The organism is Achromobacter sp. 1012554356, from assembly GCF_059760815.1.
This window is the reverse complement of the sequence record NZ_JCBANC010000049.1, coordinates 1-47397: the sequence shown is the minus strand read 5'-3', so window position 1 is coordinate 47397 and position 47397 is coordinate 1. Positions and strand designations below refer to the sequence as shown.

General features: G+C 66.2%; 44 protein-coding genes and 1 pseudogene. 32 read left to right on the top strand and 13 right to left on the bottom strand.

All coding sequences use genetic code 11. The features are described 5' to 3' along the window. Nucleotides 1–104 precede the first annotated feature (104 nt). Together AC6LJW_RS22140 and AC6LJW_RS22135 are read right to left on the bottom strand one after the other, a co-directional pair. Nucleotides 105–785: pseudogene (locus AC6LJW_RS22140) on the bottom strand (DUF502 domain-containing protein); the annotation flags it as partial. A gap of 149 nt (nucleotides 786–934) precedes the next feature. Then, a complete protein-coding gene (locus AC6LJW_RS22135) occupies nucleotides 935–1402 on the bottom strand; it encodes an Lrp/AsnC ligand binding domain-containing protein (RefSeq protein WP_056560760.1) in 468 nt (155 codons plus the stop codon). A 135-nt stretch (nucleotides 1403–1537) separates the two neighbouring features. Here AC6LJW_RS22135 and AC6LJW_RS22130 point away from each other — a divergent pair, with 135 nt between their 5' ends. From AC6LJW_RS22130 to AC6LJW_RS22120, 3 genes are all read left to right on the top strand, one after another. After that, on the top strand, nucleotides 1538–2839 hold the full coding sequence (locus AC6LJW_RS22130; RefSeq protein ID WP_498088256.1) for a D-amino acid dehydrogenase: 1302 nt from the start codon (nucleotides 1538–1540) through the stop codon (nucleotides 2837–2839). A 152-nt stretch (nucleotides 2840–2991) separates the two neighbouring features. Next, nucleotides 2992–4119: a metallophosphoesterase family protein gene (locus AC6LJW_RS22125; protein ID WP_056560764.1), complete on the top strand. Its 1128-nt coding sequence runs from the start codon at nucleotides 2992–2994 to the stop codon at nucleotides 4117–4119. Beyond that, nucleotides 4116–6809 (top strand): AAA family ATPase, encoded by a 2694-nt coding sequence (locus AC6LJW_RS22120; RefSeq protein ID WP_498088255.1) that lies wholly within the window; start codon nucleotides 4116–4118, stop codon nucleotides 6807–6809. Before AC6LJW_RS22125 ends, AC6LJW_RS22120 begins: the two co-directional genes overlap by 4 nt. Before the next feature lie 71 nt (nucleotides 6810–6880). Here AC6LJW_RS22120 and AC6LJW_RS22115 read toward each other — a convergent pair whose 3' ends face one another. Both AC6LJW_RS22115 and AC6LJW_RS22110 read right to left on the bottom strand, forming a co-directional pair. Beyond that, the gene (locus tag AC6LJW_RS22115; RefSeq protein WP_498088254.1) at nucleotides 6881–7849 is read right to left on the bottom strand and encodes a hypothetical protein; all 969 of its coding nucleotides are present in this window, start codon (nucleotides 7847–7849) and stop codon (nucleotides 6881–6883) included. A gap of 411 nt (nucleotides 7850–8260) precedes the next feature. Continuing rightward, on the bottom strand, nucleotides 8261–9247 hold the full coding sequence (locus AC6LJW_RS22110; RefSeq protein ID WP_498088253.1) for a Bug family tripartite tricarboxylate transporter substrate binding protein: 987 nt from the start codon (nucleotides 9245–9247) through the stop codon (nucleotides 8261–8263). 555 nt (nucleotides 9248–9802) lie between these two features. Between AC6LJW_RS22110 and AC6LJW_RS22105 the strand changes: the two genes are divergently transcribed. The 17 genes from AC6LJW_RS22105 (at nucleotide 9803) to AC6LJW_RS22025 (ending at nucleotide 26345) form a co-directional block, all read left to right on the top strand. After that, a complete protein-coding gene (locus AC6LJW_RS22105; protein ID WP_056560771.1) occupies nucleotides 9803–12718 on the top strand; it encodes a monovalent cation/H+ antiporter subunit A in 2916 nt (971 codons plus the stop codon). After that, a complete protein-coding gene (locus AC6LJW_RS22100) occupies nucleotides 12718–13062 on the top strand; it encodes a Na+/H+ antiporter subunit C (RefSeq protein WP_056317316.1) in 345 nt (114 codons plus the stop codon). Before AC6LJW_RS22105 ends, AC6LJW_RS22100 begins: the two co-directional genes overlap by 1 nt. After that, a complete protein-coding gene (locus AC6LJW_RS22095; protein ID WP_498088252.1) occupies nucleotides 13059–14690 on the top strand; it encodes a monovalent cation/H+ antiporter subunit D in 1632 nt (543 codons plus the stop codon). Before AC6LJW_RS22100 ends, AC6LJW_RS22095 begins: the two co-directional genes overlap by 4 nt. Continuing rightward, entirely contained in the window at nucleotides 14690–15172 is a 483-nt protein-coding gene (locus AC6LJW_RS22090; RefSeq protein ID WP_056560777.1) for a Na+/H+ antiporter subunit E, read from the top strand. Before AC6LJW_RS22095 ends, AC6LJW_RS22090 begins: the two co-directional genes overlap by 1 nt. Further along, on the top strand, nucleotides 15169–15450 hold the full coding sequence (locus AC6LJW_RS22085) for a K+/H+ antiporter subunit F (protein ID WP_105238742.1): 282 nt from the start codon (nucleotides 15169–15171) through the stop codon (nucleotides 15448–15450). The genes AC6LJW_RS22090 and AC6LJW_RS22085 overlap by 4 nt, the downstream gene beginning before the upstream one ends. Then, nucleotides 15447–15788 carry a monovalent cation/H(+) antiporter subunit G gene (gene mnhG / locus AC6LJW_RS22080; protein WP_056560783.1) on the top strand — a complete coding sequence of 114 codons (342 nt, stop codon included), beginning with the start codon at nucleotides 15447–15449 and terminating at the stop codon, nucleotides 15786–15788. Before AC6LJW_RS22085 ends, mnhG begins: the two co-directional genes overlap by 4 nt. A gap of 158 nt (nucleotides 15789–15946) precedes the next feature. Continuing rightward, a complete protein-coding gene (locus tag AC6LJW_RS22075; protein ID WP_498088251.1) occupies nucleotides 15947–16459 on the top strand; it encodes a hypothetical protein in 513 nt (170 codons plus the stop codon). Nucleotides 16460–16635: 176 nt separating this feature from the next. Then, complete coding sequence (locus tag AC6LJW_RS22070; RefSeq protein ID WP_498088250.1) at nucleotides 16636–17484, top strand: HAD family hydrolase; 849 nt, start codon at nucleotides 16636–16638, stop codon at nucleotides 17482–17484. Between the two features lie 10 nt (nucleotides 17485–17494). Further along, the gene (tadA, locus tag AC6LJW_RS22065) at nucleotides 17495–17986 is read left to right on the top strand and encodes a tRNA adenosine(34) deaminase TadA (protein WP_105241493.1); all 492 of its coding nucleotides are present in this window, start codon (nucleotides 17495–17497) and stop codon (nucleotides 17984–17986) included. Continuing rightward, entirely contained in the window at nucleotides 17983–19044 is a 1062-nt protein-coding gene (locus AC6LJW_RS22060) for an LD-carboxypeptidase (RefSeq protein WP_498088249.1), read from the top strand. The genes tadA and AC6LJW_RS22060 overlap by 4 nt, the downstream gene beginning before the upstream one ends. Before the next feature lie 129 nt (nucleotides 19045–19173). Beyond that, nucleotides 19174–20778, top strand: coding sequence for an ABC-F family ATPase (locus tag AC6LJW_RS22055; RefSeq protein WP_056560795.1), 1605 nt, complete (start codon nucleotides 19174–19176; stop codon nucleotides 20776–20778). Between the two features lie 185 nt (nucleotides 20779–20963). After that, entirely contained in the window at nucleotides 20964–22181 is a 1218-nt protein-coding gene (locus AC6LJW_RS22050; RefSeq protein ID WP_056560798.1) for an MFS transporter, read from the top strand. Between the two features lie 106 nt (nucleotides 22182–22287). Next, nucleotides 22288–23058 carry an ABC transporter ATP-binding protein gene (locus AC6LJW_RS22045; protein ID WP_056560801.1) on the top strand — a complete coding sequence of 257 codons (771 nt, stop codon included), beginning with the start codon at nucleotides 22288–22290 and terminating at the stop codon, nucleotides 23056–23058. Nucleotides 23059–23127: 69 nt separating this feature from the next. Beyond that, the gene (locus tag AC6LJW_RS22040) at nucleotides 23128–24126 is read left to right on the top strand and encodes an ABC transporter substrate-binding protein (RefSeq protein WP_056560804.1); all 999 of its coding nucleotides are present in this window, start codon (nucleotides 23128–23130) and stop codon (nucleotides 24124–24126) included. Beyond that, nucleotides 24123–24896 carry an ABC transporter permease gene (locus AC6LJW_RS22035; RefSeq protein WP_105238749.1) on the top strand — a complete coding sequence of 258 codons (774 nt, stop codon included), beginning with the start codon at nucleotides 24123–24125 and terminating at the stop codon, nucleotides 24894–24896. Before AC6LJW_RS22040 ends, AC6LJW_RS22035 begins: the two co-directional genes overlap by 4 nt. A 10-nt stretch (nucleotides 24897–24906) precedes the next feature. Further along, nucleotides 24907–25713 carry a transporter substrate-binding domain-containing protein gene (locus tag AC6LJW_RS22030; protein WP_056560810.1) on the top strand — a complete coding sequence of 269 codons (807 nt, stop codon included), beginning with the start codon at nucleotides 24907–24909 and terminating at the stop codon, nucleotides 25711–25713. Nucleotides 25714–25757: 44 nt separating this feature from the next. Continuing rightward, nucleotides 25758–26345, top strand: a complete 588-nt coding sequence (locus AC6LJW_RS22025) for an IMPACT family protein (protein WP_056566444.1) — start codon at nucleotides 25758–25760, stop codon at nucleotides 26343–26345. Nucleotides 26346–26440: 95 nt separating this feature from the next. Here AC6LJW_RS22025 and AC6LJW_RS22020 read toward each other — a convergent pair whose 3' ends face one another. Both AC6LJW_RS22020 and AC6LJW_RS22015 read right to left on the bottom strand, forming a co-directional pair. Then, nucleotides 26441–26815, bottom strand: a complete 375-nt coding sequence (locus tag AC6LJW_RS22020; RefSeq protein ID WP_006388150.1) for a thioredoxin family protein — start codon at nucleotides 26813–26815, stop codon at nucleotides 26441–26443. Nucleotides 26816–26981: 166 nt separating this feature from the next. Next, nucleotides 26982–28004, bottom strand: coding sequence for an LLM class flavin-dependent oxidoreductase (locus AC6LJW_RS22015; protein ID WP_427984667.1), 1023 nt, complete (start codon nucleotides 28002–28004; stop codon nucleotides 26982–26984). A gap of 233 nt (nucleotides 28005–28237) precedes the next feature. On the opposite strand from AC6LJW_RS22015, the gene AC6LJW_RS22010 reads away from it, so the two are divergent. Further along, entirely contained in the window at nucleotides 28238–28591 is a 354-nt protein-coding gene (locus AC6LJW_RS22010; RefSeq protein ID WP_498088248.1) for a VOC family protein, read from the top strand. A 53-nt stretch (nucleotides 28592–28644) separates the two neighbouring features. Here AC6LJW_RS22010 and AC6LJW_RS22005 read toward each other — a convergent pair whose 3' ends face one another. Further along, the gene (locus AC6LJW_RS22005) at nucleotides 28645–29937 is read right to left on the bottom strand and encodes an NCS2 family permease (RefSeq protein WP_498088247.1); all 1293 of its coding nucleotides are present in this window, start codon (nucleotides 29935–29937) and stop codon (nucleotides 28645–28647) included. A 110-nt stretch (nucleotides 29938–30047) separates the two neighbouring features. Between AC6LJW_RS22005 and tsaD the strand changes: the two genes are divergently transcribed. Beyond that, on the top strand, nucleotides 30048–31079 hold the full coding sequence (gene tsaD / locus AC6LJW_RS22000) for a tRNA (adenosine(37)-N6)-threonylcarbamoyltransferase complex transferase subunit TsaD (RefSeq protein WP_498088246.1): 1032 nt from the start codon (nucleotides 30048–30050) through the stop codon (nucleotides 31077–31079). 50 nt (nucleotides 31080–31129) lie between these two features. Here tsaD and plsY read toward each other — a convergent pair whose 3' ends face one another. Further along, a complete protein-coding gene (gene plsY, locus AC6LJW_RS21995) occupies nucleotides 31130–31768 on the bottom strand; it encodes a glycerol-3-phosphate 1-O-acyltransferase PlsY (protein ID WP_313700688.1) in 639 nt (212 codons plus the stop codon). A gap of 94 nt (nucleotides 31769–31862) precedes the next feature. Here plsY and surE point away from each other — a divergent pair, with 94 nt between their 5' ends. The 7 genes from surE to rlmD all read left to right on the top strand — a co-directional run bounded on the left by surE (nucleotide 31863) and on the right by rlmD (nucleotide 38611). After that, nucleotides 31863–32621: a 5'/3'-nucleotidase SurE gene (surE, locus tag AC6LJW_RS21990; RefSeq protein ID WP_056560829.1), complete on the top strand. Its 759-nt coding sequence runs from the start codon at nucleotides 31863–31865 to the stop codon at nucleotides 32619–32621. Further along, nucleotides 32606–33427, top strand: a complete 822-nt coding sequence (locus AC6LJW_RS21985) for a protein-L-isoaspartate(D-aspartate) O-methyltransferase (protein ID WP_056560832.1) — start codon at nucleotides 32606–32608, stop codon at nucleotides 33425–33427. The genes surE and AC6LJW_RS21985 overlap by 16 nt, the downstream gene beginning before the upstream one ends. A 16-nt stretch (nucleotides 33428–33443) precedes the next feature. After that, nucleotides 33444–34304, top strand: coding sequence for a peptidoglycan DD-metalloendopeptidase family protein (locus AC6LJW_RS21980; protein WP_056560836.1), 861 nt, complete (start codon nucleotides 33444–33446; stop codon nucleotides 34302–34304). After that, a complete protein-coding gene (locus AC6LJW_RS21975) occupies nucleotides 34301–35080 on the top strand; it encodes a 3'-5' exonuclease (RefSeq protein WP_056560839.1) in 780 nt (259 codons plus the stop codon). Before AC6LJW_RS21980 ends, AC6LJW_RS21975 begins: the two co-directional genes overlap by 4 nt. A 191-nt stretch (nucleotides 35081–35271) precedes the next feature. Then, nucleotides 35272–35901 (top strand): hypothetical protein, encoded by a 630-nt coding sequence (locus AC6LJW_RS21970; RefSeq protein ID WP_056560842.1) that lies wholly within the window; start codon nucleotides 35272–35274, stop codon nucleotides 35899–35901. Nucleotides 35902–36251: 350 nt separating this feature from the next. After that, nucleotides 36252–37004 (top strand): TorF family putative porin, encoded by a 753-nt coding sequence (locus tag AC6LJW_RS21965; protein WP_056560845.1) that lies wholly within the window; start codon nucleotides 36252–36254, stop codon nucleotides 37002–37004. Between the two features lie 113 nt (nucleotides 37005–37117). After that, nucleotides 37118–38611, top strand: coding sequence for a 23S rRNA (uracil(1939)-C(5))-methyltransferase RlmD (rlmD, locus tag AC6LJW_RS21960; protein WP_056560848.1), 1494 nt, complete (start codon nucleotides 37118–37120; stop codon nucleotides 38609–38611). Between the two features lie 47 nt (nucleotides 38612–38658). Here the strand turns inward: rlmD and cueR are convergent, their stop codons facing one another. Together cueR and AC6LJW_RS21950 are read right to left on the bottom strand one after the other, a co-directional pair. Next, nucleotides 38659–39051, bottom strand: a complete 393-nt coding sequence (gene cueR / locus AC6LJW_RS21955) for a Cu(I)-responsive transcriptional regulator (protein WP_056560851.1) — start codon at nucleotides 39049–39051, stop codon at nucleotides 38659–38661. Then, nucleotides 39048–41330 carry a heavy metal translocating P-type ATPase gene (locus AC6LJW_RS21950; RefSeq protein ID WP_498088245.1) on the bottom strand — a complete coding sequence of 761 codons (2283 nt, stop codon included), beginning with the start codon at nucleotides 41328–41330 and terminating at the stop codon, nucleotides 39048–39050. The genes cueR and AC6LJW_RS21950 overlap by 4 nt, the downstream gene beginning before the upstream one ends. Nucleotides 41331–41483: 153 nt before the next feature. Between AC6LJW_RS21950 and AC6LJW_RS21945 the strand changes: the two genes are divergently transcribed. The 3 genes from AC6LJW_RS21945 to AC6LJW_RS21935 all read left to right on the top strand — a co-directional run bounded on the left by AC6LJW_RS21945 (nucleotide 41484) and on the right by AC6LJW_RS21935 (nucleotide 44296). After that, nucleotides 41484–41684, top strand: a complete 201-nt coding sequence (locus AC6LJW_RS21945; protein ID WP_498088258.1) for a heavy-metal-associated domain-containing protein — start codon at nucleotides 41484–41486, stop codon at nucleotides 41682–41684. A gap of 177 nt (nucleotides 41685–41861) precedes the next feature. Further along, nucleotides 41862–42590, top strand: coding sequence for a glutathione peroxidase (locus tag AC6LJW_RS21940; protein ID WP_056560857.1), 729 nt, complete (start codon nucleotides 41862–41864; stop codon nucleotides 42588–42590). 275 nt (nucleotides 42591–42865) lie between these two features. Beyond that, nucleotides 42866–44296, top strand: coding sequence for a dihydrolipoyl dehydrogenase (locus tag AC6LJW_RS21935; protein ID WP_056560860.1), 1431 nt, complete (start codon nucleotides 42866–42868; stop codon nucleotides 44294–44296). A 105-nt stretch (nucleotides 44297–44401) separates the two neighbouring features. Here the strand turns inward: AC6LJW_RS21935 and AC6LJW_RS21930 are convergent, their stop codons facing one another. The 3 genes from AC6LJW_RS21930 to AC6LJW_RS21920 are packed head-to-tail and all read right to left on the bottom strand — an operon-like array spanning nucleotide 44402 to nucleotide 47377. Continuing rightward, nucleotides 44402–45292, bottom strand: coding sequence for a 23S rRNA (adenine(2030)-N(6))-methyltransferase RlmJ (locus AC6LJW_RS21930; protein WP_056560863.1), 891 nt, complete (start codon nucleotides 45290–45292; stop codon nucleotides 44402–44404). A gap of 13 nt (nucleotides 45293–45305) precedes the next feature. Continuing rightward, on the bottom strand, nucleotides 45306–46055 hold the full coding sequence (gene ugpQ / locus AC6LJW_RS21925; protein ID WP_056560866.1) for a glycerophosphodiester phosphodiesterase: 750 nt from the start codon (nucleotides 46053–46055) through the stop codon (nucleotides 45306–45308). Further along, nucleotides 46052–47377 (bottom strand): M20/M25/M40 family metallo-hydrolase, encoded by a 1326-nt coding sequence (locus AC6LJW_RS21920; protein ID WP_498088257.1) that lies wholly within the window; start codon nucleotides 47375–47377, stop codon nucleotides 46052–46054. Before AC6LJW_RS21920 ends, ugpQ begins: the two co-directional genes overlap by 4 nt. Nucleotides 47378–47397 lie beyond the last annotated feature (20 nt).

Genomic DNA, 47397 nt, shown 5'->3' with positions numbered 1-47397 from the left:
TTGCCGGGGGTGCGCGGAGGGGCCGGATTGGCAGGGTTGCCGGCAGCGGCGGGCTGGTCTGCGGACGGGGCGGCGGACTGGCCTGCGGACTGGCCTGCGGACTGGGCCGCGGGTTGGGCGACGGGCTGGGTCACCGGCTGGGCCACGGGCGTATCCGCGGACGCGTCGGGGCTGGCGGCGGGCATGGGGCGGATGCCGCCGGTTTCAGTGCGCGCCATCCAGGCGATCAGCGACGAGCGCATGGCTTCCTCGACCGACATCTGGATGGGCTGCACCCATTCCTGCGGCACAAATACCGTATAGCCGCCAATCATGTAGCCCATCGGCAGGTAGACCGCGACGCGATCGCCCTGCGTAAACCCTTCGGGCAGACCATCGGTGCCGCGGCGCGTCACCAGGCCCACCAGCTCCAGTTGCTGGCCGGGGATGCGCAGAACAACGACCTGCTGCGCCGTGTTCTTCGAACTGGGCGAAAAGTAATCCGCAAAGCTCTTGAGCGACGAATAGATGCTCTTGACCACCGGCAGGTTGGTGAAGGGCATCTCGACCAGCGTAAGAAAACGCTGCACGCGCTGCTTGGACACGAGGTAGCCGATGGCCAGAATGCCCAGGATGCCCAGCGCCAGACCCATGCCCGGCACGTAAAAGCCACCGATGAAGGGGCGCAGGAAAGTGAGCGCCACGCCTTCCGTCCAGGCCAGAAAGAGGTACAGCAGGTAGATCGTCAGCGCCAGCGGCAGGACGGTGATCAGGCCGCGGAAGAAGTATTTATAGAGACGGGTCATAGGCAAACGCAAAAATTAGGATCGGACGAGCACATCGGCTCGCCGGGGAGGGCCGCAGCATAGCAGCCGTCGACGGGTTTTCCGGTAACAAGGCGGGCGCCGGCCAGGGGCCGGGCTGGGCGCATCCCTTCTTTTAGTGTGAACAGGCGCTAGCGGTCCACCGGCAGAAAGAGCGTCTCCTTGATCTCCTCCATCACGATATAGCTGTGAGATTCGGCGGACGCGGGCAGCCGCTTGAGGATCTCGCCCAGAAGACGGCGGTATTCATTCATTTCGGTCAGGCGTGCCTTGACCAGATAGTCGAATTCGCCCGACACCAGGTGGCATTCCATGACCTCGGGCACGTACAGCAGTTCCTGCTTGACCTTGTCGAAGACGTCGCCCGACTTGGCCGATAGCTTGATCTCCAGAAAGACCAGCAGATTCTTGCCGAGCGCCGCCGGGTTGACGCGCGCATGGTAACCCGTGATGACGCCCTCGCGCTCCATGCGCTTGATGCGGTCGGAGCAGGGGGTGGCCGACAGGCTCACGCGCTCGGCCAGTTCCGTGACCGAAATCCGGCCTTCGCGCTGCAGGATATCGAGGATTTTGAGGTCAATTCGGTCGAGGTCGCGCATTTCACTTTCGCCGGTCGAAAAACAAGGGTGGTCCGAGAAAAACCACTGCCGAAGCAAAATCTTCAGTGCTTTTCACTGCCAGAGGGGTCATAGACTACCGAAATTCCTAGTCAAAACCAAATACCGGAAAGAATCATGCATGTGATCGTCCTTGGCAGCGGCGTCATCGGCACCACCACCGCCTATTACCTGGCCCGGCAGGGCGCCAAAGTGACCGTGCTGGACCGCCAGCCCGCCGCGGCGCAGGAGACCAGCTACGCCAATGCCGGGCAGGTGTCGCCGGGCTATTCCACGCCCTGGGCCGCGCCCGGCATTCCGCTCAAGGCGATCAAATGGCTGTTCCAAAAGCATGCGCCCCTGGCAATCCGCCTGGACGGCAGCCTGTTCCAGCTCAAATGGATGGCCGCCATGCTGGCCAACTGTTCGGCCGACCGCTACGCCGTCAACAAGGAACGCATGCTCCGCCTGTCCGAGTACAGCCGTGACTGCCTGCGTGAACTGCGCGCCTCCACGGGCATTCACTACGAAGAACGCACCCGCGGCACGCTGCAGTTGTTCCGCACGGAAGCCCAGATGGAAGCCGCGCGCCGCGACATCGCCGTGCTCGAAGAGGTGGGCGTTCCCTACGAACTTCTCGATCGCCATCGCCTTGTGACGGCCGAGCCCGCGCTGGCCAATTCGGCGCACAAACTCGCCGGCGGCCTGCGCCTGCCCAACGATGAAACCGGCGACTGCCAGCTATTCACCCGCCGGCTGGCCGACATGGCGGCCGAGCTGGGCGTCGAATTCCGCTTCGGCGAAAGCGTCACGGGTCTGAACACCGCCGGCGGCCAGATCACGGGCGTGCGCGTCGGCAACGCAGTCCTCACGGCCGACCGCTATGTGGCCGCCTTCGGCAGCTACACCCGCGCTTTCCTAGAACCGCTTGGACTGGACCTCCCGGTGTACCCGGTCAAGGGCTATTCCCTGACCATCCCCATGAAGGACGAGGCCGCCGCGCCGGTGTCGACGGTGCTGGACGAAACCTACAAGGTCGCCGTCACGCGCTTTGACCAGCGGATCCGCGTGGGCGGCATGGCCGAACTCTCCGGCTTCGACCTGCGCCTGAAGGACGCGCGCCGCAAGACGCTGGAACTGGTGGTTAACGATCTGTTCCCCGGCAGCGGTCACGTGGCCCAGGCCGAGTTCTGGACGGGCCTGCGTCCCATGACCCCGGATAGCACGCCGGTCGTCGGCGCCACGCGCTACAACAACCTCTACCTGAACACCGGCCACGGCACGCTGGGCTGGACCATGGCTTGCGGGTCCGGCAAGCTGGTCGCGGATCTCGTCATGGGTCAGCGCCCCGCCATCAGCACCGACGGGCTCGGACTCTCGCGCTACGACCGCAGCGCCGCGTCCCGCCAGCGACTCGTGCTGGATGGCAAGGGCGCCTGAGTTGATCATGAACTGCGCCTGATCCCGCGTACGCGCCGCCAGCGGCGCACCCTCGACGGGCCGCCTCGATGCGGCCCGTGTCTTTTTTTGCGTGCGCTGAATTGAGCACGGTGCCGGCAAAACGGCACGTTGCTTTATGCCAAAATCGCCGCATGACCCATTTCCTGCACACTGCCGACTGGCAGATCGGCCGACAGTACGGCCAGTTTGAAACCGACGATGCCGCGATGCTGGCCGAGGCCCGTTTCGAGGTCGTCGCCCGCATTGCCACCCTGGCCGCAGAACGGCGCGTGGACGCCGTGCTGGTCGCCGGAGACGTCTTCGACACGCAGGCCGTATCGGATCGCAGTATCCGCCGCCTCTTCGCCGCCATGGCCGGCTACACCGGTCCCTGGGTAATGATCGCGGGCAATCACGACGCGGCGCTTGCCGACAGCGTCTGGAGCCGCGCCATGCAGTTGGGCTGCATTCCGGCCAATGTGCGCGTGCCGCTCACCACGGGCGTGGTAGACCTGCCGGATGCCAACCTCGCCGTGCTCGCCGCGCCGCTCACGCAGCGCCATACCTACGACGACGTCACCCAGGCTTTCGACACGCTGGAATCGCCAGCCGGGCGCATTCGCGTGGGCCTCGCCCACGGCAGCGTTGCCGGCCGCCTGCCCGACACGATCGACGCCACCAATCCCATCGCGCCCGACCGCGCCGACCGTGCCAGCCTGGATTATCTGGCGCTGGGCGATTGGCACGGCTGCCTGTCCATCGACGCGCGCACCTGGTATGCCGGCACGCCGGAGCAGGACCGCTTTCGCGGCAACGAACCCGGCTTCGTGCTCGACGTTCGCATCGACGCCCCGGGCGCCGCACCCGCGGTCGAACGCATTGCCACCGGCAAGTACCGCTGGTCCGCCTGGACCGAAACGCTAAGCCTGCCCACCGATGCCCAGGCGCTGGGCGAACGCATGGCGGCGTTGCGGGCCGACGACGTCCTGCGCCTGGACGTGCAGGGCCACGTCAACCTCGAAACCTGGGATGCGCTGCAAAAGGCGGTGGCCGAGGCCGCTGCGCAGGTGCGCGCCTTGCTGCCCGACTTGTCCGGCGTGCGCCTGGAACCCGACGAAGCCGACTTGGCCGAACTGCGGGCCAGCGGCTACGTGGGCGAGGTCGCCGCGCAATTGCAGGCGCTGCAGGCGGACGAAGACCAGTCCGCCGTGGCCAGCGAGGCCCTACGCCTGCTGCTGCGGTTCCAGCGCGAAACCGCCACGCCGGGAGCCGCCAAATGAAGATCTCCCGCATTGCCCTCGAAGAATTCCGCAAGTTCCGCCAGCCGCTGTCGCTGGACGGGCTGCAAGACGGCCTGAACCTCTTTGTCGGCCCCAACGAGGCCGGCAAGAGCACGGTCGCGGCCGCCATCCGGGCCGCCTTCCTTGAACGCTACAGCACCAGCAAGGTCGCCGATCTGGCGCCGCGCGGCGAATCGGGAGCGCGGCCCACCGTTGAAGTGGCGTTCACGCACGCCGATCACGCCTACGTGCTGAAAAAGCAGTTCCTGTCCAAAGCCCGCTGCGAACTCGTGGTGGATGACGGCGCGCAGCGGCTGGACGGCGAAGAAGCCGAAAATGCGCTGGCCGTCTTGCTGGGCTTCGAGCTTCCCGGGCGCGGCCAGAGCAAACCTGACCTGGCCGGTGTGCCGGGCCTGCTATGGATCCGCCAGGGCGACGGCCAGAACCTGCACGAAGCCGCCAGCTATGCCGGCTCGCATCTGCGCGATGCGCTGACGCAGCTCTCCGGCGAGCTGGCGTCCGGAGACGGCGACCGTCTGTTTGACCGCGTATCGGCCGAGCGTGCCGCGCTGCTGGACGCCCGCAACGGCCGCCCCAAGGGCAGCTACAAGGACGCCGAGGACGCGCTCGCGCGCGCCATCACCGAGCGCGACGACTGCGGGCAGGCCATGGCGCAACTCAACGCCGACGTCGACCGCCTGACCGAATTGCGGCGCGATCACGAACGCGCGCAGGCCGCGCAGCCCTGGAAAGATTTCGAGGCCAAGGCCGTCCAGGCCCGCGCGCGCCTTGCCGCCCTGGCCAAGGAACGTGAAGCCTTCGACGGCCTGCAACGCGAGCAGGCGCAGGCAGCGCAAACCCTCGCACTGCTGCAAGACCAGGTCCGGCGCGATCAACAAGACGAAGCCGATTACCAATCGCTGCTGCGCGATGCGCGCGCGGCGCACGCCCACGTGCAGGCCATGCAGGAACCGCTGGCGCGCGCGCTGCAGCAGCGGCAATCGCATGCCTGCGCGGTCGAGGCCGCGCGCCGGCGCGTGGCACGCCTTCAAGTGCTGGCCGACCGGCGCGACCTGGACCGGCAATTGGCCCAGCTCTCGCCCGAAATCGAACGCCTGGACGGCGCCCTGGTCGCGGCCACCCACCTGATCCAGCAAGGATCGGCGTTGCGGACCGAGGCCGTCCAACTCGAGATCTCCGATGCCGAGATCGAAGCACTGCGCAAGGCCGGCCGCGAACTCGGGAACCTGCAGTTGCAGCAACAGGCGGTCGCCACGCGCTTGCGCTATCGGCTTGATGCCGGCGCGCAGGCGCTGCTGGACGGCAAGGCCGTCAGCGGCGCGGGCGAAGTCCTGCTGACGGCTGCCGCCGACCTTGATCTGCCCGGTGTGGGCCGCCTGCAGATCGAGCCGGGCGGCCAAGACCTGCCGGCCCTGCAGCGCGAACTGGCGCGCGCGGCGTCTGCGAGCGCCGCGTTGCTTAAGCGAGCGGGCGTCGACACGCTGGCCGACGCCGAGCAGCGTCACGCGCGCTACACCGCGTTGCAGCGCGAACTCGAGGGCATGCGCAAGACGCTTACCATTCACGCGCCTCGCGGCGTGGATGCGCTGCGCACCCAGCGCGACGAGGCGCTGGCGCGGCTGGCGCAGTTGCAGGAACGGCTTGCCAACCTGCCGCATGCGCACGCAGCCGAAGACGGCCTCCAGGTTGCTGACGCCAACGCCGACGGCGGCTCCGGCATCGACGTCGACGTCGACACAAACGACGACGGCCTGCCCGACGCCATCCAGGCGCTGCGCGAGGCCGAAGCCGTCGCGGCGCAGGCGGAAAAGGCCGTTGCCGACGCGCAGCGCGCGCTGGATGCAGACACGGCGCGTGCCCAGTTGCTGGAAGGGCAGGCGGCCGCCCGGGGCGCCGAGTTGCAATCCGACGAACGCACGGCTCAACGCCACGCCCGCGCCGGCCGCCTTGCCGAAGTGCGCAGCGCCCACGACCAACTCGAACTGCGCGTGCGCGAGGCGCGCGCCTCGCTGGCCGAACACCGGCCCGAACTCGCCGAACAGGACGTGCAGCGGTTTGAAAAATCCGCCGCCATCGAACGCGACGCCCAACACAAGCGGCACGGCGACATCCTGCAATTGCAGGGCAAGCTGGACCAGGCCGGTGCGCAAGGCCTGGGCGAACGCCTGTCGGAAGCGCAGGCAGCCTGCGAGCGCCTTGAACGGCGCCGCGACGAATTCGCGCGGCGCGCCGCGGCACTGGACCTCCTGCAAAAGCTGCTGGCCGACAAACGCGCCGCCGCCACGCAACGCCTGCAAGCGCCGCTCGCCCGCCGGCTCAACCACTATCTGGCGCTGCTCTTTCCCGACGCCGTGCTGCGCCTGGACGATGCGCTGCTGCCCACGGCGCTGCGGCGGGGCGACGGCGAAGACGCGCTGGACGCCCTCAGCTTCGGCACGCGCGAGCAGTTGGGCATCCTGGCGCGCTTTGCTTACGCCGATCTGCTGCGCGAGGCCGGCCGGCCCACCTTGCTGCTGTTGGACGATGCGCTCGTCCACACCGACGACGCTCGGCGCGACTTCATGAAGCGTGCACTGTTCGACGCCGCGACACGGCATCAGATCCTGATGTTCACGTGCCACGGCGAGGCATGGCGGGACATGGGGGTGGAACAGCGCAGGATTGGTTAACTGCCGGGCTTCACTGCCGCGATTGCCCGTCACATGCAGCCTGACTACCCGCATGCGGTAGCAGGCCGCCCTCAGCCGCGCTGGCCGCCGGCGCGACCGTCGCGGTCGGCCGCGCCAATATCCATCCACCCGCTCCACGGCTGGCCCGAAACCCCATCGTCGGCGCCCGCTGCACCCTCCGACCCCGCCCAATACCCGCTTACCAGTTGCGCGGGCCGCGTCTGAGCGATCACCCGCGCGCACAGATCCCACGCGTCCAGGCGCACGCTCAGTCCGGCGTAGACGCCGTGTCCCGCGCCCGCCTCGATGACGCCGGCCGCCTGCGCGCCTTCGCCCGCCCGGATAGCGCCCTCGGCGCGAATGTCCTCACCGGCAATCAAGCCCCACCCGCAGGCGAGATGCTCGCCCGACTGAATGGACCCGCCCGCCTGGATGCCGCAGCCGGCATTGATTTCCTGGTCCGCGCGCACGCCGCCGCCTGCCTTGATGCCTTGCCCGCATTTGATGGCGCCCTGCGTGCTGATGTCCTGGCCGGCATGCAGGTGGCCCGTCACGGCCAGGTCCTGTCCGGCGCAGATGTCCCACCTGGCGCGCACATTGCCGGCGCAATCCAGGCGCGTCGCAATCTCGATGCCCCAGTCGGCCGCCACGTCGCCGCCGGCGCGCAGGTTGCCGCCGCTGGCGATGTTGCCGCCGGCGGTGATGTTTTCACCCGCCACGATCGACTCGCCGGCGCGGATGCCGCCGCCCGTAATGAGGCTGCGGCCCGCGCGCACCACCGTGTCCACGTTGATGCCCATGCGGACTTCCAGCGTTCCGGCAAACACGATGGCAGTGGCATCCAGCGTGTCCAATCGCAGCACCGCGTCGGTCGGGCCGAACTGATCCAGCAGCCAGCAGGCGTCGCCGACGCGGCCGTCGGCGACCAGGGCATCGAGCACGGCCTGGTAGTCCCCCTGTCCGTTGTGATCGCGGAGGAACCATTTGTAGCCGCCCGCGCAGGGGTTCTTGGCTTTAACGAATTTCTTGGTGAGTTGCATGGCGCTGAATCGAAAGTGCGGTGCGTGGCCGCCGCGCAAGCCGGAAATGGCGTGCGAGCGGCGAAATGGAGACGAGCGCCCGCCACGCGGCAGTGCGCCCGCCGACCGGTTTCAGGCTGCGGGACGCGCGGATGTGCGCAGGCAGCCGGCAACGGGCCGGAGCAAAAAATCAGAAAGGGGAAGGGCGGGCGATTAGCCGGGCTTGGACCGCGCGTAAGCGGAACGCGCGGCGACCTCCTGCGAACTCAACAGCGTTGAGCGCAGGGCGCAGAGAGCGCAGGTGACGCAGGGAAGGGAGGATATGTCGGATTGCACGGGCCAGATGCTACCACCCGGACAATTGCCGTCAAGCGGGGACGGATGCAACCAAGGACGCCAACCGCCGGCTGGCGTCCTTGAGGCAGGCTGCGGTCAGTTCGTCAGAACGATGTTGCGGTCCTTGGCGATGCGCTGGCGCAGTTCAAGTTCGCGCTTGATCTGCGCGGCGTACTCGGCCGGCGTGTTGCCGTCCACGATCGATCCGCCGTCGGCCAGGCGCTGGGCGATCTTCGGATCATTCAAAGCCTTGACCGCGGCGGCGTGCACGCGGTCAACGACGGCTTGCGGCGTGCCGGCCGGCGCCACCAGGCCGTACCACGCCATGTTGTCCATGTCGGGCAGACCACCCTCGGCGAACGTCGGCACGTCCGGCAGGGCGGGCAGGCGCTTGGGCGCCGCCACGGCCAGGGCGCGCAGCTTGCCGGCCTGGATGTGCGGCATGGATGAGGGCAGGTTGTCGAACTGCACGTTCACCTGGCCCGCGATCACGTCGTTCAGTGCCGGGCCCGATCCGCGGTAGGGCACGTGAACCATGTCGGTCTTGGTCAGCGACTTGAAGAGCTCACCGTCCAGATGGCTGATACCGCCCGCGCCCGACGACGCATAGCTGTACTTGCCGGGGTTGTTCTTCAGCAGGGTAATGAACTCGGCCAGCGTCTTGGCGGGCACGCTGGGGTTGACCGTCATGACATTGGGCACGTTCACCATGTTGGTGATGGGCGTAAAGTCCTTGAGCGGGTTGTACGGGTTCTTGGGATTCGTGGCCGGATTGGTGGCCATGGTGCTGACCGTGGCCACGCCCAGCGTGTAACCGTCGTTGGCAGAGCGCACCAGGGCATCGGCGCCGATCGAGCCGCCGCCGCCGGCGCGGTTTTCCACGACCACAGGCTGGCCGAGTTCACGGCCCAGGCCCTCGGCCACGACGCGCGCAACGATATCGGTGGTGCCGCCGGCCGCAAACGGGACGATCAGGCGGATGGGTTTATTGGGGTAGGGGTCTGCGGCCTGGGCAGCGGAGGTCAGGCAGGCGCCGGCGATGGCGGCGGCCAGGACGGCCTTGGCATGTGACAACACGTTCAAGAGTCTTCTCCATATTGTTGTTCCGAGCTGGCCATCTTGCCGGGCCAGCTTCGGTGAGGCGCGCATTGCCGGGGTGTCGCAAGCCAACGCCTCGTGGCCGCATTCCACACAGGTATGTCCCCATGGTCAACTCGGGATTGTCCCTGCCATGAGAAATCGCAAAATTTCTAGTGCGCCCAAAAAAAGCCCGAAGATGACAGAAGTTACAGGAAAAAGTCAGTCTGACAGGCAGTTGAACACAAATTGAGAAGCTTTCGGTGCGCAATCGCTGCGCAGTCATCTTGCTGTCATTAGCTGGGTACGTACATAAATTCCTGCATAACTTACAAGAATCTGATATTTTTCGGATGAGATTCTTGCCCGGTCTTGCAAGAAAGCTATTGCGTTTGTTTCTGTCTGCGCCGTTCAATTGGCGTTGGTTGATGTCCCCACGGGGCAACGTGTAGTGCAGCGACGCACCGGGCCAAGGGTTCCGTCCGTTTTTCAATCCCCGGTCTGTTTCGTCTCTCGCTGCATCGCGCTGGCGGGAGGGGGCCCGGACATTTTCGGAACGCCATGTCGCTGATCCTGATCCTCGCTCTGCCGTTCGCCGGCAGCCTGTGCGCCGCGCTGCTGCCTTCCAACGCCCGCAACGCCGAGGCGTGGTTGGCTGGCCTCATCGCCCTCGCGTGCGTGGTTCTGATCGCGACGCTGTATCCGGACGTCGCCAACGGCGGCGTCATACGGGCCGACATGCCTTGGGCGCCTGCCCTGGGTCTGCAATTCACCCTGCGCATGGACGGGTATGCGTGGCTCTTTGCGCTGATCGTCTCCGGCATGGGCGCGCTGGTGGTGCTGTACGCGCGCTATTACATGTCTCCGGAAGATCCGGTCCCGCGCTTCTTTTCCTTTTTCCAGGCCTTCATGGGCGCCATGCTTGGCGTGGTGCTTTCGGGCAACCTGATCCAGCTCGTGCTGTTCTGGGAAATGACCAGCCTGGCGTCGTTCATGCTGATCGCCTACTGGCACCACCGCCTGGACGCCCGCCGGGGCGCGCGCATGGCGCTGACGGTCACCGGGGCGGGCGGTCTCTGTCTGTTGGCCGGGGTGCTGATCCTGGGTCATATTGTCGGCAGCTACGACATGGACCGCGTCCTGGCGTCTGGCGACCTGGTCCGCGCCGACCCCTGGTATCCGGCCGTGCTAGTGCTGGTGGCGCTGGGCGCGCTGACCAAGAGCGCACAATTCCCGTTCCATTTCTGGCTGCCCAACGCCATGGCCGCGCCCACGCCGGTCTCCGCCTATCTGCACTCGGCCACGATGGTCAAGGCGGGCGTCTTCCTGCTGGCGCGCTTCTGGCCCGTGCTGTCGGGCACCGACGAGTGGTTCTGGATCATCGGCGGGCTGGGCCTCATCACCCTGGTGCTGGGCGCCTACGCGGCGATCTTCCAGCAGGACATGAAGGGCGTGCTGGCGTATTCAACAATTAGCCATCTGGGTCTCATCACGCTGCTGCTGGGATTGAACAGCACGTTGGCCCTGGTGGCCGCCATCTTCCACATGATCAACCACGCCACGTTCAAGGCGTCGCTCTTCATGGCCGCAGGGGTGGTCGATCACGAAACAGGCACGCGCGATCTGGGCCGGCTGTCGGGTCTGTACAAGGCGATGCCCATCACGGCCACGCTGGCGATGGTGGCTGCCGCCTCCATGGCGGGCGTGCCGCTCCTGAACGGCTTCCTGTCCAAGGAAATGTTCTTCGCCGAAACCACCTTCGTCAGTGCCGACCGCTACGTCCAGATCGGCCTGCCGCTGCTCGCCACCATAGCCGGCGCGTTCAGTGTCGCGTATTCGCTGCGCTTCATTCTGCAGGTGTTCTTTGGCCCGCCGGCCACCGACCTGCCGCGCGAACCCCACGAGCCGCCGCGCTGGATGCTGCTGCCCAGCGCGCTGCTGGTCCTGATGTGCCTCCTGGTGGGCATCGTCCCCGGCCTGACCGTGGGCCCGTTCCTGGCTACGGCTGCGCAAAGCATCCTGGGCGAAAACATGCCCGACTACAGCCTGGCCGTCTGGCATGGCTTCAACCTGCCGCTGGCCATGAGTCTCGTGGCCACGACTGCGGGCGTCCTGCTGTACCTGGCGCTGCGCGCCCATCAGCGCGCCAATCCGGGCCGGGTGCCGTTCATTTACCGCCTTGACGGCCGCCGCACCTTCGAGGCGCTCCTGGATGGCTCCAGCGTCGCCGCCGCCTGGCTGCTGCGCTGGGTCTCGTCCACGCGCCTGCAGGTGCAGATGGTGCTGATCCTGGTCGGCACGCTGTTCGTCGCGTGGCTGCCGCTGCGCGCGGGCGGCTGGCTGGACGGCGCGGTGCGCCTGACGCCGGTCGATCCCGTCTTCGCCTTGCTGTGGATCGTGGGCGGCACCTGCGCGCTGGGCGCCGCGTTCCAGGCCAAGTACCACCGCCTGGCCTCGCTGGCGCTGGCGGGCGGGGCAGGGCTGATCACCTGCCTGACGTTCGTCTGGTTCTCCGCGCCTGATCTGGCCCTGACGCAACTGTCCGTAGAGGTCGTGACGCTGGTGCTGCTGCTGCTGGGCCTGCGCTGGCTGCCGCGCCGCATCGTGCGGGACGACGAGGAAAGCCTGAAGGCCACGCTGCAGGCGCGGGGCCGCCGACTGCGCGATCTGCTGCTGGCCGTTGCTGCCGGCACGGGCATGTCGGCGCTGGCCTATTCGGTGCTGGCGCGGCCGCAGACCAATCCCATTTCGTCCTATTTCGTGGATCGCGCGCTACCCGACGGCGGCGGCACCAACGTCGTCAACGTGATCCTCGTGGACTTCCGCGGCTTCGATACGTTCGGCGAAATCACCGTGCTAGGCATCGTGGCGCTGACCGTCTACGCGCTGCTGCGCCGCTTCCGTCCGGCCGCCGAGAGCGCGGACATTCCGCGCCAGCAGATGGATCAGGACGGCGGCATCCCGGACGCGCCCGACATCAAGTCTGTGGTGCCCGGAGGCTCGATGATGGTGCCCGCGGTGCTGGTTCGCCTGCTGCTGCCGATCGCCGCGCTGATCTCCGTCTACTTCCTCTTGCGCGGTCATAACCAGCCGGGTGGCGGTTTCGTGGGCGGCCTCATCTTCGCCACGTCCGTCATCCTGCAATACATGGTCGGCGGGGTGTACTGGGTCGAGTCCCGCAGCCGGCTGAATCCGCAGAACTGGATCGGCATCGGGCTGCTGTGCGCCGGCATCGCCGCCGTGAGCGCATGGCTGGCGTACAAGCCGTTCCTGGCCGCGCTGGCGTGGGATGTCGCGCTGCCGCTGATTGGCCATGTCCACGTGTCCAGCGTGCTGCTCTTTGACCTGGGCGTCTACATGCTGGTCGTGGGATCCACCGTGCTGGTGCTGGTGGCGCTTGCCCACCAATCGCTGCGCGCGCAACGCAAGGCCGCCGCCGAGCTCCAGGCGGCCGCCGTTCAAACAGGAGAAGCCTGATGGAATTGATATACGCTGCCGCGATTGGCGTGCTGGCGGGCTCGGGCGTGTGGCTGCTGCTGCGGCCCCGGACGTTCCAGTTCATCATGGGCCTGTCGCTGGTCTCCTATGCGGTGAACCTCTTCATCTTCGGCATGGGCCGGCTCACGTCCGGCAAGCCGCCGGTGGTGGATCCGGCCATGGCGCATGATCCTTCCTGGTATGCGGATCCGCTGCCGCAGGCGCTGGTGCTGACCGCCATCGTCATCGGCTTTGCCACCACCGCGCTGTTCCTGGTTGTGCTGCTCGCCTCGCGGGGCCTCACGGGTACCGACCACGTTGATGGACGGGAGTCCCAATCTTGAGTTTCTGGCTTCAACATCTTCCTGTCCTGCCCATCATCATTCCGCTGGTCGCGGGCGCGGCGATGCTGCTGCTCGCCGATACCAGCCGCTATACGCGTGGGGGGATCGCACTTGTATCGACGCTTGCGCAGCTTGCGGCCGCGATTGCCCTGCTGGTCGTGGCCGGCGGGGGCGTGCCCGGCGTCTGGGAAAACGGGGTAGGGGCCTACCTGGTTGGCGACTGGCCGGCGCCGTTCGGCATCGTGCTGGTGGTCGACCGCTTGGCCGCCGTCATGCTGACGCTGACGGCGGTACTGGGGCTGGCCACGCTGGTTTACGCGCTGGCCCGGTGGGACCGCGCCGGCGTGCATTTCCATACGCTGTTCCAGTTCCTGCTGATGGGCCTGAACGGCGCCTTCCTGACTGGCGACCTGTTCAACCTTTTCGTCTTCTTCGAAGTGCTGCTGGCGGCGTCCTACGGCCTGCTGCTGCACGGCTCCGGCGTGGCGCGCGTCAGCGCGGGCCTGCAGTACATCGCCGTGAACCTGGTGGCCTCGTTCCTGTTGCTGATCAGCATTGCGCTGATCTACGGCGTGACGGGCACGCTCAACATGGCGGACCTGGCCCTGCGCGCAGGCAATCTGGCGGGCGCCGAGCGCATGCTGTTCGAGGCCGGCGCCGCCATCCTGGGCGTGGCCTTCCTGGTCAAGGCAGGCGCCTGGCCGCTCAACTTCTGGCTGGTCAAGGGATATGGTTCGGCCGGCGCGCCGGTCGCGGCCATGTTCTCCATCATGACCAAGGTCGGCATCTACGCGCTGCTTCGAATCGGTTCGCTGCTGCTGCCCACCGGCGCACCCGCCGCCTTCAGCCTGGACTGGATGTTTGCCGCCGGGCTGGCCACGCTGCTGTTCGGCGCGCTGGGCCTCTTGGCCACCCAGCAGCTGGAAAAAATGGTCGGCTACTGCGTCATCGTGTCCGCCGGCACGCTGCTGACCGCGCTGGGCATGCCGGGCGTCACGCTCACGGGTCCCGCGCTCTTCTACCTGATCAGCTCCGTGCTGACCACGGGCGCGTTCTTCCTGCTGGCCGAGCTCATCGAAAGGACGCGCAGCTTCGGCGCGAACGTGCTGGCCGTTACGCTCGACGCCTTTGACCTGGATGATCCGACTTCGGTCAACCGCTCCGACGACGTGGTCGGCGTGGCGATTCCCGCGGCGATGGCGTTCCTGGGCCTGGCGTTCATTTCCTGCGCCTTGCTGGTGACCGGCCTGCCGCCGCTGTCCGGCTTTGTCGCCAAGTTCTCGCTGTTGTCGGCGGCGGTATCGGCCGCCACCGAATCGGCCCCGCCGATGGACGCCTGGCTGCTTGTGGCCGCCGTGCTGGTGTCGGGCCTGGCCGGCCTGATCGGCCTGGGCCGCACCGGCATCCGTATTTTCTGGGCCAGCGACGACCGCAGCACGCCGCGCTTGCGCGTGATCGAGGCAGGCCCGGTTGCCGTGCTGGTGCTGCTGTGCGTGTGCCTGGCCGCTGGCGCCGGTCCCGTGTCGGCCTACCTGGACGACGCCGCCCGCTCGCTCGACCAGCCCGCGTCCTACATCGACGCCGTCATGTCCGCGCAGACCGTGCGCGGCGTCAAGGGAGGAAGCTGATGCGCCGCCTTTACTTCCTGATCCTGCCCACGCTGCTGTTTGCACTGTGGCTGCTGCTCAATGAAAGCGTGTCGCCCGGGCAGATCGCCCTGGGCATCGCGCTGGCGCTGTGGTTCACATGGGCCGCCTCGCGCCTGCGACCGCTGCATGCGCGGCCGCGCCACCTGTGGAAGGTGATCCCGCTTTTCCTGCACGTAACGTGGGACATCATCAAGTCCAACATCGCGGTGGCGCGGCTGATCCTCAATCCGCGCCGCAATGAATTTGCGCCGGGATTCATCCTGATCCCGCTCACCATGCGCGATCCGCATGGCCTGGCGATGCTGGCCTGCATCGTCACCTATACGCCCGGCACGGTCTGGGTGGACCTGACCGAAGACCACGCACTGAAGCTGCACGTGCTTGATCTGCAAAACGAAGACGAGTGGATCGAACTGGTGCAGCAGCGCTACGAGCGCCCGTTGATGGAGATGTTCGAATGAATTCCGTACTGTATTGGGCGGCGTCCTTTGCCTTGCTCTGCTTTGCGCTGGGCATGGTGTTCGCCACCGTCCGCCTCGTGCGCGGCCCTACCGCCCAGGACCGCGTCCTGGCCCTGGACACGCTGTACATCAACGGCATGCTGACGATGCTGGTGTTCGGCATCCGGTCCGGCACGTCGGTGTACTTCGACATTGCGTTGCTGATCGCGCTGTTCGGATTCGTGGGCTCCACCGCGATGGCGCGCTTCCTGTTGCGCGGCGAGGTCATCGAGCCATGATGGACGTCGATATCCCGCTCTGGGCCGGCATTCCCGCCACCATCCTGCTGGTGCTGGGCGGACTGCTGGCCGTGACCGGCTCCGCCGGCCTGCTGCGTTTCCGCACCTTCCAGTCGCGCATTCACGCGCCGACGCTGGGCAACACGATGGGCTGCGCTTGCGTGCTGGCGTCTTCCATCCTGGTGTTCTCGGCGCTGTCCGCACGTCCGGTGTTTCACGAAGTCATCATCACGCTGCTGCTGATTGTGTCGTCGCCCGTCACGGCCATGCTGCTGATGCGCGCGGCGACGTACCGAAACCGGCTTACCAAGGCTGAAGCGGACAGGGACGCGCGTTGATTTCAAACGGTCCCTGTTTTTTCGGCGTTGAAACGTAACCTTACGAATTCACGTCGCTGGTTATGTCCCCCATCGCGTCGGCGTGGGATAGTGAGGTCAGTGGACGGCGCGGTGGATACCGCGCCGTCCGGGTTCAATCTCTTCAAAAGGAGCTGACCATGAATACTGTTCCCATGCCTTCGAAGCGCCTCGCGGCCATTCTGTGCACCGCCGGCCTGATGCTTGCCGCCGGGGGGGCGCAAGCGCAATCGGCCGGCACCTCGGCGCAGTCCAGCTATCAGCAGGACGTCGCCGCCTGCAAAAGCGGCACGACCGGGCAGCCGCTAGAGACCTGCCTGCGTGAAGCCGGCGCGGCGCGCCAGGAGCGCAGCCGCCAGAATCTGCGAGAAGACAGCCCTGAACAACTGCAGCAGAACACGGTGGCGCGTTGCAACCGCCTGCCGGAAACCCAGCGTCAGAATTGCATCACGCAGATGACCGCGCCCGGCAACGTGCGCGGCAGTGTGCAGGGCGGCGGCGTGCTGCGCGAAACCGTAATTCAGGTGCCCGCCGGCACCGCGCCGGGAATGGCTCCCGCCCCGGGCATGGCCCCCGCTCCGGGCATGGCCCCCGCGCCAGGCATGGCTCCTGCCCCGGGCACCGGAACGATGTCCGCGCCGATCCGCCAGTAAGCCGCGGCGTGAAGCAGGGCGCTTGAAGCCTGGCGCTCGATGCCGGGCGCGCGCAGTCGAGCCCATGAAGCAGGTGTTGAAGCAGCTCGCGGCCTGACGCGCCGCGCTGCTTCCGAGGCGCAGCCGCTGCCGCATTCAGGCAAAATGGCGGCTGTCGCCTTTTCTCACGCATATTCATGTCCGACGTCATCGCCCTGATTTTCGATTTCGACGACACGCTGGCCTCGGACAGCACGTCCGGTTTCCTGGACAGCATCGGCGTGGACACGGCCGCCTTCTGGAAAGAAGAGGTCGACCCCCTGCTGTTCCAGCAGGACTGGGATCCCGTCCCCGCCTACCTCTACAAGATGATCGAACTGTCCCGGCAGGGACGTCTCGGGCTCATTACGCAGCAGCGCCTGAAAGACTGGGGCGCGCGCCTGGACCTGCACGACGGCGTCTCCACGCTGTTCCAGCGTCTGCGCGCCGCGGTGCGGGCCGAGCACCCGCAAGTGCAGCTCGAGTTCTATCTCATCTCCAGCGGCATTGGCGACGTGGTGCGCTCGACGCCCATCGCGCATGAGTTCACCGAAATCTGGGCATCTGAATTTGTCTATGGCGACGATGGCGGCATCGCATTCCCGCGACGCGTCGTCAGCTTTACCGACAAGACCCGCTATCTGTTCCACATCCAGAAGGGCATCATCGGCCGCGAATTCCGCAACAAGCCGTTCGAGGTCAACCGCAAGGTTCCCGAAGACCGGTTGCGCATCCCGTTCGATCAGATGGTCTTCGTGGGCGACGGCTACACCGACATTCCGTGCTTTTCGCTGATCCGCCGCGCCGGGGGCTTTGCCTTCGGGGTCTGGGATCCCAAGCACCGCGACAAGCGCAGCCGCGCCTGGGGCTTCATCGAGGAAGGGCGCGTGTCCAACCTTAATCAGGCCCGCTATGACGAAGAGGCCGAGCTGTATCAATGGCTCGAAGAAGCCGTCACCAGCCTGGCCGGCCGCATCGCGCTGAAATCGCGGGTGTACCGTGGCTGAATTGGCCCCGCTGGCGGCGGTCCCGCCCTGGACCGAGCAGGACGCGCGTTTCATGACCCTGGCCCTGGAACAGGCCCAGGCCGCCTACGACATCGGAGAGGTGCCGGTGGGCGCGCTGGTCGTATCCGCCCAGGGCGACATCCTGGGGCGAGGCTACAACCGCACCATCATCGACCACGATCCCACGGCGCACGCCGAGATCGTCGCCTTGCGCGGCGCCGCGCGCCAGCTTGAAAACTACCGGCTGCCCGGCATCACCGTCTACGTTACGCTGGAACCCTGCGTCATGTGCATCGGCGCCATGCTGCACGCGCGCCTTGCCCGTGTCGTGTTCGGCGCCTATGACCCCAAGACCGGGGCCTGCGGCAGTGTGCTGGACGTCGGGTCGGTGCCCAAGCTCAATCATCACACTTCAGTCACCGGCGGCGTGATGGCGGAACCCTGCGGCAATCTGCTGCGCCGGTTCTTCCGCGAACGCCGCGCCAAGGAAACTATCGCATGAGTACCCCCAAAGCCGCCAAGCCTGCCGCCAAGGCGCGCCGCGCCAAGGCCGACGCCATCCCGGCGCACGATCATCCGCACGATCACGGCCCGGACTGCGGCGACGCATGCGGCCACGACCATGCCCACGATCACGATCACGCGCATCATCACGGTCCCCAGCCGGACGCTCGCGGCATCTACCTGATTTCCCCGTCGTCCGCCGTGCGCGACCCCGCCACCGTGACGCTGGCGCGCGAACGGCTGGAGCAGCAGGGGTTCAAGACCGCGCTGGACCGCACGGCGCTGGCTGAACATCAACGGTTTGCCGGCACGGACGCGCAACGTCTGGCCAGCCTGACGCGCGCCACGAAGCAGAAGCTGCCGATCGTCATGGTGACGCGCGGCGGCTACGGACTGGGCCGGTTGCTGCATGCCATCGACTGGAAGGCCATGGCCGCCAGCGGCAAGCGCTTTGTCGGCATGAGCGATTTCACGGCGTTCAATCTGGGCCTGCTGGCGCAGACCGGCGCGGTCAGCTACACCGGCGCCACGGCGGTCCAGGATTTCGGCGGCAAGAAGGTCGATGACTTGACCGACGCGCTGTTCGGCGAAGTGATGCGCGGCGAACTGGAGATTCTCAGCTTTGAAACGCAGGACGCCGACCCGGTCGACGCGCGCGGCATCCTGTGGGGCGGCAACCTTGCGATGCTGACCTCGCTGCTGGGCACGCCGTACATGCCGAAGATCCGCGGCGGCATCCTGTTCCTGGAAGACGTGGCCGAGCATCCGTACCGCGTCGAGCGCATGCTGATCCAGCTCTGGCAGGCAGGCATCCTGGCGCGCCAGAAGGCCATCGTGCTGGGCCGTTTCACCGACTACAAGCTGGCGCCGCACGACAAGGGCTACGATCTGCACGAAGTCGTGGCCTGGCTGCGCAAGACGGTCAAGGTGCCGGTCATCACCGGCCTGCCGTACGGCCATGTCGCCACTAAAGCCACCTTGCCGATCGGTCAGAAGGTCGGCATCGCCACCGAAAAGGGCCTCGCGCACCTGGTGCTGGACGAGCATCACCACTGAGGCGGGGCGGGCGGTCCGGCGCTCCCGCAGCGCCGCGACCCGCCAATATAAATAAGGGCCGTAGCCCGTTTGCTACACTAGCAGGTTTTCCCGCATGCGCTTTCGGGCGCCTTCAAACGTACATACACCGTGATATCCACCGCCAATCTCACCATCCAGTTCGGTCCCAAGCCCCTTTTCGAGAACGTCAGCGTCAAGTTCGGGGAAGGCAACCGGTACGGGCTGATCGGGGCCAATGGGTCCGGCAAGTCTACGTTCATGAAGATCATCGGCGGCGACCTGGAACCCTCCGGCGGCAACGTCGCGCTCGAACCCGGCGTGCGCCTGGGCAAGCTGCGCCAGGACCAGTTTGCATTTGAAGACGTGCGCGTACTGGACGTCGTGATGATGGGCCACACCGAAATGTGGGGCGCCATGTCCGAACGCGACGCGATCTACGCGAACCCGGAGGCGACCGAAGACGACTACATGCGCGCGGCCGATCTGGAAGCCAAGTTCGCGGAATACGACGGCTATACCGCCGAAGCCCGCGCGGGCGAGCTGCTGCTGGGCCTGGAAATCGCGGTGGACCAGCACAACCTGCCCATGCGTGAAGTCGCGCCGGGCTGGAAGCTGCGCGTGCTGCTGGCCCAGGCCCTGTTCTCGAACCCCGACGTGCTGCTGCTGGACGAACCCACCAACAACCTGGATATCAATACGATCCGTTGGCTGGAAAACGTGCTCAACGGCTACCAGAGCACGATGATCATCATCAGCCACGATCGTCACTTCCTGAATCAGGTGTGCACGCACATGGCCGACGTCGACTACGGTGAAATCCGCGTCTACGCCGGCAATTACGACGACTACATGCTGGCTTCCACGCAGGCCCGCGAGCGCCTGGTGGCCAACAACGCCAAGGCCAAGGAACGCGTCGCCGAACTGCAGGACTTCGTGCGCCGCTTCGCGGCCAACAAGTCCAAGTCGCGCCAGGCCACCTCGCGCCTGAAGCAGATCGACCGCATCAAGGCCGACCAGGTCGTGGTCAAGCCCTCGTCGCGCCAGAACCCGTACATCCGGTTCGAGCAGAACAAGGTCATGCATCGCCTGGCCGTCACCGTCGAAAACCTGACCAAGGCCTACGACGCGCCCGTCATCACCAAGTTCTCGGCCATGGTCGACGCCGGCGAAAAGATCGCCATCATCGGCGCCAACGGGGTGGGTAAGACCACGCTGCTGCGCCTCTTGGCCCAGGACCTGCAACCGGATTCGGGCACGGTGAAGTGGTCGGACAATGCCGACCTCGGCTACATGGCGCAGGATGTGTCCGACCAGTTTCAGCAAACCGACATCAACCTGCTGGATTGGATGGGCGACCACCGCCAGCCGGGCGACGACGACCAGTCGATCCGTTCGGTGCTGGGCCGCCTGCTGTTCTCGGCCGATGACCTGCCCAAGGCCCCGAAGGTGCTGTCCGGCGGCGAAAAGAACCGCATGACGTTCGGCCGCCTGATGCTGGGCCGGCACAACGTGATGCTGCTCGACGAGCCGACCAACCACTTGGATATGGAATCGATCGAATCGCTGCAGTTCGCGCTGGAAAAGTACGAAGGCACGCTCGTGTTCGTGTCGCATGACCGCGAATTCGTGTCCGGTCTGGCCACGCGCGTGATCGAAATCCTGCCCTCGGGCGAGATCGTCGACTACCGCGGCGGTTACGAAGACTACCTGTCCTCGCGCGGCATCGAGGCCTGATTCCGCACGGCGGGTCATGAAGCGGCGCACGGGTTCGTGCGCCGCTTTCTCATCTGCGCCACGGCCGCGCTCCATGCCGTTCGCCGGGCCGCCATGGACAAGCATTCAGCCGGACGCAATCTGCGCTGCGCTATCATCGGGCCCGACCCTGGCGGCTGTCCGGCCAGGCTTCTTTTTGTCCCCACATGTCCCCCTCCAAGCATGACGCGCCCGATGGCGCGCAGATCGGCACGTTTACCCTGACGGCCCGCATCGTAGCCATCGCCTTCTTCACCTTCATCTGCTACCTGGCGATCGGCCTGCCGCTGGCCGTGCTGCCGGGTTACGTGCACAACAACCTGGGTTACGGATCCGTGCTGGCGGGCCTGGCGATCAGCGTGCAGTACGTGGCGACCTTGCTCAGCCGCTCGCACGCCGGGCGCATGGCCGATACGGTCGGCCCGAAGCAGACCGTCGTCATCGGCATGGCGGCTTGCGCGATAAGCGGCATCTTCCTGCTGCTCGCCTATGCCTTTGAACGCACCGCTTGGCTCAGCCTGGCGGCAATCATTCTCAGCCGCCTGGCGTTGGGATTCGGCGAGAGCTGGGTCGGCACCGGCTCGGCCACCTGGGCCATCGCGCGGGTTGGGCCGCTGCACACGGCTCGCGTCATTTCGTGGAACGGCATCGCCACCTATGGCGCGCTGGCGTTGGGCGCGCCGCTGGGCGTGCAGCTCGAAAAACACTGGAGCATGGGCGCGCTGGGCGGCGCGGTGCTGCTGCTGGGGTTGGGCGGATTGGGCCTGGCCATGATCCGTCCGGCCGTCGCCATCGTGGGCGGGCACCGGATGGCCTTCAAGAGTGTGGTGCTGCGCGTGTTTCCGCACGGGGTGGCGCTGGGTCTGGGTTCGGTGGGCTTCGGCACGTTGGCCGCCTTTGTCGCGCTGTATTACGCCAGCGTCTCGTGGGACGGCGCGGCAAGCGCGCTCAGCGCTTTCGGCGGCGCCTTCATCGGCGTTCGCCTGCTGTTCGCCGGCACCATCACCCGGTTTGGCGGATTCCGGGTCGCGCAAGTGTCGTTCGTGGTCGAGGCGGCCGGCCTGTTGCTGTTGTGGCTGGCGCCCAACCCTGGCATGGCGCTGCTGGGCGCCGCGCTTACCGGCTGCGGCTTCGCGCTGGTGTTTCCGGCCATCGGCGTCGAAGCCGTCGCGCGCGTGCCGGCCGGCAGCCGCGGCGCCGCGCTGGGCGCCTATTCGGCCTTTCTGGACCTGGCGCTAGGCGTGACCGGTCCGATCGCGGGCTACATATCCAGCGGCTTCGGCTACCCCGCGATCTTCCTGGCGGCGTCGCTGTCCGTCACGCTGGGCTTCGTCATTGCCTTTGGATTGCAGCGGGCGGCCAGTCGGCAGCCGACGGCGGTCTGAGCGTTATTACGAAAAGAAGTAAAGACATTCAATATTGATTGTTTGGATTCATATAACGAATTGTTAGATTTGAGGCTCGTTTTCACGCGCGCTGACGATTCGTTCCATGAACCTGACTTTCGACCACGTCCACAAGCACTTCGGCGACCTGCCCGTCGTCGATGGCTTCACCAGTGAATTCAAGACCGGCGAGCTGGTCGCGCTGGTCGGCCCCTCCGGCTGCGGCAAGTCGACCTTGCTGCATCTGGCAGCAGGGCTCGAAATGCCCACGCAGGGCAATGTGCTTGCCGACGGCAACAAGGTCACGGGCCCCCATCCCAGCCGCACGCTGGTGTTCCAGGAACACGCCCTGTACCCCTGGCTGACGCTGGAAGACAACGTGGCGCTCGCCCTGGAATTCCAGAACACGCCCAAGAAGCCCGCCCGCGAAGCCGCACGCGGCTGGCTGGCGCGCGTCAGCCTGGAAGGCTTCGAACACTACTATCCCCATCAGGTCTCCGGCGGCATGCGCCAGCGCGCCGCGCTGGCCCGCGCATTCATTGCGCAGCCCCAGACCATGCTGATGGACGAACCCTTCGGCGCACTGGACGCACTGACCCGGCTCAGCCTGCAGGACGTGCTGCGCCAGCTCATCGCGCAAGAAAAGCCCACCGTGCTGCTGGTGACCCACGACGTCGACGAGGCGCTGTTCCTGGCCGATCGCATCGTCGTGTTCAGCCCGCGTCCGGCGCGGGTGCTGCGCGAATTCAACCTGGCCCACCGCACCAAGACGCACGACCTGTCCGACCTGGCCACCGAGAAGCGCGAAATCCTGCGTCTCCTGGGCATTGGTGTCGGCGGTTCGGACGCGCACGCGGACATCGCGCTGGCTGCCTGACCTTCTTTCCCAATACCCCACGGCCGCGCTCGGGCGCGGCCGCTTATCGAATTTCCTGGAGCTCCTCTGATGAAACTGAAGCAATGGTTGTCCCTGCCGCTGGCCGCGGCGCTGCTGGCGGCTGCCCCCGCGATGGCTGCCGAGAAGTTCCGCGTAGGCTATCTGCGCGTGATGGACGACGCGCAGGCAATCGTCGCGCAAGAGGGCGGGTACTACAAGAAGGCCGGCCTGGATTCCGAACTGATCGAATTCAAGTCGGGCACCGACCTCATCAAGGCAATCGTCGGCGGCCAGCTCGACATCGGCGTGCTCGGTTTCACCAACGCGGTCGCCTGGGCCTCCAAGGGCGCGGACCTGAAGGTGGTGGGCGGCGCGCAGCAGGGCTATCACTCGCTGATCGTGCGTGACGATTCCGGCATCAAGGACATCGCCGGTCTGAAGGGCAAGACGCTGGCCTCGCAAGCTGAAGGCAGCACCGCCGACGTGGTCCTGAAGGGCGTCGTGCTCAAGCAGGGCAATCTTTCCGCCGACGACGTCAACGTCATGGGCGTGAGCCCGGCCGTGGCCGTGCAGTCGCTGGTGGGCAAGCGCGTGGACGCGGCCTTCCTGTTCGAACCCTACGACCGCATCGCGCAACTGGTCGCGCCGGTCAAGCAGATCTACGAAGTGGGCCAGGCCTGGCCGTTCCCGTGCATGGTCGTCATCACCTCGGGCGAAACGCTGGCCAAGCGCAAGGACGATGTCTGGAAGGCGCTGGACGCGCAAAACCAGGCCATCACGCTGCTGCAGAAGGAACCTGAACAGGCCTCCAAGCTGATCGCGTCCTACTTCATCGCCGAACCGACGCTCAAGACGCTGGCCCGTGGCGAACTGCCCCGCGAAACCGTCATCACCGAGGCCATCAGCACGCAGGTGTTCACGCCCAAGCTGACGGAAAAGGACACGGCCCGCATGCAGGAAATCGCTGACATCCTGCAAGCCCAGGGTTCGCTCAAGACGCGCGACGGCAAACCGTACGACGTCTCCAGCATCGTCGACCTGTCCTGGCAAGAGGCTCGCAAGCTTTGAGCGCATCTACGCGAGTGACCGGCGCCCGCAAGCACCTCGCGGGCGTTTTGGGCGTCCTGTTCATCCTGGCGCTGTGGCAAATGGCGGCGTTCGCGCTGCCCGACTTCCTGATGCCGGGCGTGCCCGCCGTCGTCGAGCGGCTGTTCGAAGACCTGGGCAAGCAATCGTTCCACCAGAGCCTCATGGGCACGCTGGGACGGCTGGGCGCGGGCTATGGGCTGGCGCTGGCCGCCGGCGTGGGCTTCGGCCTTGTGGCCGCCGTGCTGTTCTTCTTTCGCGAAGTCCTGCGCAGCGCCATCGTCATCCTGCAGTCGATTCCGTCCATCGCGTGGGTACCGCTGTTTCTCATCGTGATGGGCTTTGGCAACACGCCCATCATCGTGGTCGTGGCGCTGTCGGCGTTCTTTCCGGCCGCGCTCAGCGTGATGAACGCCACCGAATCCGTGCAACGCGTCCACGTGTCGGCGGCGCGCGTCATGGGTGCGACGCGCTGGGGGCTGATCAAGCGGGTGTACCTGCCGGCGGTGATGCCCGAGCTCATCACCGGCGCGCAGTTGGCGTTCGGCAACGCCTGGCGGGCGCTGATCTCGGCCGAAATGCTGATCGGCTTCGGCAAGGGTCTGGGCCGGTCGCTGGCATATTCGGGCGAAATCGCGGATATGACCGGGGTCATGACCAACATCCTCGTGATTGCCGTGCTGGCCGCGCTGATCGACCAGTTCGTGCTTGAAAACCTCAAGCATCGTTTGCTGCGCTACCAATACGTCTGACCTCCTCATCATGATGTCCCGCATGCGTCCATTCGTCCTTGCCGCGGGCCTGCTGCTCGCGGGCTTTGCGCTGGCGCAGCCGGAGACCTTTTCGGCCGCGCGGGCGCGCGGTGAACTTGTCGTGGGCGTGCCGTATCTGGCGCCGCCGCCGGTCGCCGGCGCCAAGATCCGGACGCCCGAAGGCCTGGATGCCGCCATCACGGAAAAGCTGGGCGCCAGCCTGAAGCTGCCCGTGCGGCTGGTTCAGTTGCCAGCCGCTGACGCCGCTCGAGCGCTCAAGTCGGGCGAGGTGGATCTGGTGCTTGCGGACCGCGCCGACGGACAGCCGCACACCGTTGCAGTGCAAGCCACCGGCTACGCCGCACGGCCCAAGGCCGTGATCCGCACCGACACGCGGATGCGCAAACCCGCCGACGTGCAGGGCCGCAGCGTGTGCATGGCCGAGGCGGCCACGCAGGCGCAAGCCCTGGCGCAAAGTTGGGGCGCTGCCGTCAAGACCTACCGCGTACCGTCGGATGCGCTGGTTGCCGTGCGCGAAGGGGAGTGCGACATCGGTCTGGTCGACGACGCCGTCTGGGAGCCGCTGATGCGCTTTCCGGAATGGAAGAAGTTTTCGTCGACGCTGACCGCCGATGGCGCTCGCCAGGAACGGGTATGGCTGCTGCCCGCGCAGGACGATGCCTCGCGCGCCTGGCTCGGCCAGGAAATGCGCGCCTGGGACCGCGCCGGCGCCTGGAAGGCCATGACCACGAAATGGGCACGCGACGTTGCCTTCGACGTCTATCTGGATCAGGAAGTCCCTGACTGCCACGGCTAGCGCGGCAACGGCGCCTGCCGATCCGCGCACTTACAATGCCGGGCATGACGCACACGCTGACCGCTCCCTGCACCTTCCAGGAAGACATCAAGAAAAGCCGCTTCGCCGCGTATGCCGCGCCGGTCGCCACGATCGACGACGCCATGCGCTTCTTTGCCGAGCACAGCGATCCCGAAGCCACGCACAACTGCTGGGCCTACCGCATCGGACAGGAATACCGATTCAATGACGATGGCGAGCCCGGGGGCACCGCGGGCCGGCCAATCCTGCAGGCCATCGAAGGCCAGGACATGGATCGCGTGGCGGTGCTGGTGGTGCGCTGGTACGGCGGGATCAAGCTCGGTGCGGGCGGACTGGTGCGGGCCTACGGCGGCTGCGCGGCCAACTGCCTGCGGTTGGGAGACCGCACGGAAATCGTCGACCTGGCGACGGTGCGCTGCGCCTGCGGCTTCGGCGAGATGGCGCTGCTGAAATCACGGCTGGCGCAGGCAGGCGCCGCCATTCAGCAGGAAGACTACAACGCGGACGGCGTCACGCTAACGTTCACGGTGCCGCGCGCGGGCCTGCCTGAATTGGAAGTCACCGCGGCTAACATCACGCGCGGCCGATCCGCATGGGAAGTCGTTTCGTAGCCGGACCGCGCCCGCGCCGACAGACATGACCCGCTGCGGCGGGAAGCCGTTGTCCCGGTGCAAAAGGAAGGGGCCCGATCCGGGCCCCTTGCTGTTTACGCGTCCTGGCTGTCTTGCGCCGCGGCGATTTCCTGGTGGACCTTTTCCATGTCCACTTCCTTGATCTTGGCGAGCAGTTCATTGAGCTGACCGCCGGACAAGGCGCCCGGTTGCGAGAACAGCAGGACCTTTTCGCGGAAGACCATCAGCGTCGGAATCGAGCGGATGCCCAGCGCGCCAGCCAGTTCCTGCTCAACGTCGGTATTTACCTTGGCGAACGTGACGTCAGGATGCTCGGTGGCGGCCTGTTCGAATACGGGCGCGAAACCGCGGCAAGGGCCGCACCACGGCGCCCAGAAGTCGACGATGAGGGTGCCGTCCGGCGTGATGGCTTCCTGGAAGCTGTCTTTGGTGAGTTCAACAATACTCATGAGAAATCCTTGCCGCGTGGGCGGCGAAAAGCGGTGGCGGAGACGCCGGGGGCCTGCCCCGGTGCTGATTCGGCGACGCGTAGTGCCAAGCCCTGAAAGCCAATAGTAGAGCCGGTCCAGGCCGCGTCGCAATGGTTGGCGCCGTCAACGGCGCAGATTGCGGCCCTCAGGCCGCCGATTTCGTGGAGACGCCAGACCCGTTTTTCAGCGAAGCGACGATCTCGAACGAGCGCAGGCGGTCTGCGATGTCATAGAAGTCAGACACGATCATGACCTCGTCGGCTTGCGTTTCCGCGACCAGGGCCTCGAGCTCGCGTTTGACGGTGTCCGGGCCGCCCACGATCGACGCGCCCAATCGTTGATTGACCGCCTCGCGCTCCCATTCGTTCCACACGCCGTCCATGCTGTCGACCGGCGGCTGCAATTGCAGGCGATGGCCACGCACGAGCGAGAGGAACTTCAGTTGCTGCGTGGTCGACAAAAAGCGCGCGGCCTCGTCGGTTTCCGCGGCAATGACCGGCACGCCGATCATCGAGTAGGGGCGGTCCAGCGTCTTGGACGGTTTGAACAAGTGACGGTACAGGCGCATCGCGGCCATGCCTTCCGGCGAGAAGTGCCCGGCAAACGAGAAGGGCAGGCCAAGTTCAGCCGCCATGCGCGCGCTGAAGTCGCTGGAACCCAGCAGCCAGATCGGCACGTCCAGCCCTTCGCCGGGGATGGCGCGCACGGGCTGGCCGGGGCGCGAGGGTGCAAGAAAGGCGCGCAGTTCCTCGACCAGGGCCGGAAACTCAAGTCCGCTGCGCGGACTGCGGCGCAGCGCCTGTTGCGTGGCGCCGTCGCTGCCGGGCGCGCGGCCCAGGCCCAGGTCGATGCGGCCGGGGTACAGGGTTTCGAGCGTCCCGAACTGTTCAGCGATGATCAGCGGCGCGTGGTTGGGCAGCATGACGCCGCCTGAGCCGACGCGCAGCGTGCGGGTGTGGCCGGCCACGTGGCCAATCAGCACGGCCGTGGCGCTGCTGGCGATGCCATTGATGTTGTGGTGCTCGGCCAGCCAGAAGCGGTTGTAGCCCAGCTGCTCCACGTGCTGCGCCAGTGCGACCGTATTGCGGAACGCGTCCGCGGCATCGCGCCCCTGCACAATCGGGGCCAGGTCCAGCACGGAAAAGGGGATGTTCGCCAGGACGCTCATGCGTGCGCCTCCGCTGCGAAGGGACAGGCCGGCAGCGCGGAAATGAAAGGGGAAGGGCGCAAAATGTACTCCATATGCTGATCTACATGGGGAGTGTATCGGCGAATTCAACCGAGCCCGCCAGCAACCATGCCCTCGGCCGGGTTGATTGATTTTTCCGATCCCTACAATAGCGGCAGGACGCGAGGCATCGCATCGCCGCGCTTTTGCCATCCGCCACACAGGAGACGCGCATGGGCGCCAGCGGCAACAACAACCGCATCGACAACATCGAATTCAACGTCGCGGACATCGCGCGCAGCAAGCGCTTCTACGGCGAGGTCTTCGGGTGGACGTTCACGGATTACGGGCCTACCTACACCGAATTCACCGACGGCCGCCTGAAGGGCGGCTTCACGGCGGGGGAAGCCGTGCGTCCGGGCGGCCCCCTGGTGATCCTGTACGGCGACGACCTGGCCGCCACCCAGCAACGCATCACGGCCGCGGGAGGTCGCATCAGCCGCGACACGTTCACCTTTCCCGGCGGCAGCCGCTTCCATTTCACGGACCCGGACGGCTACGAACTGGCGGTGTGGACGGCGGGTTGAGGTGTCAGACATCCGGACTTCAAGGTGTCTGACACCTTGCCAACCAACCCCGCTTATTCCGGAAAGAACGCGTAGCGGATCACGAACAGCACGGCCACGAGCCACGTTGCCGGGTGCATGTCGCGCATCTTGCCCGTGGCGGTCTTGAGCACCACATAGCTGATGAAGCCGAACGCAATGCCGTTGGCGATCGAGTACGTGAACGGCATGACCAGCGCGGTCAGCGCGGCCGGCGTGGCTTCGCAGACGTCATTCCAGTCGATGTCGATGAGCTCGCGCATCATCAGTCCGGCGACGTAGAGCAGGGCGGGTGCGGTGGCGTAGGCCGGCACGGCGCCCGCCAGCGGCGAGATGAACAGTGCGGCCAGGAACAGCAGGCCCACGATCAGCGCCGTCATGCCGGTGCGCCCGCCGGCCTGCACGCCGGATGCGCTCTCGACGTAGGCGGTGGTGCTGCTGGTGCCCAGCATCGAGCCGGCCACGATGGCGGTGCTGTCCGCAAAGAGCGCGCGGCCCAGGCGATTGGGGCGGTCTTCGGGCACCAGGCCGGCGCGCTTGGCCACGCCCACCAGCGTGCCGGTGGCATCGAACACCTCGACCAGCACGAACACCAGAATCACGTGCACAAAGCCGGAATGCAGCGCGCCCATGATGTCCAGCTTGAAGAGCGTGGGCGACAGGCTGGGCGGCGCCGAAAAGATGCCCTTGAACTCGTTGTAGCCCATCACCATCGACAGCACCGTGACGACGATAATGCCGATCAGGATGGCACCGCGCACGCGCAGCGCATCCAGCGACGCGATCACGAAAAAGCCCAGGATGGCAAAGAGCGGACCGTGGGTGGTGAGATTGCCCAGCGTGACCTTGGTGGCCGGATGGGCGACCACGATGCCGGCGCTGGATAGCGCGATAATGGCCAGAAACAGCCCGATGCCGGCCGCAATGGCGCTGCGCAGCGAATGCGGGATGCCCTTGACCAGCCAGACCCGGATGCCGGATATCGTCAGGAACAGAAAGATGATGCCCGAGATGAACACCGCGCCCAGCGCCTGCTCCCAGGTGTAGCCCATGGTCTTGACCACGGTGAAGGCAAAGAAGGCGTTCAGGCCCATGCCGGGCGCCATGCCGATCGGCCAGTTGGCGATAAACGCCATCACCAGCGAGCCCAGCGCGGCGGCCAGGCAGGTCGCAACGAAGACCGCGTCTCGGTCCATGCCCGTCGAGGACAGGATGTCAGGATTGACGAAGATGATGTACGACATCGTCAGGAATGTCGTCAGGCCGGCCACGACTTCCGTTCTTGCGGTCGTGCCGTGCTCACGCAGCTTGAATAGCTTCTCCAGCATTCGAGTCCCCAGGGTTTTTGCAGGATTTTCAGGTTGTGGCGGGCAGGGCGGAAAGCCCCGTCCCATTCAAGAACCTGCGTATTTTCGCATCAGTTGTAAACTCTGCCGCCATGATCATTCTCGGCTTTGAAAGCTCCTGCGACGAAACCGGCGTCGCAGCAGTCTGTACGGAACGCGGCCTGCTCGCGCACGCGCTGCACACCCAGATCGCCATGCACCAGGAATATGGGGGCGTGGTGCCGGAACTTGCCTCGCGCGACCACATCCGCCGCGTGGTGCCGCTGACCCGCCAGGTGCTGCAAGATGCGGGCCTGCAGATGTCCGACATCGGCGCCGTCGCCTACACGGCGGGGCCCGGTCTCGCTGGCGCCTTGCTGGTCGGCGCCAGTGTTGCGCAGTCGTTCGCCTGGTCGCGCGGCTTGCCGGCCATCGGCATTCATCACCTCGAAGGCCATCTGCTGTCGCCGATGCTGGCCGATCCCCGGCCCGAGTTTCCCTTCATTGCCTTGCTGGTGTCCGGCGGACACACGCAACTCATGCGCGTGGACGGCGTAGGTCGCTACGAGCTGCTGGGTGAAACGCTGGATGACGCCGCGGGCGAGGCCTTCGACAAGTCCGCCAAGCTCATGGGGCTGGGTTATCCGGGCGGACCCGCGCTGTCCCGCCTGGCCGGCAGCGGTGACGCCTCGCGCTTCGACCTGCCGCGCCCCATGCTGCACAGCGGCGACCTGGACTTCAGTTTCAGTGGCCTGAAAACGGCCGTGCTGACCCGCGTCAAGGCGGCCGAGCAGAATGGCGCCCTGGACGAACAGACCCGCGCAGACCTGGCCGCATCGACGCAGGCGGCCATTGTCGAGGTGCTTGCGGCCAAGTCGATCCGCGCCTTGAAGCAGACCGGGCTGCGCCGGCTGGTCGTCGCAGGCGGGGTGGGGGCCAACCAGCTCCTGCGCGCCAAGCTCGAAGCCGCGCTCAAGCCGCTCAAGGCGCGCGCGTACTTCCCGCCGCTGGAGCTGTGTACCGACAACGGCGCCATGATCGCGTTCGCGGCGGCCGAGCGGGTGAAGGCCGGGTTGGCAACGCTGGACGCCAGCGCCCACAGCTTCACGGTCAAGCCGCGCTGGGATCTGGCCGATATCGCCTGAAATGAAAACGGGCGGCCAGGCCGCCCGTTCAATCCCCCATCGCGTGGGGATTACTTCTTCTTGCTGCCGATACGGCTTTCGGTGCCCTGGATCAACCGGGCGATGTTGGCGCGGTGGCGGTAGAAAAGCAGGATGCCGATGATCGCCAGCGCCACGCCCAGGGCCGGCTGCGCCTGCCACGCCAGCCCGGATCCGAACACGTAGTACACCGGGGCGAAGAACGCGGCCACCAGCGACGCCAGCGACGAATAGCGGAAGAAAATGGCGATGATCAGCCAGGTTGCCGCGGTGGCGACGGCCAGCCAGGGCTGGATGGCCACCAGCACGCCCAGCGCGGTCGCCACGCCCTTGCCGCCCTTGAATCCCAGAAACACGGGGTACAGGTGGCCGATGAAGGCGGCCAGCGCCACGCAGGCCAGGGCGACGGGGCCAATGCCGGGCGCCAGCTTCTCGGCCAGCCAGATCGCAAACCATCCTTTGGCGGCGTCCCCCAAAAGCGTCAGCGCGGCGGCGGTCTTGTTGCCGGTGCGCAGCACATTGGTGGCGCCCGGGTTCTTGGACCCGTAGCTGCGGGGGTCCTGCAGACCCATCAGCTTGCTGACCACCACGGCGAACGGCACGGAGCCGATCAGGTAGGCCAGCACGACAAGCGCGACGGAAAACGCCAGGGAGGGTTCGGTTATCGCCATGGGAAGGGAATCCGTTGTTGTAGTAATGGCTGCGGATTCTACCCCGGGTACAATCCGCAACGTCACCCGCGTTTTATTTTCTTTCGGATGCACAATGCGAATTCTGGTTTCGAACGATGATGGCTACTCGGCCCCTGGCCTTGAAGCGCTGGTAGCGGCGCTGGAGGGGCTGGGCGATTTGACCGTCGTTGCGCCCGAGACCAACCATAGCGGCGCCTCCAACTCGCTCACGCTGAACCGGCCGCTGTCGGTGCGCACCGCCTCCAACGGCTTCATCGCCGTCAACGGCACGCCGTCCGATTGCGTGCACGTCGCGCTGACCGGCCTCATGGATACGCGACCCGACCTGGTCGTGTCCGGCATCAACAACGGCGCCAACATGGGCGACGACACCCTCTATTCGGGCACCGTCGCGGCCGCCAGCGAAGGGTATCTGTTCGGCATCCCCGCCATTGCGTTCTCGCTGGCGGAAAAGGGCTGGGAGCACATCGACTCGGCCGCGCGCGCCGCCCGCCAGGTGGTCGAGCGCCATCTGGCCCAGCCGCTCGCGGCGCCGGTGCTGCTCAACGTCAACATCCCGAGCCGCCGTTTCGAAGACATGCACGGATTTGCGGTCACGCGGCTGGGCAAGCGGCATCCGTCGCAACCCGTCGTGCGCACCACCACGCCCTATGGCGACACGGTCTACTGGATCGGACCGGTCGGCCTGGCCGCCGACGCCACGCCCGGCACGGACTTCCACGCCGTCGAGCAGGGCATCGTGTCCGTCACGCCGTTGCGCCTGGACCTGACCCAGCACAGCCAGCTTGACGAGATCCGCACCTGGGCAGAGCCGCTATGCGCAAACGGATAAGCCAGCCGGACATCACGCCCGGCGCCGGCCGCAGCAGCCCGGCCCGCCACGACGCCGGCCGCCTGAGCCCAGGCTATACACCGGCCAACAGCAACACGCGCATCTCGGCCGCCACGTTGCAGCGGCAGGCGCAGGCGCCGGTGCCGCAAGCGGGCAGCAACCTTGGCCTGAACTCCGAACGGCTGCGCCAGGCCATGGTCCAGCGCCTGCGCACGCAAGGCATCACCGACGAACGCGTGCTGAATGCCATGGCCGCCGTGCCGCGCCACCTGTTCGTGGACGAGGCCCTTGCCAGCCGCGCGTATGAAGACGCCGCGTTGCCCATCGGCCATTCGCAAACCATTTCCCAGCCATGGGTTGTCGCGCGTATGATCGCGGCTGCTTGCGAAGACCGCGCACCCACCCGTGTGCTTGAGGTCGGCGCCGGTTGCGGTTACCAGGCCGCGGTGCTCGCGCAGTTCGTGCGCGACGTCCACACCATCGAACGCATACGCGGGCTGTATGAGCTGGCGCGCGAGCATTTACGCGCCTTGCGGCTCACCACAAGGATCCGGCTCATCTATGGAGACGGCACCTTGGGGCTGCCCGGCGTGGCGCCGTTCGATGCTATCGTTGTGGCTGCCGCAGGTCTGGCCATCCCGCAAGCGCTGCTGACGCAGCTTGCTCCGGGAGGCCGTCTCATCGCTCCCGAAGGGGGCTCGAACCAGCGCCTGGTTCTGATCGAACGCACGGGCGCGGCAAGCTGGAAAAGAACCGAACTAGAGGCCGTGCGCTTTGTGCCGCTACGGTCCGGAATACAATCTTGAGCGACAGGAGAAACGTATGCTCAACGGGCAGTTGCAACTGACCGATATGAATTTGGGCGCGTCCATGACGCGCCTTCGCCGCCCGCTCTTCGCAGTGGGGGTTCTCAGCCTCGCCATCCTGGCCGGCTGCGCATCCAAAGGTACTCGTGCCCCGGTGGTCGACATGACCGGCGGGCAACCCGCGCCGACGGCCACGTCCGGCAGCTATGTGGTCAAGCCGGGCGACACGCTCTACAAGATCGCGCGCGCCAACAACGTCGACATCGAAAACATCAAGCGCTGGAACAACATCAGCGACCCCAACCAGATCTCGGTGGGGCAGGTGCTGCGCATGTCCGGCAGCGCCACCGGCGGCGGCGCACAGACCGCGCCGATTGCCAGTAACCGGCCGCAGCCGCGGCCCCTCGACCAGCCCGAAACCCCCGCGGCCACCACGCCCGCACCTGATGCCACGCCCACGCCGCCTCCGGCGCCGGTCGACACGAAGCCGGCCACGCGTGCGGCCGACGCCGGTGTCATCAACTGGGCCTGGCCGGCCAACGGCCAGATCGTGCAGGCCTTCAATGCCAGCAGCAAGGGCATCGACATCGCCGGCGCGCTGGGCGACCCGATCACCGCCGCGGCGGATGGCCTGGTCAAGTACAGCGGCAATGGCGTGCGCGGCCTGGGCAACCTCATCATCGTCGAGCACCAGAACGGCTTCATTACGGCCTACGCGCACAACCGAGCGCTGCTCGTGAAGACCGGCCAGACGGTCAAGCGCGGCGCCAAGATCGCCGAACTCGGCCAGAGCGACACCACGTCGCCCCGCCTGCACTTTGAGATCCGCCGCCAGGGCACGCCGGTGGACCCGATGCAATACCTGCCGCCCAAATGACGCCCACCCTGGTATTCGACCTCGAGACCATCCCCGATGCCGACGGGCTGCGCAAGCTCAACGGCTGGGGCGCCGACGTGCCTGACCACGAAGTGGTCGAGCGCGCGCTGACCGCGCGGCGCGAGGCCGTGGGCCACGACTTCCTGCCGCTGCATCTGCACAAGGTGGCGGTGGTGGGCTGCGTGTTCCGCGACGACCAGGGCTTTCGCGTCAAGACGCTGGGCCAGCCGGACGATCCCGAAGCGGCCTTGCTCGCGGGCTTCTTCAAGACCATCGAGCGCTACACGCCCAAGCTCGTCAGCTGGAACGGCTCGGGCTTTGACCTGCCCGTGCTGCATTACCGCAGCCTGATCCAGGGCGTGCCGGCGCCGCGCTATTGGGACATGGGCGAAGAAGACCGTGACTTCAAGTTCAACAACTACATTTCGCGCTATCACACGCGTCACGTCGATCTGATGGACGTGCTGGCCAAGTACAACGGCCGCGCCAACGCGCCGCTCGACGAACTGGCCAAGCTTTGCGGCTTTCCCGGCAAGCTCGGGATGGACGGCAGCAAGGTCTGGGAGGCCTGGAGCACCGGCCGCGCCGACGAGGTGCGGGCGTACTGCGAAACCGACGTGGTCAATACGTGGCTGGTGTATTGCCGCTTCCGCTTCCTGCGTGGTGAACTCGACCGCACCGCCTACGAGGCCGAAATCGCGCTGGTGCGCGACACGCTCTCGGCCAGCGATGCGCTGCACTGGAAGGAATACATGGCGGCCTGGGACGCGGGCTGATCCGCGCGGGCAACCAGCCTGAACCCTTGCCCTTGCGCGGGGGGCAGGGCACATCGACGGGGCCTTCATGGCCCCGTTCTCGCATTTGCAGGGCAAGCAATCGACTGAAACAAGACGGCCGTAAACGAAACCTGGATGAAACCAGGCAGATCGCACAATGGCCTCGCTTTCTTCACTTTCAGGAGACCTTCATGTCCCGATTCGCTATCCGCTCCAATTTGGCCGTCCTTGCTATCGTCGCCGCGTCGAGCGGTTTCGCGGCTGGCTCCGCAATGGCTGCGCCTCCTCCTCCCGCCGAGGGCGGTCCGGCCGCCATGCACGAAGGCCATCGCGGCGGTGGTTTCCACAAGGGCATGCGTGACGGCCTGCTCATCCCCGGTCTGGGCCCCGTGTCCAAGGCCCAGGTTGCCGAGCTGAAACTCGACGCCAAGCAGGAAGCCCTGTTCAAGACCGCCCAGGAAGGGCAGCGCAGCCTGCACGAAGCGATGCGTGCCGACGGCGGCAAGCGCCATGACCTGCTCAAGTCGCAACTCGACAGCGGCAAGCTCGATCCCCGCGCGCTCGTCGAGCAGTCCGAAAAGCGCCGCGACGCGTTCGGCCCGCAGGCCAAGCAGGTGCGTGACCAATGGCTGGCCGTCTGGGATAGCCTGAACGACACGCAGCGCGGTCAGGTCACCAAGATCGTCAAGGAGCGCGAAGCCCGCATGGCCGAGCGCCACGCCAAGATGGAAGGCCGCCATGGCGACAAGGGTCGTCCCGGCAAGCCGGCTGCCCCCGCCGCTGGCGACGTCCCGCCGCCCGCACCGCCCAAGGCCAACTAAGGCTAGCTAGGGCCAACCAAGGCCAGCGACAGCCAACTCCGACCCCGGCACGCCGCGCGCGTGCCGGGGTTTTTTGTCGTGCCGCCATCCTCAATGGTTTTGCTGCTCCCGATTCCCCGTTTTGACGCATCCGCCCGGGCTGCGCCCCATAACAGGGCACCAGCGTGGTGCATCAACGGGCGCAACCGTGCGCGGCTCGGGCGCTGTCATCGCGCTGTCATCGCGCCGAAACCTGGCATGGACATTGCTTGAGGGAAGGTGAGCCGGCAGTACCCCTGCAGCAAGGCCGGCCAGCCGGATGCGCCATGCGCCGTCCGCTTTTTCGACAATCCGATCAGGACTCTCGCACCATGAAGAAGACGTTGCTAGCCTTGCCTTTTGCGCTTGCTGCTTGTTTTGCAGGGGTGGCGCAAGCCGAACCCACCGATCTGGGGGGCGGCTTCTCGCTCAGCGGTAATGCCACCATCGTCAGCGACTACCGGTTCCGGGGCTATTCCCAGACCGACTTCCGTCCTGCCGTCCAATTGGGGTTCGACCTGAACCACAGCTCGGGCTTCTACCTGGGTAACTGGAACTCCAATGTCTCCAGCTTCGTTTTCACCGACGGCAACCTGGAAATGGACTTCTATGGCGGCTGGAAGGGTGACGTGGGCGGCGGCTTCACGCTGGATGCAGGCGTGCTGCATTACTACTATCCCGGCTCCAGTTCCCCCAAGGGCGGCAACTACAACAACACGGACATTTATCTGGGCGCGTCCTACGGCAACTACAGCCTCAAATATTCGTACACGCCCAGCGACTTTTTCAGCACGCCGGACAGCAAGGGCACCTGGTATCTGGACGGAACGGCCACGTTCGACCTGGGCGACGGCTGGGGACTGCTGGGCCATCTGGGCTACCAGAAACTCAAGAACCAGACCAACATGGACGGCGACTCGATCGGGCACTACGTCGACTACAAGGTGGGCGTGACCAAGGACCTGAAAGGCTGGATCCTCGGCCTGGCGGCCGTCGGCGCCACCAAGGACAACTGGCTGCCCACCAAGTACGGCCACCCGTCGGGCCGCATCGGCGCCGTCTTCTCGGTGGCGCGCTCGTTCTGATGGCGGTAGCGGCGCCCTGAACGGCGCCGCTCCGGCCCCATCAAGGCCGATTTCCGGGATTGCACGAAGTCCTTCTACAATCATGGGTTGCGTGCAATTCTGGACTGCGTGAGATGTCTGACGTTTTGAGTATCGAATCCCTGGACCTGGAAGCCAGGGGGATCGCCCGTCGCGACGGGAAGGTCATTTTCGTGGAAGGCGCCTTGCCGGGCGAACGGGTCACCGCGGTCACGTTGCGCCGCAAGCCTTCCTATGAAACCGCCCGTGTCGACGAGGTGCTGCGCCCCTCATCGCAACGCGTGGAGCCCCGCTGCCCGCATTTTGGCGTCTGTGGCGGCTGTGCAATGCAGCACCTGGAACCCACCACGCAGGTGGCGATCAAGCAGCGCGCGCTCGAAGACACGTTCTGGCATGTCGGTAAGCTGCGCCCGGCGCTGATCCTGCCGCCGCTGCAGGGTCCGACCTGGGGCTACCGTTACCGCGCGCGCCTGTCCGTGCGCGTGGTGCCCAAGAAGGGCGGGGTGCTCGTGGGCTTTCACGAGCGCAAGAGCAGCTTCGTGGCCGACATGCGCGAATGCCATGTGTTGCCGCGTCACGTCAGCAATCTGCTGATCCCGTTGCGCGAAATGATCGCTTCCATGTCCGCGCCCGACCGCATGCCCCAGATCGAGGTGGCGCTTGGCGAAGGCGTGACGGCGCTGGTGCTGCGCCATCTGCTGCCGCTGACCGACGAGGACATTGCCATCCTGCGCGCCTTCGCGGCCAAGCACGACGTGCAATGGTGGCTGCAGTCCAAGGGTCCGGAGACGGTGCACGCGCTGGAGCCCGAGCACAACGACGCGCTGTCCTACACCATGCCGGAATTCGGCCTGCGCATGCCGTACCGGCCCACCGATTTCACGCAGGTCAACCACGCCATCAACCGCGCGATGGTGTCGCGCGCGCTCAAACTCCTGGACGTGCAGCCCACCGACCGCGTGGCCGATCTGTTCTGTGGCCTGGGCAACTTCACGCTGCCGCTCGCCACGCAAGGCCGAGAAGCCGTGGGCGTGGAGGGCAGCAAGGCCCTGACCGACCGCGCCTTCGATGCGGCATCGCGTCACGGCCTGGGCGATCGCACCAGCTTTGCCACGCTGAACCTCTTTGAAGTCGACGCCACCTGGCTGCGCAGCCTGGGCTACTTCGATCGCATGCTGATCGATCCGCCGCGCGAAGGCGCCCACGCGGTGTCGCAAGCGTTGTCCGACCTCACGTACGAAGAGCGTCCGCGCCGCATCGTCTACGTGTCCTGTAATCCCGGCACCTTGGCGCGAGACGCATCCATTCTCGTCCATGAAGGCGGCTACGTGCTCAAGAGCGCGGGCGTGATCAACATGTTCCCGCACACGGGCCATGTCGAATCCATCGCAGTGTTTGAAACGCTGGACGCCGAGGGCGTGCTGGAAGCGAAGGAACGCGCTCGTCAGCGCGCGATCCAGGCAGCGGCCGATGCGGCTGCCGCCGAGGAAGCCAAGCTTGCCGCAGCGGCTGAAAAGGCAGCGGCCAAGCAGGCTGCCACCGAGGCCTACGAGGCTCGCGTCGCCGCCGAGGCGCAGGCAGAACAGTAAACGGCAGCGGCGGGAAAACTCCCGCCGCGTGGCTGTATTGCGAACATTTAGTGCGAGCAGCCCAGGTTCTCAAGAATGGGGCAGTCGGGCCGCTCGTCGCCATGGCAATGCTGCGCCAGATGCTTGAGGGTGGCGGCCATTTCGCGCAGCGCCTCGGCCTTGCGCTCGAGTTCTTCAATGTGTTCCAGCGCAATGCGCTTCACGTCCGCGCTGGCGCGGCTGCGGTCCTGCCAAAGGGCCAGCAGCTCGTTCATCTGCTCCACGGAAAAACCCAGATCGCGCGCGCGGCGCACGAAGCGCAGCGTGTGCACGTCATGCTCGCTGTAGACCCGGTAGCCGGAATCCGTGCGCACGGCCGGGCCGATCAGGCCGATGCTCTCGTAATAGCGGATCATCTTGGCCGAGATGCCGGATTCCTTGGCGGCTTGTCCGATGTTCATGCTTGCCTCCCGTGGGGACGGAATGCCTTCAGGCGCAGCGCATTGCCCAGCACGAAGACGCTGGACAGCGCCATGGCCCCGGCTGCAAAGATCGGCGACAGCGACAGGCCGAAGGCCGGATACAGCGCGCCCGCGGCCAGCGGAATCAGCGCCGCGTTGTAGGCGAACGCCCAGAACAGGTTTTGCCGGATGTTGGCCAGCGTGGCGCGGCTGAGCGCGATGGCGTTGGGCACCCCGTGCAGGTCGTCGGCCATCAGCACGACGGACGCCGCCTCGATCGCGACGTCCGTGCCGGTGCCGATGGCGATGCCGGTGTCTGCCGCAGCCAGCGCGGGCGCATCGTTGATGCCGTCGCCCACGAACGCCACCTTGCGGCCGCCTTCGCGCAGCGTGGCGATCGCCTGAACCTTGCCGTCCGGCAGCACCTCGGCGCGCACTTCGTCAATGCCCAACTGGCGCGCGACCGCCTGGGCGGTGTGGCGGTTGTCGCCCGTGATCATCGCGGTCTTCAGGCCTTGCGCGTGCAGTGCGGCAATGGCGGATACGGCCGAGGGTTTGACCGGGTCCGTCACGGCCATCATGGCGGCCGCCTGGCCGTCGATGGCGACGTAGATCGGCGTCTTGCCTTCGTTGCCCCAGTCGGCGGCACGCGCGCCGAATGCGCTGACGTCGACGCCGCGCTCGGCCATCAGGCGCGCCGCGCCCGCCAGCACCGTGCGGCCCGCCACCGTGGCTTCGACGCCCGCGCCGGTGATCGCGGCAAAGCCTTCGGCCGCCAGCAGTTCGATCTTGCGTTCCGCGGCCGCGGCCACGATGGCCAGCGCGATCGGATGCTCGGAGCGCGCCTGCACCGAGGCCACCCACTGCAACACCTGTTGCGCATCCTGGCCCGGCGACGGCGCCAGTTCGGTCAGCGTGGGCTTGCCCAACGTCAGCGTGCCTGTCTTGTCGAAGGCCACCACATTGACGTCGCGCAGCGTCTGCAACGCATCGCCCTGACGGAACAGCACGCCCATCTCGGCGGCGCGTCCCGTGCCCACCATGATCGACGTGGGCGTGGCCAGCCCCATGGCGCACGGGCAGGCAATGATCAGCACGGCCACCGCGTTGACCAGCGCATGCGACAGCGCCGGTTCGGGGCCCAGGAAGAACCACGTCAGGAAGGTGAGCAGGGCGGCCGCCATGACCGCCGGAACGAACCAGGCGGTCACCTGGTCCACCATCGCCTGGATCGGCAGCCGCGCACCCTGGGCGGCTTCGACCATGCGGATGATCCGGGCCAGCATGGTGTCCGCGCCGGTGTGCGTGACGCGCAACGTAAAGCTGCCCGATGTATTCAGCGTCCCGCCGGTGGCCTGCATGCCCGGCTGCTTTTCCACCGGCACCGGCTCGCCCGTCAACATGGATTCGTCGACATACGAGCTGCCTTCGATGATGTCGCCGTCCAGCGGAATCTTCTCGCCTGGCCGCACCATCACGACGTCGCCGGTGCGCACGCGTTCGATCTCGATGTCCTGCGCCTGGCCGTCCCGCAGCACGCGCGCCGTGCGCGGCTGCAGCCCGATCAGCCGCTTGATGGCCGCGCCGGTCTTGCCCTTGGCGCGCGCTTCCAGCATGCGACCCAGCAGGATCAGCGTGACAATGACCGCGGCAGCTTCGAAGTAGACGTTGCGCGCCGCATCCGGCAGCAAGCCCGGCGCAAAGGTGGCGACGACCGAATAGCCCCAGGCCGCGCCCGCGCCCAACGCCACCAGCGAATTCATTTCGGGCGCGCGGCGCCACAACGCCACAAGGCCCTTGGTGAAGAACTGCCGTCCCGGCCACACCAGCACGGCGGTAGTCAGCACGAACTGCAGCAGCCAACTGTTTTGCCGCCCGATCGTGTCCAACACCCAGTGGTGCATGGCGGGAATCAGGTGCGATCCCATTTCCAGCGCAAACACCGGCAACGTCAGGACCAACGCGGCGATGAATGCGCCTTGCAGGCGATGCGCCTCGGCGTCGCGCGCTTGCGACTGCCGTTCGGCATGGTCGTCCTGGGCGGCGATCGGACGCGCCTCGTAGCCCATCTTGCTGACGGCGGCGACCAATGCCTGCGGCTCGGCGGCAGCCGGATCGAACGAGACCAGGGCGCGCTCAGTCGCAAGGTTGACTTGCGCTTGCGCAACGCCGGGAACATTCGTCAGGGCTTTTTCCACGCGCTTGACGCATGATGCGCAGGTCATGCCTTCGATGGCGAGTTCCAATTCGGAAAATGAGGACGAGCGTGCTGCGTGCATGACTATCTCGGTCTGGATGGGAACGCCCAGTTTCATCCTTCCCATTATGGGAAGGTCAAGCGCCATTCTACGCTTGACCTTGACATGATGGGAACGTTTAACCTGCCCGACATGGTGGCACAAGCGCCGCCCGTCAACCTTCTGGAGAAAACCATGAGCTTCGCTTTCCAAGTGCCCGACATGACCTGCGGCCATTGCGTCAAGACGATCACCGGCGCCGTCAATCAAGCGGTCCCCAGTGCCGTCGTCGCCGTGGATCTTCCCGCGCATCTCGTCACCGTCACGGGTACCGACCAGGCCGACAAGGTCGAAGCCGCCATCCGTGACGCGGGGTACGAGCCGGCTCGTGTTTGAAGACACGCACCCTGTAGTGTGATAGCTTCAATCTTTCGATATTAATTGAGTTATCGGCGTAAACTATCAATCAATTAAATTAATTAAATTGGATTGTTTGATAGATGAGATTTATGATTCTTTTCATGGCGGGCCAGAAACCCGCCACTTAAGTTAGCAAACCAAGGAGAGAATCGAATGCTGCAAAACCGCGAAGGCCAACGTGTTCCGAATGTGACGTTCCCCGTTCGTGAGGACAACACGTGGAAGAAGGTCACGACCGACGATCTGTTCAAGAACAAGACGGTCGTGGTCTTCTCGCTTCCCGGCGCTTTCACGCCGACCTGCTCGTCCACCCACCTGCCGCGCTACAACGAACTGGCTCCCGCGTTCTTCGCCGCCGGCGTCGATAGCGTCGTCTGCGTGTCGGTCAACGACACCTTCGTCATGAACGAATGGGCCAAGGACCAGGAATCGGCCAACATCACGCTGCTGCCCGACGGCAACGGCGCCTTCACCGAAGGCATGGGCATGCTCGTCGACAAGAGCGACCTTGGCTTCGGCAAGCGTAGCTGGCGCTATTCCATGCTGGTCAAGGACGGTGTCGTCGAAAAGATGTTCATCGAGCCGGAAAAGGAAGGTGATCCGTTTGAAGTGTCGGACGCCGACACCATGCTGGCCCACTTCGCGCCGTCGGCCAAGAAGCCGGACCAGGTGGTCGTGTTCTCCAAGCCGGGTTGCCCGTTCTGCGTCGAAGCCAAGGCGCTGCTGGACAGCAAGGGCTACGCCCCGATCGAGATCCCGCTGGAAAACAAGGTCCGCGGCCGCGTGATCGGCGCAGTGTCCGGCAAGGGCACCGCTCCGCAGGTGTTCATCAACGGCGCCCTGATTGGTGGCCTGGAAGACCTGAAGGCGCACTTCGCCTGATACACCGGCGAGACGGCCGGGCAGGGGGCATGGCCTCCGCCCGGTCACCCGCACGCGCGGCGGTTGATTCCGCACTGCCCGTCGCGCTTCCCGGCGCATGGGCCGGCAGCGTAGCTGCCGCGCCATTCCCGCAAGTTTCCCTTCTTTTGCGCCCTTGTGCGGGCGCCGTGCGTCCGCAATCAGGACGCGGGACGGCGTTCGCCCCGAGGGCACGCAACAAGGCGGAATTTGCCTTCACATTCTGATCATTACGCGACAACGGGGGACTCCCAATCATGAAGACGCTGCATACCGACATTGCTGTCATCGGCGCCGGCACCGCAGGCCTGGCCGCTTATCGCGCCGCGAAGGCCGCGGGCAAGCGCGCGCTGCTTATCGAAGGCGGCCCTTATGGCACGACCTGCGCCCGGGTTGGCTGCATGCCGTCCAAGCTGTTGATCGCGGCGGCCGAAGCGGCCCACGCGGCGGCGCATACCGATGCGTTCGGCGTGCACGTCGGCGGAGAGATCACCGTCGACGGCGCCGAGGTCATGGACCGGGTCAAGCGCGAGCGCGACCGTTTCGTGGGCTTCGTGGTCGAGGGCGTGGAGAACATTCCTGCCGAAGACAAGGTGCGCGGCTATGCGAAATTCGTGTCCGACACCGTGCTGCGCGTGGACGACCACACCGAAATCCAGGCGTCGCGAGTCGTGATCGCCACCGGCTCGCGCCCGTCCGTGCCGCCGCCTTTGCGCGCGCTGGGCGATCGCCTCGTCGTGAACGATGACGTGTTCGCGTGGGACGACCTGCCGAACCGTGTCGCGGTCTTTGGTCCGGGCGTGATCGGGCTGGAACTGGGCCAGGCGCTCGCCCGCCTGGGCGTGGAAGTGCGCGTGTTCGGCATGAGCGGCAGCCTGGGCGGGATCAGCGATCCGCAGGTGCGGCAGACGGCCCGCAAGATCTTCCAGCGCGAGTTCTACCTGGACACGGACGCCCGCGTCCTGGAGACGAGCCGCGTCGGCGACGAGGTGGAGGTGCGTTACGTGGCGCTGGACAACAGCGAGCGCACCGAGCGCTTCGACTATGCGCTGGTCGCCACGGGCCGCCGCGCCAACGTCGATGGCCTGGGGCTGGAAAACACGTCGCTGGCGCTGAACGCGCAAGGCGTGCCGCAATTTGACCGGCTGACGATGCAGGCGGGCAACTCGCCCATCTTCATCGCTGGCGACGCCAACGCTGACGCGCCGCTCTTGCACGAGGCCGCCGACGAAGGCCGCATTGCCGGCGAAAACGCGGCGCGCTTTCCCGAGGTGCGCCAGGGCCTGCGGCGTGCGCCGCTGGGCGTGGTGTTTTCGGATCCGCAGATCGCGCTGGTCGGCGCCGGCCACGCGAAGCTGGTGCCCGGCACGTTCGTCACCGGTGCGGTCGATTTTAGCGACCAGGGCCGTTCGCGCGTCATGCTCAAGAACCGCGGCATGCTGCACGTGTACGCCGACATTGAATCGGGCCGCTTTGTGGGCGCCGAGATGATCGGTCCCAGCGCGGAGCACATCGGTCACCTGCTGGCCTGGGCCGTGCAGCAGGAACTCACGGTGGCGCGCATGCTGGAAATGCCGTTCTACCACCCCGTGATCGAAGAAGGTCTGCGCACCGCGCTGCGTGACGCCGCCTCGAAGCTGGCGCTGGCGCAAGAAGCCCTGCGCCAGGCCGACGTCGAAACGGTCTGAGCGCCGCGAACGTAGACGGGGCCGCGAACGCAAAAAGGGCCGCGCCATGAAGGCGCGGCCATTTGTCGTCTGCGCCGCGGCATTGCCCCGGCGCAGTGTGCCGCTTCAGTCGTCCGACTGTTTCTTCGGAACCGGGAACGGATTCTCGCGATACTGCAGTGTGAAGCCGGCCCGCTCGTCCTGCCCCAATTCGCGGGCCAGATACGGCATGGCCTGTTTCAGCGCGTCGTGCAGCGTCCAGGGCGGATTGATGAGGAACATGCCGCTGCCGTGCAGGCCATAACCGTCAATGGTCGCCTTCTTGACCGTCAGGGTGGCATGCAGCCAGCTCTTGACCTTCAGGTTCTCGAAATGGCGCGCCATCTCGCTGGCCTCGCGCCGTTGCACCAGCGGATACCAGATGGCATAGGTGCCGGTGGCAAAGCGCTTGATGCACTCCTTCACCGTGAGGAGCGTGCGGCGGTAGTCGTGCTTGTCTTCATACGACGGGTCGATCAGCACCATGCCGCGCCGCGTGGGCGGCGGCAGCAGCGCCTTGACGCCCTCGAAGCCGTCGTCGCCGTAGATCGTGGTCTGGCGCTGCGCGGCGCGGCCCTGGTGTTCCAGGTTGCCCACCAGCGTGTCGATTTCGGTGGGGTGCATCTCGAACAGGCGCAGGCGGTCGGACGGGCGCAACGCGTCCAGCGTCAGCCAGGGCGAGCCGGGATAGCGGCGCAGCCGGCCGTTGGTGTTGTAGTCGCGGATGCGCGCGACGTAATCGGCCAGCAGCGGCGGCAAGTCCTTCGCTTCCCACAGACGGCCGATGCCGTCCGCGAACTCGGACGTCTTGGCTGCCCAATCGCTGTCCAGGCTGTACAGGCCGGCGCCCGCGTGGGTGTCGATGACCCAGTACGGGGCGTCTTTCTTGTTGAAGTAGTCCAGGGTATGGACCAGGATGGCGTGCTTGAGCACGTCGGCATGGTTGCCGGCGTGAAAGGCGTGGCGGTAGCTGAACACGGGGCTTTCTGCCTCAGGCGGCGGGCCGGATGGCGGCCAGCTCGTCAGTGAAAATGCCGTCGATGCCCCAGTCGAGCAGCAGGCGCGCGCGCTCGGGGTCATTGACGGTCCAGGCCGCGATCCGGTAGCCGGCGGCGTGCACGGCGTCGATCAGTTCGCGGGTGGCGTCCTTCTGGTTGATGTTGAGCGCCACGCACTCGTATTTGGCAAGGCGATCGCGCCAGTCGGCGGGCACCTTTTCCACCAGCAGCGCGCGCGGCAGTTCGGGCGCGGCCTGGCGGGCGGCCTCCAGGGCTTCCTCGGCAAACGAGGACAGCAGCGGCGCCGTGCCGGCGCCTTGCCACAGTTCGCGGGCCGCCAGGGCGACGGCGCGGCCGGTTTCGGCTTCGCGGCCGGGGCAGGGCTTGATCTCGACGTTGCTGGCGATGCCGTTGGCCACCGTATAGCGCGCGACGGCGGCAAAGGTGGGGAGCGGTTCGCCGGCGTAGGCCGCCGAATGCCAGCTTCCGAAATCAAGCTGGGCCAGCTCGGCGTAGGTTTTGGCGGCTGCGGGGCCTTTGCCGTTGGAGGTGCGGTCGACGTCGTCGTCGTGCATCAGCACCAGCACGTTGTCGCTGCTGAGCTTCACGTCGTATTCGAACATGGTGAAGCCGTGTTCGGCGCCGACGCGCATGGCGGCCAGCGTGTTCTCCGGGGCCAGACGGCCGCCGCCGCGGTGCGCGATGGTGCGGGAGTACGGCCAGGAGGGAAGGTTTGCGGTCATTTGGTGCTGCTTTGGGGTTCTTTTGAGACAGGTTGCAAGGATACCTTGTTCTGCGAGACGTCCATGATCATGCGCGTGGCCAGATACAGGCGCGGCACGATGCTGTTGACCAGGATGTATTCGGCATCATTCGAATGCGCGCCGAATCCGCTCAAGCCCATGCCCTCGATGACGGGGCCGCGGGCCTTGAGCGCCGCGAAGGCGGCATCCGTGCCGCCGCCGCTGGCCCGGTCCACCACCTTCAGCGGCAGGTCGAGCTCCTGGTAGATCTTCACGCCGTGCTGGGCGAGGGCGCGCGACGCCGCGGTCGCTTCCAGCGGCGGGCGGCGGACCTCGAATTTCACGCTGACTTTGGATTCGGGCAGCAGCTTCTTCTGGACGCGTTCCTCCAGGGTGCGCGACAGGGCGTCGAAGTCGGACACGCGCAGGGCGCGGGCGTCGCCCTGGGCTGTGGCCAGTCCCGGGATGACGTTGCGGTTGGTGCCTGCCTGGGCGACGGTCCAGTTCAGCTTCAGCCCCTCGTCGGGCTTGGAGAGATCGTCAAGCTGCAAGAGCTGGTGCGACAGCTCGTAGAGCGCGTTGACGCCACCCTCTGGCCGGGCGCCCGCGTGCGAGGTCTTGCCTTGCACGGTCAGGTACGCCGCGCCGATGCCGCTGGTGGCCAGCGTCAGACGCGGTTCCATGCCGCCGCCCTCGAACGAAAAGACTGCATCCTGATCGGCGCCCAGGCGGGTGATCGTGCTGCGCGCTCCCGGCGAGCTGATCTCTTCGTCCCCGTTGATCAGCACGGTCAGCGTGCCGTAGTCGGAAAACTTCAGTGTTTTCAGAAGCGCGATGGTGTGCAGGATGGCCGCCACGCCGTGCTTGTCGTCCGCGATTCCAAGGCCGTAAGCCTTGTCGCCATCGATCCGGAACGGCTGGTCCTTCAGCATGCCGTTGCGGTACACGGTGTCCATGTGGGCGATCAGCATGATCTTCTTGGTGCCGCCGCCCTTGAATTGCGCATGGACCATCGGCCCGACCTTCTCGGGGGTGTCGTCAAGCTGGAAGACGTCGGCCGGCGCAATGATCTCGACGGTGCCGCCTAGTTCCTTGAGCCGGTCACGGATCAGTTCGGCGATGCGTTCGACGCCCTCGACGTCCTTGCTGCCCGATTCGATGTTCACCAGATCGCGCATCGTATCGAGCATGGCCTGCTGCTGGCCCTTGGCCGCGTCCAGCACGTTGGTCACGGGCGCGGCCGGCGCGGCGTGGGCGAAGCCCAGAATCGCCAGGGCGGCGCAGGATTTCAGAAGAGGCAGGCGGTAAGGCATGAACGGCATCGTGGGGGACCTTTTTTGCG

Excerpts from the sequence above, each read along its gene's own strand:
- AC6LJW_RS22135 (WP_056560760.1), bottom strand. The coding sequence starts at position 1,402 with ATGCGCGACCTCGACCGAATTGACCTCAAAATCCTCGATATCCTGCAG.
- AC6LJW_RS22130 (WP_498088256.1), top strand. The coding sequence starts at position 1,538 with ATGCATGTGATCGTCCTTGGCAGCGGCGTCATCGGCACCACCACCGCC.
- AC6LJW_RS22125 (WP_056560764.1), top strand. The coding sequence starts at position 2,992 with ATGACCCATTTCCTGCACACTGCCGACTGGCAGATCGGCCGACAGTAC.
- AC6LJW_RS22120 (WP_498088255.1), top strand. The coding sequence starts at position 4,116 with ATGAAGATCTCCCGCATTGCCCTCGAAGAATTCCGCAAGTTCCGCCAG.
- AC6LJW_RS22115 (WP_498088254.1), bottom strand. The coding sequence starts at position 7,849 with ATGCAACTCACCAAGAAATTCGTTAAAGCCAAGAACCCCTGCGCGGGC.
- AC6LJW_RS22105 (WP_056560771.1), top strand. The coding sequence starts at position 9,803 with ATGTCGCTGATCCTGATCCTCGCTCTGCCGTTCGCCGGCAGCCTGTGC.
- AC6LJW_RS22100 (WP_056317316.1), top strand. The coding sequence starts at position 12,718 with ATGGAATTGATATACGCTGCCGCGATTGGCGTGCTGGCGGGCTCGGGC.
- AC6LJW_RS22090 (WP_056560777.1), top strand. The coding sequence starts at position 14,690 with ATGCGCCGCCTTTACTTCCTGATCCTGCCCACGCTGCTGTTTGCACTG.
- AC6LJW_RS22085 (WP_105238742.1), top strand. The coding sequence starts at position 15,169 with ATGAATTCCGTACTGTATTGGGCGGCGTCCTTTGCCTTGCTCTGCTTT.
- mnhG (WP_056560783.1), top strand. The coding sequence starts at position 15,447 with ATGATGGACGTCGATATCCCGCTCTGGGCCGGCATTCCCGCCACCATC.
- AC6LJW_RS22075 (WP_498088251.1), top strand. The coding sequence starts at position 15,947 with ATGAATACTGTTCCCATGCCTTCGAAGCGCCTCGCGGCCATTCTGTGC.
- AC6LJW_RS22070 (WP_498088250.1), top strand. The coding sequence starts at position 16,636 with ATGTCCGACGTCATCGCCCTGATTTTCGATTTCGACGACACGCTGGCC.
- AC6LJW_RS22060 (WP_498088249.1), top strand. The coding sequence starts at position 17,983 with ATGAGTACCCCCAAAGCCGCCAAGCCTGCCGCCAAGGCGCGCCGCGCC.
- AC6LJW_RS22050 (WP_056560798.1), top strand. The coding sequence starts at position 20,964 with ATGTCCCCCTCCAAGCATGACGCGCCCGATGGCGCGCAGATCGGCACG.
- AC6LJW_RS22045 (WP_056560801.1), top strand. The coding sequence starts at position 22,288 with ATGAACCTGACTTTCGACCACGTCCACAAGCACTTCGGCGACCTGCCC.
- AC6LJW_RS22040 (WP_056560804.1), top strand. The coding sequence starts at position 23,128 with ATGAAACTGAAGCAATGGTTGTCCCTGCCGCTGGCCGCGGCGCTGCTG.
- AC6LJW_RS22030 (WP_056560810.1), top strand. The coding sequence starts at position 24,907 with ATGATGTCCCGCATGCGTCCATTCGTCCTTGCCGCGGGCCTGCTGCTC.
- AC6LJW_RS22025 (WP_056566444.1), top strand. The coding sequence starts at position 25,758 with ATGACGCACACGCTGACCGCTCCCTGCACCTTCCAGGAAGACATCAAG.
- AC6LJW_RS22020 (WP_006388150.1), bottom strand. The coding sequence starts at position 26,815 with ATGAGTATTGTTGAACTCACCAAAGACAGCTTCCAGGAAGCCATCACG.
- AC6LJW_RS22015 (WP_427984667.1), bottom strand. The coding sequence starts at position 28,004 with ATGAGCGTCCTGGCGAACATCCCCTTTTCCGTGCTGGACCTGGCCCCG.
- AC6LJW_RS22010 (WP_498088248.1), top strand. The coding sequence starts at position 28,238 with ATGGGCGCCAGCGGCAACAACAACCGCATCGACAACATCGAATTCAAC.
- AC6LJW_RS22005 (WP_498088247.1), bottom strand. The coding sequence starts at position 29,937 with ATGCTGGAGAAGCTATTCAAGCTGCGTGAGCACGGCACGACCGCAAGA.
- tsaD (WP_498088246.1), top strand. The coding sequence starts at position 30,048 with ATGATCATTCTCGGCTTTGAAAGCTCCTGCGACGAAACCGGCGTCGCA.
- plsY (WP_313700688.1), bottom strand. The coding sequence starts at position 31,768 with ATGGCGATAACCGAACCCTCCCTGGCGTTTTCCGTCGCGCTTGTCGTG.
- surE (WP_056560829.1), top strand. The coding sequence starts at position 31,863 with ATGCGAATTCTGGTTTCGAACGATGATGGCTACTCGGCCCCTGGCCTT.
- AC6LJW_RS21985 (WP_056560832.1), top strand. The coding sequence starts at position 32,606 with ATGCGCAAACGGATAAGCCAGCCGGACATCACGCCCGGCGCCGGCCGC.
- AC6LJW_RS21980 (WP_056560836.1), top strand. The coding sequence starts at position 33,444 with ATGCTCAACGGGCAGTTGCAACTGACCGATATGAATTTGGGCGCGTCC.
- AC6LJW_RS21975 (WP_056560839.1), top strand. The coding sequence starts at position 34,301 with ATGACGCCCACCCTGGTATTCGACCTCGAGACCATCCCCGATGCCGAC.
- AC6LJW_RS21970 (WP_056560842.1), top strand. The coding sequence starts at position 35,272 with ATGTCCCGATTCGCTATCCGCTCCAATTTGGCCGTCCTTGCTATCGTC.
- AC6LJW_RS21965 (WP_056560845.1), top strand. The coding sequence starts at position 36,252 with ATGAAGAAGACGTTGCTAGCCTTGCCTTTTGCGCTTGCTGCTTGTTTT.
- rlmD (WP_056560848.1), top strand. The coding sequence starts at position 37,118 with ATGTCTGACGTTTTGAGTATCGAATCCCTGGACCTGGAAGCCAGGGGG.
- cueR (WP_056560851.1), bottom strand. The coding sequence starts at position 39,051 with ATGAACATCGGACAAGCCGCCAAGGAATCCGGCATCTCGGCCAAGATG.
- AC6LJW_RS21950 (WP_498088245.1), bottom strand. The coding sequence starts at position 41,330 with ATGCACGCAGCACGCTCGTCCTCATTTTCCGAATTGGAACTCGCCATC.
- AC6LJW_RS21945 (WP_498088258.1), top strand. The coding sequence starts at position 41,484 with ATGAGCTTCGCTTTCCAAGTGCCCGACATGACCTGCGGCCATTGCGTC.
- AC6LJW_RS21940 (WP_056560857.1), top strand. The coding sequence starts at position 41,862 with ATGCTGCAAAACCGCGAAGGCCAACGTGTTCCGAATGTGACGTTCCCC.
- AC6LJW_RS21935 (WP_056560860.1), top strand. The coding sequence starts at position 42,866 with ATGAAGACGCTGCATACCGACATTGCTGTCATCGGCGCCGGCACCGCA.
- ugpQ (WP_056560866.1), bottom strand. The coding sequence starts at position 46,055 with ATGACCGCAAACCTTCCCTCCTGGCCGTACTCCCGCACCATCGCGCAC.
- AC6LJW_RS21920 (WP_498088257.1), bottom strand. The coding sequence starts at position 47,377 with ATGCCGTTCATGCCTTACCGCCTGCCTCTTCTGAAATCCTGCGCCGCC.